Origin of the sequence: Sphingomonas citri, assembly GCF_019429485.1 — a bacterium.
Taxonomy (GTDB): domain Bacteria; phylum Pseudomonadota; class Alphaproteobacteria; order Sphingomonadales; family Sphingomonadaceae; genus Sphingomonas; species Sphingomonas citri.
Map to the genome: position 1 here is coordinate 397,438 of NZ_JAHXZN010000002.1, position 55,343 is coordinate 452,780.

The window sequence follows — 55,343 nt, forward strand, 5'->3', positions numbered from 1 at the left end:
CTCGCCTCAGCCCCTCGCGCGCTGGCGAGCAACGTTCGCGCCCCTTATCTCTCGGGCATGACCGCCTCGCTCGATCGCCGCGCCACGCTCTACCGCATGGTCATGCCCGGCCACACCTGCCCCTATGGCCTCAAGGCCAAGGACCTGCTCGAGCGCCGCGGCTACACGGTCGACGATCACCCGCTGCGCACGCGCGAGGAGACCGACGCCTTCAAGGCCGAGCATGGCGTCAAGACCACGCCGCAGACCTTCATCGCGGGCGAGCGCGTCGGCGGCTATGACGACCTGCGCCGCCACTTCGGCCAGCGCGTCGCGGCGGCGGGCGAGACCAGCTATCGTCCCGTGATCGCGGTCTTCGCGATGACCGCGCTGATGGCGCTCGCGGCGAGCCAGGCCGCCTTCGGCACGCCGCTGACGGTGCGCGCGGGCGAATGGTTCATCGCCTTCAGCATGTGCGTGCTCGCGCTGCTCAAGCTGCAGGATGTCGAGACCTTCTCAACCATGTTCCTCAACTACGACCTGCTGGCGCGACGCTGGGTCCGCTACGGCTATGTCTACCCTTATGCCGAGGGGCTGGCGGGCGTGCTGATGGCGGCGCACGCGGCCGACTGGCTGTCGGTGCCGATCGCGCTGGTGATCGGCGGCGTCGGCGCGGTCTCGGTGGTCAAAGCGGTGTATATCGACCGGCGCGAGCTGAAATGCGCGTGCGTCGGTGGCGCCACCCGCGTGCCGCTCGGCTTCGTCTCGCTCACCGAGAACGTCATGATGGTGTCCATGGCGCTGTGGATGGCGCTGCGATAGGCGCCTTTGTCGCGCGAAGGGAAGAGATACGCGAAGAACGCCAAATAGATGCAGCGTCGCGTCAGACATAAAATGTAATCCTGGTTAAGGACGCTTGTCACGCCACAGTCGTTGACTCGACGTTAACCAGAAGCTGTCTGGGCGCGGGCGAGCGCGATCCGGACCAAGCCGCGATCTCTGCTTCGTCCGACGACAACAGAGGGAGTTGCGGTCATGAACAAGGCGGTTCTTCTGGCCTGCGCGGCGTTGCTGGCCCCGGCCAGCGCGTCCGCGGCCACGATCTTCGGTGTAGACGAGAACAACAGGCTGGTGACGTTCAGCAGCGCCACGCCGGGCACGTTTACCTCCTCGGTCCGGATCACCGGTACCAGCAGCAGCATCGAGGCACTCGACTTTCGCCCGCTCAACGGCATGCTCTACGGCCTCGGCACCGATCGCGTGGTCTACACCATCAACACGATGACCGGCGTGGCCACCGCCGCCAGCGCCGCGCTGGGGATCGAGGGCAGCGTCTTCGGCTTCGACTTCAATCCGACGATCGATCGTGTGCGCATCGTCAGCAACACCAACAACAATTACGTCTACAATCCCAACGACGGCTCGCTCACCGGTGCGCCGACCACCAGCCCGCTCGGCTATGCCGCGGGCGACCCGAACGCCGGGCGTGACCCGGGCGTGAGCGCGGCGGCCTATACCAGCTCGAGCTTCGGCGCGCCGGGTACCTCGACCCAGCTCTACGTGATCGACACCGACCTCGACGTGCTGGCCAAGCAGAACAACAACGGTGGCGTGCTGACGACGGTGGGTGGCCTCGGCCGCGAGCTGGGCTCGCGCACCAGCTTCGACATCGCGGGAAGCGAGGCGTTCGCGTACAACGGCCGCTCGCTCTACAGCGTCAACCTGCAATCGGGAGCGCTGTCGACGCTCGGCACCACGTCGCGCCAGCTGTTCGGCATCGCGGTCGCGCCCGTGCCCGAGCCGGCGACCTGGGCGATGATGATTCTGGGCTTCGGCGCGGTGGGCTACTCGCTGCGCCGTCGTACCGCGCGCGTGCGCGTCACGCAGCTGGTGTGATCGGGATCGAGGGGCGCTACCGCGCTCCTCGACACCCTCAGGGCTGGTCCTCGGCGGCCTTGGCGGCGGCTTTGCGCTCGCGCTTCCATCGCGTCGCGTTCTGCACCACGCATCCCGTGGCGCTCGCCGCGCCGACGGTGGAGCAGCTGCCGACGCCGACCGCGCCGACGCCCGAGTTGGCCGCCTCCTTCGCCGCCCACGCCTGGTTCTCGGGCGTCACCTCGAAGTTGCGCAGCTCCTTCGGGATGCGGAACTGCTCCTCGGCGGGGCGGCGGGTGCAGACCACCACCTCGGCGCCGTCGGCGTTGGTGGGGCAGCGCTCGTTGCCGTAGAGCACCAGCACGCCGTTGACCGGCGCGTTGCGCGACACGCCCTCCGCCGCGGTGGTGCGCGGCGCGCGGACCGCGTTGGGCGACGGCGGCCCGCTCTGTGCCAGCGCACCCGCCGGTGCGGTCAGCAGCAGCGCCGCGGCGAAGACCCGTCCTACCATCACCTTCCCTCTCAGATCCTCTTGGCGGTCGCGATCGCCACCCGGCAGCCGAGCCGGATCGCCGCCGACATCAGCGGATAGGCCGGCGCGTTCTCCGCCCCGTGCGCCAGCGCGGTGTCGCGATGCTCCAGCTCCTCGGCCTGGAACTCGCGGATCGCCTCGGACAGCTCGGGGTCGCTGTCGCCCAGCGCGACGAGCTGCTCCTCATAATGTTTGTCGATCTCGGTCTCGACCGCGGCGGTGCAGGCCATCGCCGCCTCCGGACCGATCGCCGCCGTCACCGCGCCCAGCGCGAAGCCCGCGACGTCCCAGAACGGCTGGAGCAGCGTCGGCCGCACGCCGCGCTCGACGATCATGCGATCGAAGAAGGCGCGGTGCTTCTCCTCCTGCAAGGCCATCGCCGAGATCTTGCGCGCCATCGGCGAGCGCTGGCCCATGATGGCGAGCTGGCCCGCGTAGATGCGGATCGCGCCGAACTCGCCCGCCTGGTCGACGCGGATCATCGAGTCGGTCGCGGCGGGCTTGTCGCCGGGTTTCCAGGTCATGCGCGCCTCCACAGCTGCGATACGATCAGCGCGGCGCCGGCGAAGGAGAGCAGAGCGTTCCAACCCGCCAGCGACACGCCGAGCAGCGACCATTGCGCCGCGTCACAGCGAACGATCGGCGCGGCGAGCAGGTCCTTGAGCGCCTGGTCGGTAGAGAGGCCGACGGTGCTGGTCGTCTGGGTGCAGGCGGTCACGCCCTGCCACCAGTGATATTCCACCCCGGCGTGGAACACGCCGATCGCGCCCGAGACGACGATCAGCGCCGCCGCCCCCGCCACCAGCGTCGCCTGCACGCGCGGCGCACGGATCACGAAGGCCAGTGCCGCCATCGCCACGGCGCCGTAATGCGGCCAGCGCTGCCAGTGGCACATCTCGCACGGGTACAGGCCGCCGATCAGCTGGAACGCCCAGGCGCCCGCGAGCAGCGCCGCGGGCACGAGCAGCGCGAGCAGCCGGGCGTTGCGGAGCCCCTGCCCCGTGCGCGCGCCGAACGGCCGGTCGAGCGCCGCGCCCATTATTTCTTGCCCGACGCCGGCGGATTGCTCGCCATGGACTGGGTCACCGCGGCGACCTGCTGCGGCCCGCCGAGCCGCGCGATCGTCTTGAGCGCGTACCAGAGCTGGAAGTCCTCGACGCCCTGCTTCTTGAGCGACTCAGGCGTCGCGGTGAAGCGCGGGTCGTCCTTGGTGTCCTCCTCCAGCACCGCATTGTCGGGCGACTTGATCTCGTTGATCAGGTGGCGGCGCAGGTCGGCCTCGCGGAACACCGGGCGCGACTTGTAATCGGGGTCGGAGAGCTGGGGCACGCGGATGTCGGGCTCGATCCCGCCCTCCTGCACGCTCCGCCCGGACGGCGTGAAATAGCGTGCGGTGGTGAGCCGCAGCGCGGTGCGCGGACCGAGCTGGAGCAGCGTCTGCACCGAGCCCTTGCCGAAGCTGCGCTCGCCCATCACCAGCGCGCGGTGATGGTCCTGCAGCGCGCCGGCGACGATCTCGCTGGCCGAGGCGGTACCCGAGTCGGTCAGCACGATGATCGGCAGGCCATGCGCGACGTCGCCCGGCTTGGCGAAATAGCGCTCGATATCGTCCTTCTCGCGGCCGCGCTGGCTGACGATCTCGCCGCGCTCGAGGAAGGCGTCCGAGACCTCGATCGCCTGAGTCAGCAGCCCGCCGCCGTTCTCGCGCAGGTCGACGACATAGCCGAGCGGCTTGTGGCCGAGCGACTTGTCGATCGCCATCACCGCGGCACGCGTGTCGGCGCCGGTCGCCTCGGAGAAGGTGTTGATGTTGATGTAGCCGACATCGCCCTTCACTTCCCATTTGACGGGGCGCTGCACGATCACCTCGCGCACGAGGGTGACGTCGATCGGCTTGTCGCGGCCGGGACGCACGAGCGTGAGCGAGATCTTGGTGCCGGGCTTGCCGCGCATCTGCGCGGTCGCCTCGTCGAGCGTGCCGCCGTAGATCAGCTTGCCGTCGATATGCGTGATGAAGTCGCCCGACTTGATCCCGGCGCGCCCCGCGGGCGTGTCCTCCTGCGGCGAGACGACCTTCACCGCGCCGTCCTCCATCGAGACGGTGAGGCCGAGGCCACCGTAATTGCCCTCGGTCTGGATGCGCAGATTGTCGAAGTCCGAGGCGTCGACGTAGCTGGAATGCGGGTCGAGCGCGGCGAGCATGCCGTCGATCGCACCCTTGATCAGCTGCTCGTCGGTGACCTTGTCGACATAGTCGGCCTTCACGCGATTGTAGACGTCGAGGAACTTGTCCATCTCGCGATAGGCGCTGGTATCGGCGGCGGCCATCGCGCCGGTGGCGACCGGCACCATCGCGATCGTGGTGACCAGCGCGGCGGCCTGGAGCAGCTTGGACTTCATGCGAATGGTCGAGACCCCGGTGAGAGCGATCCCGCGACGTAGCGGAATTGCACGAGCGATCCTAGCGCCCGCGCGGCTGAACCGCGGCTGAGCGGATGAGGGCGATCGCGTTCTACTGCTGATCCGCCCCAAGGAGGATTCTTCTGCAAAACCCTTCCGTCATCCCCGCCTCGGTCCGGGATCCACCGTGCCGCAAACTCTGGAAGCGTTGTCTGCGCGGAGAAGTGGATGCCGGAACAAGTCCGGGATGACGGTGAGTGACAAGCGTTCTGGAGGGAGCGCAGAGGAACGCTGCAAGGAAAGGGTCAGCGAGCTACCGCCGTCTCGCCTTGAGCAGGCGGCATTTGCCCTTGCGGCACTCGGGCGGCGCATAGGCGCCGAGGTAGATCGGCGGCGGCGCCACCGCCGCGATCACCACCGGGTCGCGCGCCACGGCGGGCTCGGCCGGAAAGGCCGTACGCGCGCGGGCGAACAGCGCGCGGGCACGCGCTGCCCCCGGCGCGGTCGCGCTGGCGCCGACCCAGCGCCAGTGCCACGGCTCCCACTTCACCCGCTGGCGATTGCCCGCCGGGAAGGACATCTCGAAGCCGTAGCGCGCGGCGTTGGCGACGAGCCAGCGGAACGCCGGCGTCGCCGCGCCGCACGCCTCGGCGTCGGGGCAGTCGTTGACGCGCGGGCGAAAGGCGAAGTCGAGCGCATAGCCGGTCGCATGTTCGCTGTGCCCCGGCGGCGCCACCGAGAGCGCGCGCTCGCCCGCCGCGGTCTGCGCCTCGCGGCAGAACACCGCCTGCTGGTAGCTGATCGAACGGTGGCACGACAGCGCGCGCACCTGCCCACCTGAGGCGGCGATCAGCCGCGCGAGGTCGGGTATCATGTCGCGGCGCAGCACGCAGGGCCCGACCGCCAGCCCCTCGGGCACCGCGACCAGCTCGCCCGGCGGCGCGTCGCCATAGGGCAGGTGCCCCAGCGCGCGCCCGTCCGCGCCGACGCGCACGTTGCTGTTGTCGCACAGCTGCGCCTGCGCCGGCGCGGCCAGCGCGAGCAGCGGGGCGGCGAGGATGAGGGAGGCGCGGCGCATCGCGCCCTCTGGCCACGGCGGCGCGGCGATGGCAAGGGCAGTGCGCATGTTAGGCGACCGGGTCCTGTTCCTCGACGGCGAGGCGTTGATCATCGACAAGCCCGCCGGGCTGCCGGTAGATCCGCCGCGCGACGGCGGGCTCAGCCTGGAGAACCACCTCTCCTCGCTGACCTTCGGCTTCCGGCGCTGGCCGGTCGCGGTGCACCGGCTGGATCGCGACACCAGCGGCTGCCTGCTGCTCGCGCGCAATCCGAAGGCGCAGGCGCGCTTCCAGCAGGCGTTCGAGGCGGGGCAGGTGCGCAAGCGCTATCTCGCCATCCTCGACGGCCTGTCCGGGGGGGAGCGCGGCACGATCGAGCTGGCGCTGCGCAAGGTATCCACGGCCGAGCGCGGCTGGCGCATCACGGTCGACCCGCGCGGCAAGGCGGCGCGCACCGACTGGGAACTGCTCGACACGCGCGACGGGCGCGCGCTGGTCGCCTTCACCCCGCACACCGGGCGGACGCACCAGCTGCGCGTCCACGCGCAGCAGGGGCTGGGCGTGCCGATCGTGGGTGATCCGGTCTATGGCCGCGCCGATCCGGCGGGGATGATGCTCCACGCCGCCGCGATCGCGCTGCCGCGCCCCGGCAAGGAGGACGCCGCGGCGGAGGCGCCCTGGCCCGAGCGCTTCGCCGCGCTCGGCTTCGCCGCCGGCTGAGCTGCGCGCCGCATCGGCGCCGATTAGTCGAACGTCGGCTTCTTCCGCCCCGCTTTCACGCCCGATCGCCCTTTCTTGGCGTCCACCCGTCGGGTCTGCGACGCGCGCGTCGGGCGCGTCGGACGGCGCTTGGCCTGGACGACCGTCGATTCCTGAATCAGCGCGACGAGACGCTCCAGTGCCTCCTGCCGGTTGACGTGCTGCGAGCGCGATCCCTCGCTCCGCAGCACCAGCACGCCGGCCGCCGTCATCCGCGATCCTGCCAGCACGGCGAGACGCTCCTTCACCCGCTCGGGCAGGTCGCTCGCCGCGACGTCGAAGCGCAGGATCACCGCCGAGTCGGTGGTGTTGACGTGCTGCCCGCCGGCGCCCCCGGAACGGGTCGCGGTATAGTCGATCAGGTCGTCCTCGATCGAGAGCGAGCGGGTGACGGGGAGGCGGGCCATGGCGGTATATAACGCCGACGGGGGCGAGTGCGATGGGCTCGAAGGGGCCGATGCTGCGCCCTTGCCGAGCCGCGGCCGCCACCGCCGCAACATGGCGGCCAAACGGACGCAACACAGCGACACGCGAGCGAGACGCGAGCGGCGCACCTCGCCTCGCGCCGGCCTCCCCCTGCCGGCGCAACGAGGAAGTTGGTATGTACATCTCGTCCCGCAGCCGCGCGCCGCAGCCGCGCCAGGCCCCGCCGCCGCTGGTCGACAATCCCTTCGCCGCCGAGCTGTTCGCCACCGGCTGCGCCGGCTTCACCAGCCTGGGCGGCACGGTGGTGCTGACGCTGGAGGCGGCGCGCTGCGATCACTCGGGCGAGACGCCGGTGGTGGAGCGCGTGGTCGCCGGCCGGATCGCGCTGACGATCGCGGGTGCGCAGGCGCTGGCGGCGGGGCTGAACCAGTTTCTCGACCAGCAGGGGCTCGCCCCCGCGCGCGCGGGCGGCCATCAGTGACGGCGCTGCGATGCTGGCGCGCCGGCGCTTCCCGACCAGCGATCACGCTTGAGCGGAGCGGGAGCGCATCCTGGCCGCTGTGCGAAGCCGGTTACAGCCGGGTGGTGGTGCACTGGACCGTGCGGGGCTGATCGACCACCGCCGCGTCGTGGCGGCCCCGCGCCGCCCGGCGCGCCCGCCTCTGGCGCGATCCTGGGTGAGCTCCTAGGTCGGCAGCATGTATCAGTTCGCCGTCACCGCCGAGTCGAAGCCCCACCGCTACGACGATCTGTCCGCCGCGCTCGACGCGCTGACCGGCGACGAGCCCGACCCGATCGCCAACATGGCCAATGCCGCGGCGCTGCTGTGGCAGTATCTGCCCGAACTCAACTGGGCGGGCTTCTACCGCATGATCGGCGACGAGCTGGTGCTCGGCCCGTTCCAGGGCAAGGCGGCCTGCATCCGCATCGCACTGGGACGCGGTGTGTGCGGCACCGCCGCGGCCGAGCGGCGCACCCAGCTGGTCGCGGACGTCCACGCCTTCCCCGGCCATATCGCCTGTGACGCGGCGAGCCGGTCGGAGCTGGTGGTGCCGATCGTCTACGAGGGCCGCCTGCTCGGCGTTCTCGACCTGGACAGCCCGGTGCCGGAGCGCTTCGACGCCGAGGACGCACGCGGCTGCGAGCGGCTGATGGCGCTGCTCGCCCCGCGCCTGGCGGGCTGAGGCGCTACTTCCTCTCGCGGCCCGCGAAGGTGACGAGGCTCTCCGCCCCGTCGGCGCCGATCGCGGCCACGCCGAAGAAATGGTCGTCGACCGGCACGCCGGCGACCTCGAGCGTCGTGCCCGTCGCCTCGCGCGAGTCGCTCCACGCGGCGGCGTCGGCGCGGCGCCAATAGACCTTGTAGCGCGCCGCCCCCTCGACCGGCGCCCAGCTCACCTTGGTGTCGTAGGACAGCGCGCCCGAGATCGCCGCGCTCGCCGGCGCGGCGGGGGCGGCGGCGAGCCGCGCGATCGTCGCGACGTTGATCGCGGTCACCTTGGCGAGATAGCCGAAGTCCATCCCTTCGATCGTGTCGGCGTAGACGCGGCCGTTCTCGGTGCGCACGTCCTGGTGCTGGCGGTCCCAATTCTCCGCCGCGACCGAGAAACGCACCGCGGGATAGCCCTGCTTGAGGAAGGGTTCGTGGTCGCCGCCGCGGCCGAACCGGTCGGGGCGACGATCGACGAAGACGCCGAAGCCGCCGGGCAGCGTCGTCGCGACGCCGCCGATCATCTTGGCGAGCGCGCGGCTGGGTCCGTCGTCCTCGCCGCCCAGCCCACGCCGCTCGATCGCCTCGCTCAGCGACTCGCTGGCGCGGATCCCCTCGGAGAAGACGCGGACGTAGCGGTCGTTGACCACGCCGCCCTGCCCCAGCGAGTTGCCGACGATGTCGTTGTTGAGCATCGCGTCTACCTGCCAGCCGCGCGCGCGCGCGGTCTCGGCGAGCAGCGTCGCGCCCCACAGCCCCTGCTCCTCGCCCGAGAAGGCGACGTAGACGATATTGGCGCGGAAGCGCTCGCGGTGGAGCAGCCGCGCCGCCTCCAGCACCAGCGCGACCCCGCTGGCGTCGTCGTTGGCGCCGGGCGCGTCGCTGGTGACGTTCATCACGTCCGTGACGCGGCTGTCGATATGTGCGCCGACGATGACGTAGCGGTTCGGGTCGGTGCCGCGCTGGACGCCGAGCACGTCCTCGATCACCACACCGTCGGGCGCGCGCGGGCCGGTGAAGCGGCGCGACAGCCGCTCGGTCGCGATGCAGCCGCCGCAGTCGCGCGACAGCTTCGCGAACTCGCCCGCGACCCAGGTTCGCGCCGCCCCGATGCCGCGCCTCGGGTCGGTCGCCGAGGACAGCGAGTGGCGGGTGCCGAACGAGACCAGCTTCTCGACCGTGGCGCGCTGCCGCTCCTGCGACACCGCGTCGCGCGCGGCGGCGGGGGTGGCAAGCGTCAGCGCGAGCAGCGCGGCGGCGGAAAAGCGAAGCGTCATCCGTCGCTTGTGGCCGGGCGACGCGGGCGACGCAATCGCTTGCTGGACGAGGCCGCCGCATCTCAGGCATGACGTGCCACACAGGAACGATCAGCGAGAGGAGCGGCGCCATCACTCGACGCCTCGAACATTTCCCCAACCTGGTGACGATGTTCTTCACCCGTGCCGCCGAGAAGGGCGACGCCCCGTTCCTGTGGACCAAGCGCGACGGCGCGTGGCGCGCGACCAGCTGGCGCGAGGCGGCCGAGACGGTGGCGCGGCTCGCCGCCGGGCTGCGCGCGATCGGGCTGGAGCGCGGCGATCGCGTCATGCTGGTCAGCGAGAACCGCCCCGAATGGTGCCTGTCCGACCTGGCGATCATGGCGGCGGGTTGCGTGACGGTGCCGACCTACACCACCAACACCGAGCGCGATCACGCCCACGTCATCGAGAACTCGGGCGCGAAGGCGGTGATCGTCTCGACCGACAAGCTCGCCCGCACGCTGATGCCCGCGATCCTGCGCTCGATCCGCCCGCAGATGCTGATCGGCATCGACCCGATGCGGCTCGGCCAGACTCCGATCGAGGTGCACGACTGGCGTGCGCTGATCGAGCGCCACCCCGCCGAGGTGGGCGCCGCCGCCGACCGCGCCGCCGCCGAGCTGAGCCGCGACGACCTCGCCTGCATCATCTACACCTCGGGCACGGGCGGCGCGCCGCGCGGGGTCATGCAGCATCACGGCGCGATCCTGCACAACGTCAACGGCTGCATCGTCATCATCGCCGAGGATTTCGGCTGGGACGACGAGGTGTTCCTCTCCTTCCTCCCGCTCAGCCACGCCTATGAGCATAGCGGCGGCCAACACCTGCCGATCGGGCTCGGCGGGCAGATCTATTATGCCGAGGGGCTCGAGAAGCTCGCCAGCAACATCGAGGAAGTGCGCCCCACGATCATGGTGGTGGTGCCGCGCCTGTTCGAGGTGCTGCGCACGCGCATCACCAAGGGGATCGAGAAACAGGGCGGCACGCCGCAGAAGCTGCTGCGGCTCGCGCTCGAGGTCGGCTCCAAGCGCTACGAGGGCCGGCTGGGGCTGCGCGACCGGCCCGCCGCGCTGCTGGTCGACACCCTGTTCAAGCGCAAGATCGCGCGCAAGTTCGGCGGCCGGATCAAGGCGATGGTGTCGGGCGGCGCGCCGCTCACGCCCGAGGTGGGCGTGTTCTTCCAGTCGCTCGGCATCTGCTTCCTGCAGGGCTATGGCCAGACCGAGGCGGCGCCCGTGATCTCGTGCAACCGCCCCTCCGCCGGGCTGCGCATGGACTCGGTCGGCCCACCGCTCGCCGAGACCGAGGTGCGGATCGCCGAGGACGGCGAGATCCTCGTGCGCGGCGAGCTGGTGATGCGCGGCTATTGGCGCAACGAGGCGGAGACCGCGCGCGTGCTGAAGGACGGCTGGCTGCACACCGGCGACATCGGCGAGCTCGACGAGCGCGGCCGGATCCGCATCACCGACCGCAAGAAAGACCTGATCATCAACGACAAGGGCGACAATGTCGCGCCTCAGAAGGTGGAGGGCATGCTGACGCTGCAGCCCGAGATCGGCCAGGCGATGATCTACGGCGACCGCCGCCCGCACATGGTCGCGGTGCTGGTGCCCGACCCAGAGTGGACTTTTGACTGGGCGCGCGCGCAGGGGCGGCGCGATCCGATGACGCCGGACGATCCCGCCTATCGCGCCGCGCTCCAGGCGGCGGTGGACCGCACCAACAAGGACCTGTCGGTGACCGAGCGCGTGCGCCGCTGGATCGTCGCGGACGAACCCTTCACGATCGAGAACGAGCAGCTCACGCCCAGCCTCAAGATCCGCCGCCACGTTCTGCGCCAGGTCTATGGCGCGCGGCTCGACGCGCTGTACGGGGGGTGAGGCGTGTCGACATACAGCCGATCCTCCCCTCGCACGGGAGGATCGTCCCCCCTTGGATGCCGATATAACTAAGCGGAACGGCGCCACCGCCCCTCCCCGCCGCAGCGCACCTTAGCGAGGGCCACCACCCCGGCGTTCGCCGGGTGGTACTTGATCGTGCCGACCGGCGGAAAACTTGAACGACGCTACTTTGCCGGCGCTGCCTGGAGCGGCGATCCGGCCGGCGTCGCCGCCCCCGCCCCGCCCGCGGCCGCCTTGGGCACCACCGCCATCGTCCAGTCCTTGTCGGGCCGCAGATATTTGGCCGCGCTCGCTTGGAGCGCCTCCGGCGTGATGCCGGTCATGTCGCCGATCAGGCTCTGGCTCGCCTCGATCCGCTTGGGATCGAACGTGCCGCCCGAGGTCTGGATCAGCCAGAACTGGTTCCCTGAGGAGGCGCGCGCCATATATTGCAGCATCGGCACGATCGTGCGCCGCAGCTCGTCCGCGCTGATCGGGGTCGACACCAGCTCGGCCGCGATCTCGCGCGACAGCTGGAAGAACAGCGGCACCTTGTCGGGCGCTACCTTGCCCACCGCGATCAGCCGCCCGCCGCCGGGCAGCCCTACCGGCCACTGGCTCTGCGCGGTCGGCGAGTAGCTTGCCCCCGCCACCGAGCGAAGACGGTCGAACAGCCGGTCGGCGAACACCGCCGCCAGCACGTCGAGCCGGCGCTGCTCAGCATGGTCGGCCGAGCCGCCCCCGGTCGGCCAGGCGATCACCGCGGCGGCCTGGTTGTCGTCGCCGTCATGCGTGCGCATCACCGGCGTGACGTTGTGCGCGGGGAAGCGCACCGGCGCGCCCGTCCCCTCGTCCGCGCGACGCGGCTTGAGCGCGCCGAAGCTCTTCGCGATCGCGGCGATCGCCTCGTCGCCCTTGACGTCGCCGAACACGTCCACCTCGATCGGCCCGGTCGCCAGCAGCGGCTGCCATAGCTTCTTGAAGTCGCGCGCGTTGAGCGCCTGGATCTGCGCCAGCGTCGGCATGCCCCAGCGCGGGTCGCCGTCGCGCAGCAGCCCCTCGAGGTCGCGCGCCAGCACGCCGTCGGGCGACGAGTTCAGCCCGGCATAGCCCGTCAGCATCGCCGCGCGCGCGCGCGCCACCGGCGCCGCGTCCCAGCGCGGCGCGGCGAGCTTGGCCGCCATCAGCGTCAAGTTGTCGGCATAGTCGCTCGGCGTCGTCTGCGCGCCCAGCAGGAAAGCGTCGTCGCCGATGTCGAAATCGAGCCCCATGCGGCGCCCGGTCGTGAGCGAGTCGAGCGCGCCCTGGTCGAGCGTGCCGATGCCGCTGGCGATCAGCGCGGTCTCGCCCGCCCAGGCCGGGGTCGGCCGGTCGCCCGGCAGCGCCTGATAGCCGCGCCCGAAGCGCACGCGCAGGTAGACGCGCCCGGTCTCGGACGGGTTGGCGTAGATCAGCGCGCGCACGCCGTTGGCGAAGGTCACCTGCTCCATCGGCGGGTCGCCCACGGTGGCCCGCGCGGTCGCCTGGCCGGGGGTGCCGAGCTTGGGCACCTTGGAAAAATCGACCGAGCGCTGCTCGGCGCGCTTGCCCGCCAGCTTGGAAACGTCGGCGGTGAGCGCGGCGGCCAGCTTGGTCGCGGCGCTGGCGTCGGGCGTGCGCGTGTTGAGCAGCGCGCGCTGGACGTCGCCCTTGAACAGGCGGTTGGTCGACTCGATCATCGCCGCGGGCGTGAACATGCCCTTGGCACGCGCGTCCTGCAGGATGTCGTAGCTGGTCTTCGGCCCCGCCACGGTCTCGCGGATGTCGAGCGCGTTGACCATGTCGTCGGCCTGCTTGGCGCCGGCCTCGACGCGCGCGGTGTCGACGTCGTTCTTCATCGCGGCGTCGAACTCGGCGAGCTCGCGATCGACCTCGGCCTGGGTCGGCGGCGTCGCCATCGCGTCCGCAACCACGGCGCGCACGTCCTTGAGCGCGGCCTCCCAATCGTCGCCGATCGGGATCACGTTGGTGAAGGTGCCGTTGGCCGAGCGCGACACGTCGTCGAGGCTGACCGAGGCCTGGAGGAAGCTCCCGCCGGCACGCGCGCGCGACTCGAGCCGGCGGTTGATCAACCGGATCGCGAGGAAGTCGACCAGCCGCTTCTGGTTGAAGATGATCGTGTCGTCGCGATATTCCCACGGCCGCAGCGCCGCGGTGGCGACCACCGGCGGCAGCGACGGCTCGGCGATGGTCTTGGTCGCGGGCGCCTTGGGATCGGGCTTGCCGAAGTCGGGGTCGGCCGGGTCGGCGCCCTTGCCCGTCCAGGTGCCAAAGTTCTTGACCACCAGTTTCGCGGCGACGTCGGGATCGATGTCGCCCGAGATGATCACCACCGCGCGCGCCGGGCGGTACCATTTGTCGTGGAACGCCTGCACCGTCGCGGGCGTGGCCGCCTCCAGCGTCTTGATCGTGCCGATCGGCGAGCGCTCGGCGAGCGGCTGGCCGGCGAAGAAGGTCTGGCGGATCGCATCGCCGTAACGCACCTGCGCGCCCGGCGCCTCGCGCTGCTCGGCCAGCACCGCGGGGCGCTCGGCGGCGAGGCCCGCGTCGGTGATCGCGGGCTCGGCCATCATGCCGGCGAAGATCTTGAGGCTCTCGTCGAGCTTGACGTCGGTCGCGCCGGGCAGGTCGAGCTTGTAGACCGTCTGCGTCGGCGTGGTGGAGGCGTTCGAGTCCGAGCCGAAGGTCGCGCCGAAGCGCTGCCACACGCGCTTGGCCTCGCCGTCGGGCACGTAGCGCGAGCCGCGGAAGGAGAGATGCTCGATCAGGTGCGCGAAGCCCTGCTCGGCGTCGCTCTCGTACAGCGAGCCGGCGTCGATCCGCACGCGCACCGCGACCTGCCCCGGCGGCACGCCGTTCTTGCGCACCGCGTAGCGCAGCCCGGTCGGCAGCGCGCCGAAATGCCACTCGGGATCGGGCGGGATGTCCGATCCCTTGAACAGCCACGGCGAGGTGTCGACGCGGATCGCCGGCGCGGGCGCGGCGGCGGTGGGCCTGGCGGGAGCCGCCGGCGCGCGGCGCGCGCGCTGCTGCGCGGGCAGCGGCAGCGACACGGAGACGAGCAGGAGGGCGACGAGCGGCTTCGCGAGCGCGCGCGAATACGAATACATGGCCGCGCTTGTAGGGCGCGCGCGGGCCGGCGGCAACTCACGCCAGTGAAACGATCCTTTCCCGTGCCCGAGCAAGCCTTTGCCAAGCGGATGCCACGTTTTGGTCGTGATGCGGGTTTAGCCGACGGGAAAGAGAGAGCGGCGGCGCACGCTGCCGCGACGAGGACGTTTTCGATGAAGCACGACAGCCGTTTGGCACAGGCGCGGATGTGGCAGGACAGCGGCGATGCCGCCGACCCGGTGCTGGTACCCGATCTCAACGTGATCTCGGGCGCGCCCGTTCCCGGCGCAGCGATGCGGGCCGACACCAACCGCCCGCTGCTGATCCGGGTCGGCAAGCACCTGCGCGGCGTCTTCGACCGGTTGATCGCGGGCTCGTCGCTGGTGCCCAACGATCCGGTGCTGGACGTGCGCGATTTCGCCTGGACCGCGCTGCTGCGCGAGCATTGGGAAGCGATCCGCGACGAGGCACGCGCGGTGGCGCTGGTCGGCAACGCCGCACCGAGCCTGGCGACGATCTCGCCCGACCATCGCGCCATCGCCGAGATCAACAAGTGGCGCTCCTTCTTCCTGTGGGGTTATGGTTATCCGATCCACGACAATCTGGCGCGCTGCCCGCGCACCCAGAAGGTGATCGAGCAGATCCCGGGGCTCAACTCGGCCTTCTTCTCGATCCTCGCGCCGGGGACTCACATTCCCGACCACCGCGGCGTCACGAAGGGGCTGATCACCTGCCACCTCGGGCTGATCGTGCCGCGCGACGGCGACGTGCGGATGCGCGTGGACGATCGCGTCGTGCGCTGGGCCGAGGGCGAGACCCTGGTGTTCGACGACACCTACCGCCACGAGGTGTGGAACGACACCGCCGGCACCCGGGTGGTGCTGCTGATCCAGTTCGAGCGCCCCTTGCGCAACCCGGGCAGGTGGTTCGCCGACCTGTTCCTCGGCGCGGTCAAGCGCTCCGCCTTCGTGCAGGAAGCGCGTGCCAACGTCGCCAAGTGGAACGCGGCGGTGCAGCAGCTGGACGGGTAGGTTGCCGATCCTCCCTTGCAGGGGAGGACTTCCGCTCTCCCCCTCGAAACAATCCCTTTCGCTGCGCCCGCTTGATCCCCCGCCGCGCAGGCGCCACATGCCGATCATGCTGATCGAGACCGAAGCCACGCCGAACCCGGCGACCGTGAAGTTCCTGCCGGGGCGCATCGTGATGGACGCTGGCACGCGCGACTTCGCGACACCCGAGGAGGCCGAGGCCAGCCCGCTCGCGGTCGCGCTTTTCGACCTGGGCGACGTCACCGGCGTGTTCTTCGGGCGCGACTTCGTCTCGGTCACCGCCGCGCCGGGGGTGAGCTGGAGCGAGCTCAAGCCCGACGTGCTCGCGCTGCTGATGGAGCATTTCACCGCGCAGATGCCGCTGTTCCGCACCGGCGGCGCGGACTTCAGCGTGCCCGCGGAAGAAGAGAGTTTCACCGACGATCCCGCCGACGCCGACATCGTCGCGCAGATCCGTGAGCTGATCGACACGCGCGTCCGCCCCGCGGTGGCCAATGACGGCGGCGACATCGTCTATCGCGGCTTCGACAAGGGCAAGGTGTTCCTGCGCATGCAGGGCGCCTGCTCGGGCTGCCCCTCCTCCACCGCGACGCTCAAGAACGGCATCGAGCAGCTGCTGCGCCACTATGTCCCCGAGGTGACCGAGGTGCGCGCGGTCTGACGCGCGCGCCCGATCGCTCCCCCTCCCCTACCGACAGGATCGCCATGCCCGCGCTCGACCGCCCCCTCGACGATGCCGCGCTCGACCAGCTGTTCCGCAGCGCGCGGACCTTCAACCACTATCGCGACGAACCGGTGCCCGAGGAGACGCTGCGCGCGATCTGGGACCTGATGAAGATGGCGCCGACCTCGGCCAACCAGCTGCCCGCGCGGCTGGTGTGGTGCGTGTCCGACGAGGCCAAGGCGCGGCTCGCCGCCGCCTGCTCGGCGACCAACAAGGACAAGGTGCTCGCCGCGCCGGTCAGCGTCGTGATCGGCATGGACACCGACTTCCACGAGCATCTCCCCACGCTTTTCCCGCACGTCGACGCCAAGAGCTGGTTCGACGGCAATCGCGAGCTTCGCGAGGCCTCGGCGTTCCGCAACTCGTCGCTGCAGGGCGCTTACCTGATCCTCGCGGCGCGCGCGCTGGGGCTCGGCGTCGGGCCGATGTCGGGGTTCGACGCCGGCGCGGTGGACAAGGCCTTCTTCGCCGACACGCCCAACGTCCGCACCAACTTCATCGCCACGCTCGGCTACGGCGACACCGCGACGCTGCACGAGCGCCTGCCGCGCCCCGCGTTCGAGACGTTCAACCGTATCGCCTGACGTGCGCGACCGGCTGCTCGTCATCGACACCGCCACCGCGGCCTGCTCGGTCGCGCTGTTCGAAGGCGAGCGCCTGATCGCGCACGCGCACGAGGAGGTGGGGCGCGGCCATGCCGAGCGGCTGGTGCCGATGATCGCCGGACTACCCGACGGCGGCCGGGCTACGCAGATCCTGGTAGACGTCGGTCCCGGCAGCTTCACCGGCATCCGCGTCGGCATCGCGGCGGCGCGCGCGCTCGCGCTGGGCTGGGGCGCCGAGGTAGCGGGCTATGGTGCACTCGCGCTCGTCGGCGCGGCCGCGCTCGCCGGAAACACCGATTTCGCGGCTCTTGCGGTGATCGCGGAAGGCGGGCACGGTGAGGTCTTCATGCAGCGTTTCGCTCGCCCGTTCCGGCCGCTCGACACGCCCCGCTCGCTCACGCCGGCGGCGGCGCTGGCCGAGCTCGACGGCGCCGCGGCGATCGGTACGGGCACGCGCTGGCTCGCCGCACTCGACGCCACCGTCGCCGATCGTCCCGCGCTGCCTTACGCGGCACACGCGCTGCTGCTGCCCGCCGCCGAACGCGCTCTGCCGGCGCTGCCCTTCTACGGCCGCGCACCCGACGCCAAGCCGCCGGCGCCGCGCGCCGCGTCGTGAGCGCGCGCGTGCGGCTGGTCGAGCTCACCGCCGGGGCCGCCGCCGACGCCGAGGCGATCGACCGCGTGATGGGCGCTGCGTTCGATCCGCGCTACGGCGAGGCATGGACGCGCAGCCAGTGCGTCGGCATCCTGGCGATGCCGGGCGTGTGGCTGACGCTGGCGCGGGTCGAGGGCGCGGTGGTCGGCTTCGCGCTGAGCCGCGCGATCATGGACGAGGCCGAGCTGCTGCTGATCGCGGTGGACCCGGCGCACGCGCGCACCGGCATCGGCGCGACGCTGCTGCGCGGGGCGATCGCCGAGTGTCGCTCGCGCGGGGTGAAGCGGCTCCATCTCGAGGTGCGCGCCAACAATCCCGCGGTGGCACTCTACGCCGGGCACGGCTTCCGCCGCGCCGGGGTGCGTCGCAACTATTACCGCAACCGTGACGGTGAGACCTTCGACGCGCATACCTACGCGCTCGCGCTGGAGTGAGGCAGGCGGCGACTCGCGGCCGAGCGGCCGCCGGCCGCGCAGCGCCCGCCTCGCCGCTATCTCGCCCGGAGCAACCCACTGCGAGGACGGCAATTCTCTTAGTTGCGAGTCGCTAGCGCTTTTCGCAACAAGCCGGACGCACTACATAGGGTCGCATGGCTCGTAAGATCGATCTCGAAGCGCTCTGTCAGGAGAAGGGGCTGCGCATCACCGAACAGCGCCGCATCATCGCGCGCGTGTTGTCGGAGGCGGAGGATCATCCCGACGTCGAGAAGGTTTACGCCCGCGCCTCGGCGATCGACCCGGGCATCTCGATCGCCACGGTCTACCGCACCGTGCGGCTGTTCGAGGAGGCGGGCATCCTCGACCGCCACGATTTCGGCGACGGCCGCGCGCGCTACGAGCCCTCGCCGGAAGCGCATCACGACCATCTGATCGACGTCGAGACCGGCAAGGTGATCGAGTTCGTCGATCCCGAGCTGGAGCTGCTGCAGAAGGCGATCGCCGAGCGGCTCGGCTTCCGTCTGGTCGACCACCGCATGGAATTGTACGGCGTCTCGCTCGCCAAGAAGTGAGGCCGGTGGGGTCGCTGTGATCCGGCTGCTCCGGGTTCATCTCGGCGGCTCGCCTGGTGGTGCGACGCGCGCGCCTTACCACAGCCGACCACCCCGGCGCACGCCGGGGTCCAGGTGGGAAGGCCGTGGTGGCTCCGCCGAGACCTTCCCCAATTGGACCCCGGCGTGCGCCGGGGTGGAGCCGCCTTTGGAGGACAAGCGAGCGGACGTCCCGGCGCGTGCCGGTCCCGTCTCCCTCCCGCCGCCCGCGTGATCGCCTACCTTCGCCTCGCCGCGCTCGTCGCCTGGCTGCTCCTCGCGCTGCTGCTTCACGGCCTATGGCGGTTGGTGCGCGCGCGCTCGCCCTGGCCGAGGCGCTTCCTCGGCGTCTCGGCGTGGCTGTTCGGCGCGCGCGTGCGCGTCCTCGGCACGCCGCTGCGACGCGACGCGGTGCTGCTCGCCAACCATCTCAGCTGGCTCGACATCCTCCTGCTCGCCGGCGCCAGCGGCTGCGCCTTCGTGGCCAAGGCCGAGCTGCGCGCGGCGCCGCTGGTCGGCTGGCTGAGCACGCTCAACCGCACCGTCTTCGTCCGCCGCGGGGACCGGATCGGCGTCGCCGACCAGGTGGGCGCGCTGCGCACCGCGCTCGCCCGCGGCCAGCCGGTCGCGATCTTTCCCGAGGGCACGACGAGCGACGGCGCGACGCTGCTGCCGTTCAAGGCCGCGCTGCTCGCCGCGCTCGACCCGCCGCCGCCCGGACTGATGGTGCAGCCGGTGCGGATCGACTATGAGCCCGCCGCGCGCGCGCTCGCCTGGGTCGGCGACGAACCCGGCACCGCGCACGCGCGCCGCGTGCTCACCCGGCGCGGCACGTTCGTGGCGACGCTGCACTTCCTCGAAGCCTTCGCCCCCACCGGCGACCGCAAGGCGATCGCGGCCGAGGCGCGCCGCCGCATCCTGGCCGCGGGTAGCGAGGCGGACGCGTTTCCGGTAGAGCGCGCGCCATGTCCGTGACTGCCAAGACCCCGCCCCAGACCTTCCACGTTAAGTCGTTCGGCTGTCAGATGAACGTCTATGACGGCGAGCGCATGGCCGAGCTGATGGCGGCCGAGGGGCTGGTCGGCACCGCCGACGCCGACGCCGCCGACCTGGTGGTGCTCAACACCTGCCACATCCGCGAGAAGGCAACCGAGAAGGTCTATTCGGACATCGGCCGGCTGCGCAAGCGCGCGCGCGAGCGCGGCGCGGACGCGCCGATGATCGCGGTGGCGGGCTGCGTCGCGCAGGCCGAGGGCGAGGAGATCGTGCGCCGCGCCAAGGTCGACGTGGTGGTCGGCCCGCAATCCTATCACAACCTGCCCGAACTGGTCGCGCGCGCCGCGTCGGGCGAGGCCGCGCTCGACACCAACATGCCGCTCGCGTCCAAGTTCGCGCACCTGCCGGCGCGGCGCCGCGTCGGCGCGAGCGCCTTCCTCACCGTGCAGGAGGGCTGCGACAAGTTCTGCACCTATTGCGTCGTGCCCTACACGCGCGGCGCCGAGGTGAGCCGGCCCTATGCGGCGATCCTCGACGAGGCGCGCGCGCTGGTCGACGCCGGCGCGCGCGAGATCACCCTGCTGGGGCAGAACGTCAACGCCTGGAGCGACGACGACGGGCGCGGGCTGCACGACCTGATCGTCGCGCTCGACCGGCTGCCGGGGCTGGCGCGGATCCGCTACACCACCAGCCACCCCAACGACATGGCGCAGGGGCTGATCGAGGCGCACCGCGACGTCGCGTCGCTGATGCCCTTCCTCCACCTGCCGGTGCAGGCGGGCAGCGACCGCGTGCTCCGCGCGATGAACCGCGCGCACACGGTCGACGGCTATCTCCGCCTGCTCGACCGCGTCCGCGCGGTGCGGCCCGATATCGCGCTGTCGGGCGACTTCATCGTCGGCTTTCCCGGCGAGACTGAGGCCGAGTTCGCCGAGACGCTGCGGCTGGTCGACCGGGTCGGCTATGCGCAGGCGTTCAGCTTCAAATATTCGCCGCGCCCGGGCACGCCCGCCGCCGACCTCGCCGCGGCCGTGCCCGCGGAGGTGATGGACGAGCGGCTGCAGCGACTGCAGGCGGCGCTCAACCGCGACCAGGCCGCCTTCAACGCCGCATCGGTCGGGCGGCGCTGCACCTTGCTGATCGAGCGGCGTGGCAAATTGCCCGGGCAGTGGCTCGGCAAGTCGCCGTGGCTCCAGTCGGTCCATCTCGTCGGCGACCATGCGATCGGCGATCTGGTCGAGGTGACGCTCGCCGCGGCGGGGCCGAACTCGCTCACCGGCGCGGTGGCGGTCCGCGACGCCGCCTGAGGCGAAGGGTGGCGTAGCACACCACGCGTGCAACTTCGCGAGGCGAGACCCCGCGAGAGCTCACCGCTGTTATCAACCACTGTCATCCCGGCCTTGAGCCGGGATCCATGGTCCCGCGAGAACAACAGCTGAGGCGCGCGTCGCACGAGGGATGCCGGGTCAAGCCCGGCATGACGATGTGGGCGCACCATGGCCTCGCAAAGCGGTCGGAACGTGGCGACGTCAAACAATGCGACCACCTTTCCCACTCAAAGCCGCGGCCCGCGCCAGGGCATGATCGGCCGGCCTAGGACCGCAGCCGCGCCACCACCTTGATCTCGAAATCGAAGCCCGCGAGCCAGGTAACGCCGACCGCGGTCCAGGTCGGATAGGGCGCGGCGCCGAAGACCTCCCCCTTCACCTTCATGATCGTCTCGAACTGCGTCGCCGGATCGGTGTGGAAGGTCGAGACGTCGACCACGTCGTCGAAGTCGAGCCCGGCCGCGCCCAGCACGTTCGCGAGATTGGCGAAGGCGCGCCGCACCTGCGCCTCGAACTCGGGCTCGGGCGAGCCGTCGTCGCGGCTGCCGACCTGGCCGGAGACGAAGAGCAGGTTGCCCGCGCGTACCGCGGGAGAATAGCCGTGCGCGTCATAGAGCGCATGGCGATGCGGCAGGTCGACGACGTCACGCTGGCTCATCGGTCTTCTCCTCTTGCGCAGGCACTGGATCACGCCTGCCACTTGACATACGCTGCGTAGGTTAAGGCATACGCGCCGTATGTCAACTCGCATACGTCACGTATGCCAGGGAGACGATCCGAGATGGCGGGACGCCGTGCCGAGACCACCGAGGCGAACCGGACGCGACTTCTCGCGGCCGCGCGCGCCGCCTTCGCCGAGCACGGCTACGCCGGCGCCTCGATGGACGAGCTGACCGCGGCCGCGGGGCTGACGCGCGGCGCGCTCTATCACGGCTTCGGCGACAAGAGGGGCCTGCTCGCCGCCGTGGTCGCGCAGATCGACGGGGAGATGGCCGCGCGCGCGCGCGCGGCGGCGGCCTCCGCCCGCGACGATTGGGACGCGCTGCTCGCCGAGGCCGCCGCCTATATCGAGATGGCGCTCGATCCCGAGGTGCGTCGCATCGTGCTGCTCGACGGTCCCGCCGTGCTGGGCGACCCGTCGCGCTGGCCGAGCCAGAACGCCTGCCTCGCCGAGACGCGGGACACGGTGGCACGCCTCGTCGCCGCCGGGACGATGCGCGCGGTCGACGTCGAGGCGGCGGCGCGGCTGCTGAGCGGTGCCGCGCTCAACGCCGCCCTGTGGGTGGCGGCGAGCGAGGCGCCTGACGTCGCGCTGCCGCGCGCCCTCGACGCCTACGCGCTGATGGCCGAGGGGCTGCGCGCGCGCTGACCCATGCCGGCGCGAGGTGCTGGACGCGCTCGCGCGGCGGGACGAGGCTGCGCGTCGTGATCGGCGCGCTCCCTCCGACCCTGATGATCCGCTGCCTGCTCGCCGACCTGCTCGCCGGCGTGATCGCCGACCTGACCCCGGTGCTCGGCGCGCGGGTCGAGCGGGTGCTGATCTACCTGCTGCTGTTGCGCCGCACGCTGGACGGCGCGCGGCCGACCCCGGTGCTCGGCGTCGGGGAGACGCTGGCCATGCCGTTCGAGACGGCGCGCCGTCACGTCGCCGCACTCGCCGCGGCAGGGCGGTGTCGCCGCGTCGCGGGCGGGATGATCGTCGCAGGCCGTCCGCTGGACGATCCAACGCTCGGGCCGCGCCTCGCGCGCGTCCACGATCGCACCGTCGCTCTGGTCGAGCGGCTCGCCGCAGCGGCGCTGCTACCCGTGCTCACCGCCGTGCCGGGAGCCTATGACTGGACCGTGGGGCTGGCGATCGCGGTCGATCTCACGCTCGCCATCGCGGCGGCGGAACAGTGGCGCTGTGCCAAGCCGGTCGACCGCGTGCTCCTCGCCGCGTTACTGGCGGGCAATGCCGCGGCGATCACCGCCGATCCGGCCTTGTTCCGCCGCGCCGCGCCGCCGCACCAGCTCACACCGGGGTGGCGACCGGTGCGTGGCCGCCTCGTCGCGGAGGCGCTGCATCTGCCCGAGGCGACGGTACGGCGACGGTTCGTTAATCTCGGCGCGGCGGTGGAGGTGACCGCGGACGGCCTCGCCCTTCGCCCCGACTGGCTCACCGATGCCGCGGGCGAGGCGGTCGGCGCGGCGTTGAATGGCGCGCTGCGGCGTCACCTCGCGCAGCTGGCGCGGCATCGGTTCCCGCTCGACGCGGCCGCCACGGCGTACCGTCGCGGCACGCCCGCATCGCTGAATTTCGGTTAGCCGCCCCGCGATTTCGGCTTGTCCGCCGCGTCGCGCCTGCCACACTCGCCGCGATGCCATTGCGTCACCGCCCCTCGCGCCTATCTCCCGCCTCAACCGGCGCGTCCGCCGCCGTGCAAGGAGCCGCATGAGCCGAAAGCCCGTTCCCGCCCAATCCGGCGAGCGTTCCCGCGTCGAGCTGTTGTTCGACAAGCCCCAGCTGCTCAGCCAGCTGTTCGGCCAATATGACCAGCATCTGGTGGCGCTCGAGAACCGGCTCGGCGTCTATATCACCGCGCGCGGCAACCGCGTCGGGCTGGAGGGCACCGCCGAGCAGGTGGCGCTCGCGCGCGACACGCTCAACGACCTGTACCACCGCATCCAGCGCGGCGAGGAGGTCGACACCGGCCTGGTCGACGCCGCGATCGCGATGGCGGCCGAGCCGGTGCTCGACGGCATCATCCGCGCCGACTCGGGCAGCGGCGCGCCCTCGGTGATGATCCGCACGCGTAAGAAGACGATCGTGCCGCGCACCCCCGCGCAGGCACATTACATGCGCGAGCTGACCTCGCACGAGATGATCTTCGCGCTGGGGCCGGCGGGCACCGGCAAGACCTATATCGCGGTGGCGCAGGCGGTGTCGCAGCTGATCTCGGGCAGCGTGCAGCGGCTGATCCTGTCGCGCCCCGCGGTGGAGGCGGGCGAGAAGCTAGGCTTCCTGCCCGGCGACATGAAGGAGAAGGTCGACCCCTATCTCCGCCCGCTGTACGACGCCCTGCACGACTGCCTCCCCGCCGAGCAGGTCGAGCGCCGCATTGCCAGCGGCGAGATCGAGATCGCGCCGATCGCCTTCATGCGCGGCCGCACGCTGGCCGACGCCTTCGTGATCCTCGACGAGGCGCAGAACACCACGCCCGCGCAGATGAAGATGTTCCTCACCCGCTTCGGCCAGAACAGCCGGATGGTGATCTGCGGCGACCCCAACCAGACCGATCTGCCCGGCGGCGTCCCCGCCAGCGGGCTGGCCGACGCGACCTTCCGGCTGGAGGGCGTGGAGGGCATCTCTTTGTGCCGCTTCACCGCGGGCGACGTGGTGCGGCATCCGATCGTCGGGCGGATCGTGGAGGCGTACGAGGGCAAGGAGGCTTGATCCGGCGGGATATCCTTCTTGCCTAGACGGGATATACGGAGGCATCATGGGTGCGTTGTATATCAAGAACGACGAGACCGCCGATCTGGCACGCGAGGTGGCGGAGCTGCTGCACGTCACAAAGACCGCGGCGGTACATGACGCGCTGCTGCACCGACGAGACGCGCTGATGGCGGAGCGCGGGCGCACCATCCATGAGCGGCTCGACGCGTGGCGGGCCGCGCATCCGCTCGGCGAGGCCACCGGGCGCGAGGCGGACAAGGCCTTCTACGACTCGCTCAACGACGAGGACGGCGGTTGACCGTCTTCATCGACGCCTCGGCGCTGGTGGCGATCGCGACGGGGGAGCCGGACGCGCGCGAGCTGGAGGCTAACTTCGGCGCGGCAGAGCGACGGCTCTCCTCTCCGATCGCGCTCTGGGAGACGGCGCGAGCGGTGGCGTACGAGCGAAAGATAACGATCGACGACGCCTATGCGGAATTGACGACGCTGTTGCACGAATTCGCGGTCGATCTCGTGGCGATCGGCGAGGCGGAGGCGGTCGCGGCGATCGCGGCCCACGCTCGTTACGGCCAGGGCACTGGTCACCCGGCGCGACTCAACATGGGCGATTGTTTCGCTTATGCCTGCGCCAAGACCCATGGCGCCGCCCTGCTCTACAAGGGCGACGATTTCTCGCACACGGACCTCGCCTGACATGATCCACGTCGAACTCACCCGCGAGGAAGCCTGGCCCGACGAGGCGTGGGAGCAGCGCGCGCTCGCCGCCACCCGCGCCGCGGTGGCGCATACCCCACACGGCGAGCTGCTCACCACCCGCGCCGCGGTGGAGGTGAGCGTGCGGCTCACCGACGACGCCGAGGTCCACGCGCTCAACCGCCAGTATCGCGGCAAGGACAAGCCCACCAACGTGCTGTCCTTCCCGATGGTGCAGCCCGACCTGCTCGCCACCGTGAGCCAGAACTCGGACGACGGCGAGCTGCTGCTCGGCGACATCGTGCTCGCGCACGGCGTCTGCGCGCGCGAGGCGGCGGAGCGCGGGATCGCGGTCGCCGATCATTTCACCCACCTTGTGGTGCACGGCACGCTGCATCTGCTAGGCTATGACCATATGACCGACGAAGAGGGGGACGCGATGGAGGAGATCGAGCGCGCCGCGCTCGCCGATCTCGGCGTCGCCGACCCCTATCTCATACGCGAGGACTGACGAACGGCGATGGCCGACGACCGAAGTAGCGCCGGTAACGGCGACCACCACCACGAACCCGGCATCTGGTCGGGCCTGCGCAACCTCATCTTCGGCGAACCGCACGAGGCGACGCTGCGCGAGGTGCTCGAGAAGGCGATCGACCGTTACGAGGAAGACCCGGCGCCCGATCTGAAGGGCGATCTCACCCCGCTCGAGCGCCAGATGGTGCGCAACCTGCTCCACTTCAGCGAGCGCGACGCGGGGGGCATCGGCGTGCCGCGCGCCGACGTGGTGGCGGTGGAGGAGGCGACCAGCTTCGCGCACCTGGTCGAGGTATTCGCCGAGGCGGGGGTGAGCCGCCTGCCGGTCTACCGCGAGAACCTCGACCACATTATCGGCATGGTCCATATCAAGGACGTGTTCGCCATCCTCGCCCGCGGCGGCGAGCCGCCCGCGACGATCGCGGCGCTGATCCGCCAGCCTTTGTACGTGCCGATGAGCCGCGGCGCGCTCGACCTGCTCGCCGACATGCGCCAGTCGCGCATCCACCTCGCGGTGGTGCTGGACGAATATTCCGGCACCGAGGGGCTGGTGACGATCGAGGACCTGATCGAGGAGATTGTCGGCGAGATCGAGGACGAGCACGACGACGCCCCCGAGGTGCTGCTCGTCCCGCTCGACGGCGGCGCCTGGGAGGCCGACGCACGCGTCGAGCTGGAGGACGTCGGCGAGACCGTCGACGCGCGGCTCGCCGAGGCGGAGAGCGACGTCGACACGATCGGCGGCCTCGCCGCGGTGCTCGCCGGACGCGTGCCCGAGGCGGGCGAGTGCGTCGATCACCCGAGCGGGTGGCGGATCGAGGTGGTCGACGCCGACTCGCGCCGGATCAACCGGCTGCGCCTTCACCCCCCGGTGCCGGAGCCGGAGGACGTCGACGCCTGAGGCGCATCGCGGCGAAGCGAGGCAGGTCGGGGTTGCCCCGTAGCGGCGGGTTGCGCTAGCCCGAAGCGAGGGTTCGGGGGCGGTCCGCCGCTCCCCACGCGACCGACCACGTCAGCCCTTCGGGTCGCCCGACAGGCAGCTGGGTCGGGGGTCGCCGGCGTGCCCCCCACGCCGGCGGCCCAACCTCGCCGGCGGCTCTTGCCTAAGCGCACGCCTCTTCGGCCGCCGATCTCAACGATTTATTTACCTCTTTGCAGTCTAATCGCGGCGCTGCCCGCGTCATGCGCGGGGCTCGGAGGTGTTCGATGGCGTCTCTCCTCGCCGCGCTGTTGCTTCAGGCGGCGGCGCCGGCCGCGCTCGCGACCCATGGCGACTGGATCCTCGGCTGCGACAATCAGCGCGCCTGCGACGCCCTGGTCCGCGATAGCGGCGGCAGCGAGCCGCGGCTGCGGCTGGCGCTGCGCCGCGACGGCGCGGCGACGGCGCAGGCGCGGCTCGACGTGCCCCTTCCCCTCAGCGTCGCCGCGGCCAGCCGGGTCACGCTCGCGGTCGACGGGCGGCCGCTCGCGCAGCTGATCGCGCCCGGTGGTGGGGGTGGGCTCGCGCTGCCCTTCGAGGGCAAGCTCGCCGCCGCGCTGGTGCGCGGGCGACGCCTGACGTTGTTGGCGTCGAGGCGGCACGTGCTCGCCGGCGCCTCGCTCCTCGGGCTCGGCGCGGCGCTGCGCGCCATCGACGCGGCGCAAGGGCGCGATGGCAGCGCCGCGGCGCTCGTCCCGTCCGAGCGCGGCGCCGTCCCCGCGCCATTCGCGGCCGTTCCGCCGCTGCCGGTGATCGACCAGCCCGAGGTGACCGGCGAGGCGCCGCGCCGCTTCTCCGCCAAGGACGCGCGTAAGCTGCTGGGTCGCGCCGCCGCCGACTGCGCCGAGGCACGGACATGGCGGCTCGACGCCGCGCACACGCTCCTAGCGCTCGACCCCGGCTGCGCCGCCACGCACGGGCTCGCTGCGCTGTACCTGCTCCCGCCGAAGGGTTCCGCGATCGCGGCGACGACCGACCGCGCACCCGCCGCGTCGCCACCGGGCTGGGATCCCGCGCGACGGCGCCTGATCAGCGCAGCGGGCCCGCTCCGACAGGAATATGCCTGGGATGGCGAGCGTTTCCGCCTGGTGCTCGAGCAGCACGACGCCGCCTTGCCGGACGCCAGCGGCGACGAGGACGTGATCACGACGTGGCGCGCCACGGTGGCGGTGCACTGAACGCCGGCGCTGTCTGCGGCCAGGGTCCGTACTCAATCGCAGCAAGGATCGTGATCGCCCGCGCAAGGCCGCCCACGAGGGGCGCAGCGCAGCCGGGTAGCTGCGCTACCCGCAGGGAAGCGACGATGCTGGGCGACCTTGCGCGGGCAACCGCTTCGCGGCGGGCGGATTTCGGCGCCATGCGGTGTCGCGCGTCGGTCACGATGCATGAGCATCGCTCCCTCCTTGCTCCTAGCCTGGCGCCAAAATCCGCGTCGTCACGACCTTGCTGCGATTGAGTACAGACCCTAGGCCGTCACCCGCGCGCGGCGGCGCATCCCCTCGGCGCTGGCGAGATGGTGCGCGTGGGTGATCGCCACCGCCAGCGCGTCCGCGGCGTCGGGGCCTGCGAGCCTGGCGCCGGGCAGAAGGACCCCCATCATCGCCTGGATCTGGCGCTTCTCCGCGCCGCCGGTGCCGACCACCGCCTTCTTCACGGTGGAGGGATGATATTCGCCTATCGCCAGTCCGGCCCCCGCCGCGGCGAGCAGCACCACGCCGCGCGCCTGCCCCAGCTTGAGCGTCGACTGCGCGTTGGTGTTGCCGAGCACCTCCTCCACCGCGGCCGAGTCGGGACGCTCGGCGAGGATCACGTCGGTCAGCGCGGCATGCAGGTTGGACAGGCGGCGCGGCAGCGGCATCGACGGATCGGTGCGGATCTGCCCGTTGGCGACGTGGCTCAGCCGATTCCCGTCGGCGTGGATCACGCCCCAGCCGGTGGTCCCGAGCCCGGGATCGAGGCCGAGGATGATCATCGGCTCCTCCCCGCGGCGGGGAGGATCGCGATCAACCCAGCTTCTCCATCACCGCGTCGGAGACCTCGTAATTGCCCCACACGGTCTGAACGTCGTCGTCGTCGTCGAGCGCGTCGATCAGCTTGAACAGCGTCGCCGCCTCGTCCTCGCCGACCTCGACCATCGTCTGCGGGCGCCACGCCAGCTTGGCGCCCTCGGCCTCCCCCAGCACCGGCTCCAGCGCCTTGGCCACCTCGTGCAGGTCCGCCACCGCGGTCCAGATCTCATGGCCCTCGTCGCTCGAGGTGACGTCCTCGGCGCCCGCCTCGAGCGCGGCCTCGAACACCTTCTCGGCGTCGCCCGCGCTCGCGGGATAGGTGATCAGCCCCACGCGGTCGAAGGCGTGGCTCACCGACCCGCTCGCGCCGAGATTGCCGCCGTTCTTCGATACCGCGGTGCGCACGTTGGTGGCGGTGCGGTTGCGGTTGTCGCTCAGCGCCTCGATGATGAGCGACACGCCACCGGGGCCGAAGCCCTCGTAGCGGATCTCCTCGTAATTCTCGGTGTCGCCCTTGCTCGCCTTGTCGATCGCGCGCTGGATGTTGTCCTTGGGCATCGACTGCGCCTTGGCGGCGTTCACCGCGGCACGCAGGCGCGGATTCATGTCCGGATCGGGCAGACCCATCTTGGCCGCCACGGTGATCTCGCGGCTGAGCTTGGAGAACATGCCCGAGCGCTTCTTATCTTGCGCACCCTTGCGGTGCATGATGTTCTTGAATTTGGAATGGCCTGCCATGACTGCCTCTAGCGGGTAATCCCGAGCCTTTATCCCGCGGAGACGCGCGATGCCAGTGCGGGGCGTGAGGCGCCTGCGAGAGGCGAGTGGGCCGATCGCCGCGCCCTTCCGACTTGAGCCTAACAGGCGCGGGCCGTTGCGACGTGCCGCACGCCCCCACCTCTGTCATCCCGGACGTGTTCCGAGATCCACCCTTCCGCGAGAGCAATGCCTGCAGGAGGTGCGGAACAGTGGATCCCGGACGAGGTCCGGGATGACGAAAGGGTGGGTGGTGCAAGGGTGAGTCGCGCGAGAGCGCACCCGCAAGCCGTGGTGGGCAGCGAGACCCCCCTCCCCATCATCGCGCTTGCCCCGACTCCGCCGCATCGGGCACAGGCGACATCAATGACCGTCAGCGTGGACATGGGCACCGATATGTCGGGCGCGCCCGTGACAATGGATCTCGAGGAACTGCTCGCCACCCGCTTGCTCGTCCAGGGCAATTCGGGCTCGGGCAAGTCGCACCTGCTGCGCCGCCTGCTCGAGGGCTCGGCCGGGCAGGTGCAGCAGGTGGTGATCGATCCCGAGGGCGATTTCGTGACCCTCTCCGAGCGCTACGGCCATGTCGTGATCGAGGGCGCGGATTATGCCGAGCGCGAGATCGCGCGCATCGCCGCGCGGTTGCGCGAGCATCGCGCCAGCGTCGTGCTCAGCCTCGAGGGGCTTGAGGCGGAAGGCCAGATGCGCTGCGCCGCGGGCTTCCTCGGCGCGCTGTTCGACGCCCCGCGCGAGCATTGGTACCCCGCTCTGGTGGTGGTCGACGAGGCGCAGCTGTTCGCCCCCACCACCGGCGGCGAGGTGGCCGAGGACGTGCGCCGCGCCTCGCTCTCGGCGATGACCAACCTGATGTGCCGCGGCCGCAAGCGCGGGCTCGCCGGGGTGATCGCGACGCAGCGGCTGGCGAAGCTCGCCAAGAACGTCGCGGCCGAGGCGAGCAACTTTCTGATGGGGCGCACCTTCCTCGACATCGACATGGCGCGCGCGGCGGACCTGCTGGGCATGGAGCGGCGCCAGGCCGACGTGATCCGCGATCTCGCGCGCGGTACCTTCCTCGCGCTCGGCCCGGCGGTGTCGCGCCGCCCGCTGACGGTGAAGATCGGCGCGGTGGAGACGCAGGCGCGCAGCGGCAGCCCCAAGCTGGTGCCGCTGCCCAAGGCGGACAGCGTCGACGTCCAGGCGCTGCTCGACGTCACCCCCGAGGCGGCGCCGGCGCTGCCGCTGTCGTTCGATCCCCGCCCGCGCCGTGTGCCGAGCGAGGAGCTGCTCGCCGATCTCGCCGCGCCGCCCGCGCCGGGCGTGCCCGCGCCCGCGCTGCCCGACCGCTCCGAAGAGGAGGTCGAGGCGGTCTACGCCGAGGTGCTGCGCGCGATCGTCGCGGACGTGGAGAGCGCCGGGCGGCCCGCCGCGGTGCTGTTCCAGGACTTTCAGGTGCGCTGCCGCATGACCGGGGTGGCGCGCCCGGCGCTCGACCTCGCCGCCTTCAGCCGCCGGCTGTCGTGCGCGCGCGCCGGCATCTTCACCCCGCACGCCGAGGAATGGGCGAGCGCGCTGGCGCTGGCGCAGGGGCTGCCCGACGACATGCTCGGTGCCTTCCTGCTGGTGGCCAAGGCGGCGCGCGACGGGGAGCCGTGCCCGTCCGACGAGGCGATCGCGCACACCTATGGGACGAGCTCGCTCGGGCGGGTCAAGCGGCTGATCGGCTACATCGAGAGTCGCGACCTTTTCGTCACCCGAACCGACATGGCCGGCAAGCGCTCGATCACTATTCCCCATCTCGGCTGGACGACGGGTACGGCGGAGGCGGCGTAGGGGGCGTCGGACGCCGGGTGTACTCACCCCTCCCCGTCAGGGGAGGGGTTTACCCGACTCCCGACACATTACCCCGCCTCCAGCTGCGCCTCCGCCACCAACGGTGGGGTCTGCTGGTGCTGCACCACGGTCCAGCGCTCGTGCTCGATGCGGCGGTAGGTCGAGGTGCAGTGCGCGACATAGGTCTTGCCCCCGCCCTTAGATGCCTCGACCTTATAGGCCACCACGATCAGCCCCTCCTGCGGGCGCACGATGCGCTGGTCGCTGAAGCGCACCGCGTCCCAGCGCGGCGTCCGGCTCACCGCTTCCACCGCCGCCTCGCTCTCGAGCACATAGGGCGGCTGCGGCACCACCATCAGCGCCGATTCGTCGATCGACTCGCGATAGTGTTCCGCGTCGGCGGTCCACAGGCTCTCCTCGAACGCCCACACGCGACCGTCTTCCATGCTACCTGCTCCCGTGATTGTTCCGCCACCAAGCGAGGCGGGCGCGGGATCGTTCCGTCGCTTCTCAACCCGCCGCGCCGCGGCGCCACGGATAGCCGCTGACGCGCGGCCACAGCAGGTTGAGCGCCAGCCCGCCGAGCACCAGCGCGGCGGCGAGCAGTTTCCACCCCGGCAGCGGCTCGCCCAGCAACAAGGCCGAGGTGCCCATGCCGAACACCGGCACCAGCATCGCGCTCGGCGTGATCGTCGCGGCGGGATGGCGCGCCAGCAGCCAGCCCCAGGCGGCATAGCCGAACAGCGTGTTGCCGACCGCCTGCCACACCACGGCGGCCCACACGCCCGGCCCGGCGCGTTGCACCGCCGCCGCGATCGGCGCGGCACCCTCGACCAGCAGCGCGGCGGCGACCAGCGGCGGCACTGCGAACGCGCTCGACCAGATCACGAAGCCCAGCATGTCGGTGGTGCCGCTCGCCCTCGCGACCTGGTTGCCGCCGGCCCAGCTGATCGCCGCCGCGATCGTCAGCGCGATTCCGAGCGGAGTGGCGGCGCGATCGTTGTGGACGAGGATGGTGAGGATGCCCGCGCTCGCCAGCACCAGCGCGCCGAGCTGATAGGAGCGGACGCGCTCGCCGCTCAACACGATCGCGAGGCCGATGGTGAAGAACACCTGACTCTGCACCACCAGGCTGGCCAGACCGGGCGAGATCCAGCCGTCCATCGCGAGGAACAGCAGCCCGAACTGTCCGGCGCCGATCAGCAGGCCGTAGGCGGCGAGCGAGCGCCACCTCACCTTCGGGCGCGGCACGATCAGCGCGGGCAGGAAGGCGAGCGCGAAGCGACAGGCGGCGAAGGCGAGCGGCGGCAACACGTCGAGCGCGGCGCGGATCACGACGAAGTTGGTGCCCCACACCGCCACCACGGCGAGCGCGAGCAGCAGGTGGCGCGGCGGCACCGCACCCGATACCGACGCGGCCATGCTCAGCCAAGAAGGCCGAGCGAGGTCAGCTCGGCGCGCAGCGCGTCCGCGCCGGCGAACAGGTGCGAGCGGATGCCGAGCGCGCGCGCGGCGAAGACGTTCGCTTCATTGTCGTCGACGAAGAAGGCCTGGTCCGCGGTGAGCGCGAAGCGGCGCAGCGCGAGGTGGAAGATCGCCGGATCGGGCTTCACCACGCGCTCGTCGCCGGAGACGACGATGTCGCGGAAGCGGTCGAACAACGCCGCCTCGCGCGCGCGGAACGGCGCGAAGAACTCGCCCGAGAAATTGGTGATCGCGAACAGCGGCACGCCGCGCCCGTCGAGTTCCTCGACGAGCGCGGGCATGCCCGGGATCGGCCCGGGGATCTGCTCGCCGAAGCGCGGCCCCCACAGCGCGATCATCTCGGCGTGCCGCGGATGCAGCGCGGTGAGCTCGGCGCTGGTCTCGGCGAAGGGCCGGCCGGCGTCATGCTGGAAATGCCACTCGCGCGTGGCGACATCACGCAGGAACGAGTCGAGCGCCTGCTCGTCGTCGAACAGGCGCCCGTAGAGCGCACGCGGGTCCCAGTCATAGAGGACGTGCCCGACGTCGAAGATCACCGACGTCGGGGCGCCGGCCGCCGACGTCACGTCAGAGCTCAGCCCTGGCGCGCCTTGAAGCGGCGGTTGGTCTTGTTGATCACGTAGGTGCGGCCGCGACGACGGATCACGCGATTGTCGCGGTGGCGGTCCTTGAGCGACTTGAGGCTGTTGCGGATCTTCATGGCGATGGCGCTTCTATCGAGAGAATGAGAAAGCGCGCCGCCTAGAGAGCAGGGGGTGGAAAGTCAACCTGAGTCGGGGAGAGTGGCGGATGTGGCCGTGCTTCGAGACGCCACTTCGACGAGCTCAGCGACTCCTCAGCATGAACGGGGGATGAGGGCGAGGCCGAGGGAACGCGCGCTGCAGCCGGGATCGCCCAGCCGTTCACTCACGTCCGTTCGCGCTGAGGAGAGCCTGAGCTCGTCGAAGCCTCGTCTCGAAGTCACCCTACCGTCATGATCCCACTCCGCCCCCTGCCCCTGGCGGAGCTTGCGACGCGCTGCGGCGTTGCTATGGCGCAACGATCGCTTCCCCGAAGGATGTGTCATGCGTCGTGTCGTCCTCGTCCTTCTCGCCGCCGCGCCGCTGGCGGCCTGCGCCACCGGGCCGCAGCGCTTCCCGGTCGAGGCGACCCGCTTCCACTATGACGCGGTGGCCGAACGCGGCACCGTGAGCGTCGAGCCGCTGCAGGGCGCGGGATCGCCCAGCCTAGAGTACAAGACCTACGCCGCCGCGGTGGAGGCCGAGCTGCTGCGCAACGGCTTCACCAGCCCCGCGCCGGGCACCGCCGCGCAATATATCGCCACCGTCGGCTTCACCCGCACCGACCGGCCGCTGCCGCCGCGCAGCTCGCCGGTGCAGATCGGGCTCGGCGGGGGCGGCTTCTCGGGCGGGCGGCGCGGTGGCACCGGGCTGGGCGGCGGGGTCAGCTTCCCGCTCGGCGGCGCGCGCGAGCGCATCGGCGTGGTGACCGAGCTGGCGGTGCGGCTGCGGCGCGGCCCCAACGCGATCTGGGAGGGGCAGGCGCAGTCGCTCACCGACACCAGCGCGCCCGACGCCGACGCCAACACGGTCGCGGCGCGGCTCGCCGCCGCTCTGTTCAAGGATTTCCCCGGCGAGTCCGGGCGCACGGTCGAGGTGAAATGACGCTACAGATCAACGCCGCCTTCGATGGCGGCAACATCCGCCTGGTCGAGCTCCGCGGCGAGGGCGACGACTGGACCTGCGATCTTGAGATCGTGCGCGATCACCAGTCCGACTTCTACCAGTGGTTCTACTTCCGCGCCGCCGGGCTGCGCGGCAGGCGGGTCACGTTCCGCATCGTCAACGCCGGGCAGTCGGCCTATCCGTTCGGCTGGCCGGGCTATCGCACCCGCGCCTCGACCGACCTGGCGGCGTGGCGGATGATCGACACGCGCTACGACGGCGGCGTGCTCACCTTCGACTGGACCGGCACCGGCGACCTCGCCTGGTTCGCCTATTTCGCGCCGTTCACGATGGAGATGCACGCGCAGCTGGTGGCGCGGATCGCGGCGCGGCCGGGCGTGACTCATCGCGAGCTGGGGCAGACGCTCGACGGGCAGGCGATCGATTACTTCCGCGTCGGCAGCGGTGCCAAGCAGGTGTGGCTGTACGGCCGCCAGCACCCCGGCGAATCGATGACCGAATTTTGGATGGAGGGCGCGCTCGACTGGCTCACCAGCGACGCCGCCACGTCGCTGCTGGCGGCGGCGACGGTCCATGTCGTGCCCAACATGAACCCCGACGGCACGCGGCGCGGCCATCTGCGCACCAACGCGGCGGGGGTGAACCTCAACCGCGAGTGGCACGCGCCGTCCGCCGAGCGCAGTCCCGAGGTGCTGTGCGTGCTGCGCGAGATGGACCGCACCGGCGTCACCTTCGCGATGGACGTCCACGGCGACGAGGCCATCCCGGCGAACTTCATCGCCGGCTTCGAGGGCATTCCCTCCTGGACCGACGCGCATGGCGCGAAATTCTACGATTTCGGACAGCGGCTGGCGGCGCACAGCCGCGATTTCCAGACCGAGCTGGGCTATGAACGCTCCGCCCCGGGCAAGGCCAATCTGTCGATGTCGACCAATCAGCTCGCCGAGCGCTTCGGCGCGGTGTCGGTGACGCTGGAGATGCCGTTCAAGGACCACGATCCCAATCCCGACGCCGAGTTCGGCTGGAGCCCCGAGCGCAGCCGTCGGCTGGGGGTGTCGTGCCTCGAGGTGGTCGCTGAGATGATCGACGGGTTGTGAGCTCCGAGTTCCTTCCCGCTCGCGGGGAGGGGAACCATGCGCACCGTGTGCAGGGGGCTTCCGCAGGCGCTGCACTGCGCAGAGAACCCGCTTCACCACTCGCTTCGCGAGCGTGCGGACTTTGGCGTGCCGGGGGCACGCCAAGATCGTGTCCGGCGGACACGATCGCGCCCGCACGCCCCCTTCCCGCCCTGGGGGGACGATCGTCAAACGGCCCTCACGTCCGCGGATGGCGGTGCAATTCTTCCTCGAGCTCGCCGATGTAGCGGCGCAGCGAGCCGGCAGAGACCGGGTCGGTCACCATCGCGGCGGTGCGGCGCGCGCGCGCCAGTTCGCTGCGCACGAGCTCGTGCGTCGCCTTGCGTAACATCGTTTCTTCCCTGCCCCCGTTCGCGCGCTCCATGCGCGACCCGGTCGGGGAGGGATTGGACGAAACCGCCGTCGACGCTCCATCCGCATCGGATCGGACGGATCCGCGCGGACCGTGGCGGCCGATCACGCTGAGCGCGTCACTCGCCCTGCGCGCGATAGTCCTTCAGCTCGTCGCCGATGATGCGCACCACGTGGAGCACGTTGGTCGACCCGGGGGTGCGGAACGGCACGCCCGCCATCACGATCACGCGGTCACCCGCCTGGGCGATGCCTTGGCGCAGCGCGATCCGCTTCGCCTTGGCCACCATCTCCTCGAACGACTCCACGTCGCGCGTCACCACATTGTGCGTACCCCACAGCAGCCCGAGCCGGCGCGCGGTCTCGCGATTGGGGGTGAGCACCAGGATCGGCACCGACGGGCGCTCGCGCGCGATCCGACGCGCGGTCGAACCCGAGCTGGTGAAACAGATGATCGCCGCCGCGGACACCGTCGCGGCGATGTTCTTGGCCGATTCCGCCAGCGCGTCGGCGGTGGTGGGATCGGGCCGCGTCACGGTGAAGTGGATGCGGTCGCCGTGCATCGGATCGCGCTCCACCGCGTCGCCGATCGCGTTCATCATCGCCACCGATTCGACCGGCCAGGCGCCCGCGGCGCTCTCGGCCGAGAGCATGATCGCGTCCGCACCGTCGTAGATCGCGGTGGCAACGTCGGAGACCTCGGCGCGCGTCGGCGACGGGCTCTGGATCATCGACTCGAGCATCTGCGTCGCGACCACCACCGGTCGGCCCATGCGGCGCGCGGTCTCGACGATGCGCTTCTGCAGCGGCGGCACCGACTGCGGCGGCAGCTCGACGCCCAGATCGCCGCGCGCGACCATGACGCCGTCGCACATCTCGACGATCTCCTCGAGCCGCTCGATCGCGGCGGGCTTCTCGATCTTGGCGAGCAGCGCGGCCTCGCCCTGGATCAGCTTGCGCGCCTCGGCCAGGTCCTCGGGGCGCTGGACGAACGAGAGCGCGATCCAGTCGACTCCCTGCTCCAGCGCGAACGACAGGTCGGAGCGGTCCTTCTCGGTCAGCGCCGCCATCGGCACCACCACGTCGGGAACGTTGAGGCCCTTGTTGTCGCTCAGCGCGCCGCCGATCTCTACGTTGGTGACGATACGATTCTCGTCATGGTCGGTGACGCGTAGCACCAATTTGCCGTCGTCGAGCAGCAGGCGCGCGCCCGGCTCGATCGCGGCGAAGATCTCGCGGTGCGGCAGCCGCACGCGCGTCGCGTCGCCCGGCGTCGGGTCATGGTCGAGCGTGAAGGTGCTGCCGTGCTCCAGCATCACGCGGCCACCCGCGAACTTGCCGACGCGCAGCTTGGGCCCCTGGAGATCGGCGAGGATCGTCGAGGGGCGGTTGAACTTCTGCTCCAGCGCGCGGATCGATCGGATGATCTGCGCCTTGGAGGCCTGGTCGCCGTGGCTCATATTGATGCGGAACGCGTCCGCGCCCGCCTGGAACAGCGTCGCGATCATCTCGGGCGTGTCGCTCGCCGGCCCCAGGGTGGCGAGCACGCGAACCTTGCGCGAGCGCGGGGCGATCGTATCGGATGTCTCGGTCACATGCGCCTTCCTGCTTTGCCGCGGACGCCTTAGCGACTAACGCGCCGGGATCAAATCCGGAGATGCAGATGGATCAGCGCGACCCCCTCGACACGCTCGACGACGCGACCGCCGCGGCGGCCTTCCGCCGCCTGGTGCGCCACCTGCGCCACCGCACCGACGCGCAGAACGTCGACCTGATGGGGCTGGCGGGCTTTTGCCGCAACTGCCTGTCCGACTGGGTTGGCGAGGCGGGCGGGCTGCCCAAGGATGCCGCGCGCGAGGCGATCTACGGCATGCCCTATGCCGAGTGGAAAGACCGCCACCAGCACGAGGCGACACCGGAGCAGCTGGCGCGGATGAAGGAGAGCGTCGCGCGCAACGCGTGATCGGCGGAGCGAGAGAGTCTCGACCCTCGGCTGATCCTTCTGCGCGGGAAGAGGTTCAACGAGCCCCTGAGCTATTGGCTCAGCCTAGGCGCCGCGCCTCGAACTTGACTCCGCGGCCCTGCCCCGCTACCCGCGCCGCTTCGCAATCGCCCCCGCACCCCGGTGAAGCGGCGGGCCTGCGCTTTCCACCTCGTGGATCACGCGGCGCGATGACCGGGACCAACGTTGTACGCCATTGCTTAGGAATATCTGATGTCGAAGCGCAGCAGCGCCAAGTACAAGCTCGACCGTCGTCTCGGCGAGAACATCTGGGGCCGGCCGAAGAGCCCGGTGAACAAGCGCGAGTACGGCCCGGGCCAGCACGGCCAGCGCCGCAAGGGCAAGATGTCGGACTTCGGCATCCAGCTGCGCGCCAAGCAGAAGCTCAAGGGCTATTACGGCGACGTCACCGAGAAGCAGTTCCGCCACGCCTATGAGGAGGCGTCGCGCATGAAGGGCGACACCTCGCAGAACCTCATCGGCCTGCTCGAGCGCCGCCTCGATGCGATCGTGTACCGCGCGAAGTTCGCGCCGACGATCTGGGCCGCGCGTCAGCTGGTCAGCCACGGCCACGTCCGCGTCAACGGTGTGAAGTGCAACATCGCGTCGCGCCGCTGCGACGTCGGCGACGAGATCACGCTCGGCACCAAGGCGCAGGAGATGGCGCTGGTGCTCGAGGCGCAGCAGCTCGCCGAGCGTGAGGTGCCCGACTATGTTGCGCCCGACGGCGCCGCGAAGGTCTCCTTCATCCGCGTGCCGACGCTGGACGAGGTGCCGTATCCGGTGAAGATGGAGCCGAACCTGGTCGTCGAGTTCTACTCGCGCTGACCTGCCCCATCCGTCGCTCCGGCATCTCCGGAGTGGCGCCGGAGGGTCGTCGCCCTCCCCGAGGACCCCGGCCGCGTGCCGGGGTTTTTCGTTGGGGTGACGTGCTCCGGCAAACGCCGGAGCCCAGGGCAGCAGGTGCCGCGCTCGTGGCTCTGGGCTCCTGCGTGCGCAGGAGCAAACCGGCGCCTTCTTAGCGCCGCCACCCCTCCCGCAACCAACCCGACCCGCTCTCGTTCTCCGTCCACATCGACAGGAGACCCAAGATGGCGGACGCCAACACCGACCCGACCAAGCTCAAGCACGACCTCTGGCAGAAGATGGCGGACAGCCCGTTCGTCATGGTCGGCCCGGCGGACGGCTCGGCGCACAGCGAGCCGCTCACCGCGCAGCTCGACAAGGACCAGGTCGACACACTCTTCTTCTTCGTGGGCAAGGACAACCGGCTCGCCGGCGGCGGTCGCGTGATGGCGCAGTACGTGTCCAAGGGGCACGACTTCTTCGCCTGCATGGACGGCCAGGCGCGCATCGACAACGACGCCGCGCAGATCGACAAGCTCTGGAACAAGCAGGCCGAGGCCTGGTTTCCGGGCGGTCGCGAGGACCCCAACTTGGCGCTGCTGCGCGTCGACGTCGACAGCGCGGAGCTGTGGGAAAGCGACATCTCGCTCTCGGGCCGCGTGAAGATGCTGTTCGGCGGGACGATCAAGGCGAGCGAGTCGGGCAGCCACGCCAAGGTGGCGACGACGGCGGAGAATTCACCGGCGTAACTCCCCGCTCGCTGGGAGGCGGCAGCGCGACGCGCTGACGGAGGGGACTCTCCCCTTTGAGGACGGCTCGTTTGAGGCGTCGCCCCTCCACCGCTCGCTACGCGAGCGGTCCCCCTCCCCGCGTGCGGGGAGGATAAAGCCAAGAGAAAAGGGCGCCCGGTTCGCACCGGGCGCCCTTCTCGCGTCAGCCGCTCGGCGCGGCTCAGGCGCTGTAATACATGTCGTACTCGACCGGGCTGGGGGTCATCTCCCAGCGCGCCACGTCCTGCCACTGCAGCTCGACATAGGCCTCGATCTGGTCCTTGGTGAAGACGTCGCCTTTCAGCAGGAAGTCGTGGTCGGCCATCAGCGAGTCGAGCGCCTCGCGCAGCGACGCGCAGACCGTCGGCACCTGCGCCAGCTCGGCCGGCGGCAGGTCGTACAGGTTCTTGTCCATCGCCTCGCCGGGATGGATCTTGTTCTGGATGCCGTCCAGGCCCGCCATCAGCAGCGCGGCGTAGGCGAGATACGGGTTCGCCATCGCGTCGGGGAAGCGCACCTCGACGCGCTTGCTCTTCGGCCCGGTGCCGTAGGGGATGCGGCACGAGGCCGAGCGGTTGCGCGCCGAATAAGCGAGCAGCACCGGCGCCTCGTACCCCGGCACCAGTCGCTTGTAGCTGTTGGTGGTCGGGTTGGTGAAGGCGTTGATCGCCTTGGCGTGCTTGATGATGCCGCCGATGAAATACAGGCAGGTGTCGGACAGGCCGGCATAGCCGTTGCCCGCGAAGAGCGGCTCCTTGCCGTTCCAGATCGAGAAGTGCGTGTGCATGCCCGATCCGTTATCTTCCTTGATCGGCTTGGGCATGAAGGTGGCCGACTTGCCATAGGCGTGCGCGACCTGGTGCACGACATACTTGTAGATCTGCATGCGGTCGGCGGTGGTGGTCAGCGTGCCGAAGGTAAGGCCCAGCTCGTGCTGCGCCGCCGCCACCTCATGGTGGTGCTTGTCGCACGGCAGGCCCATCTCGATCATGGTCGAGACCATCTCGCCGCGGATGTCGACCGCCGAGTCGACCGGCGCGACCGGGAAATAGCCGCCCTTGGCGCGCGGGCGGTGCGCGAGGTTGCCGCCCTCATATTCGCGGCCGGTGTTGGTCGGAAGCTCGATGTCGTCGATCTTGAAGTAGCTGCTGTTGTAGCTGTTCTCGAAGCGGACGTCGTCGAACATGAAGAACTCGGCCTCGGGGCCGACATAGACGGTGTCGCCGATCCCGGTGGTGGCGACATAGGCCTCGGCGCGCTTGGCGGTGGTGCGCGGGTCGCGGCTATAGCCCTCGCCGGTCGACGGCTCGACGATGTCGCAGAACACGATCAGCATCGGCGTCGCCGAGAAGGGATCGGTGTAGACCGCGTCGAGGTCGGGCTTGAGGATCATGTCCGACTCGTTGATCGCCTTCCAGCCGGCGATCGAGGAGCCGTCGAACATCAGGCCGTCGGTCCACTCGTCCTCGCCCATCACCGAGGCGACCATGGTGAGGTGCTGCCACTTGCCCTTGGGATCGGTGAAGCGCAGATCGACCCACTCGATCTCCTCGTCCTTGATCTTCTGCAGAACGTCTGCGGCCGTGTTCGCCATGATGCTTCTCTCTCTCGCAGATGCGCTCCCCGGACGTTGCCGGGGCACGCGGTAACAGGGACGCCCCGGCGCGCGGCCGGGGCGATGGGATGTCAGATCGCGTCGTTGTCGCGCTCGCCGGTGCGGATGCGCAGCGCAGTCTCGACCGGGATCACGAAGATCTTGCCGTCGCCGATCCGGCCGGTCTGCGCCGCGGCAGCGATCGCCTCGACCACGCGCTCGGCGAGACCGTCCTCGACGACCACCTCGAGCTTCACCTTGGGCAGGAAGTCGACGACATATTCGGCGCCGCGATACAGCTCGGTATGGCCCTTCTGCCGGCCGAAGCCCTTGGCCTCGGTCACGGTGATGCCGCTGACGCCGATCTCGTGCAGCGCCTCCTTCACCTCATCCAGCTTGAACGGCTTGATGATCGCCTCGATCTTCTTCACGCGATTGACGCCCCACCTCGGATGAAAGACCGATACCCCGCGAGGTACCTTGCACCGACCGTGCCAGCCGCGGACGCTCAGGGCAACCCAGTGCGGCGATCGGCCGGGCGGCGGGCGCGCCTGCCCGAAAATCGGGCAGCCGCGCGCCGACTGCCGCCGCTTTGAGCAACCCGACGCAGGCCAATTTGTTAAGCGGCAAGGGGATAAGGGGCGACATGCGTAACTTCCGGTTGTCCTGGATCTTCGGCGTGTCGTCGCTCTCGCTGCTGCTCGGCGGCTGTGGGGGCGGTGGCGATGGTGGCAGCAGCACGGCGAGCACCCCCGCCGCGGTGGTGGTGACGCCGGCCCCCGCGCCCGCTCCCTCGCCGACGCCGAGCCCGGCGCCGCAGCCCACCCCCTCCCCCACGCCTGTCGCGCTCGATCCCGCCTCCGCCCCGCCCGCCGGCAGCTGGGCGGCACGCGCCGCCGCGCTCTTCACCAGCCAGCCCGACGTGGCCAATTGCCGCCCCGGCATGCTGGCCGACAGCGTGCGCGCCGATGTGCTCGCGCGGCTGAACGCGATCCGGGCGCTCCACCGCCTGCCCGCGGTGACCTATTCCAGCGCCGACGACGAGCAGGCGACCCAGGCGGCACTGATGATGGCGGCCAACGGCCAGCTCACCCACACGCCCCCGGCCGACTGGAAATGCTACACCGATACTGGCTCGACCGGCGCGGGGACGAGCAACCTCTACGGCGGGCTGATCTCGCCCTATCTCGCCTACTACACCGAGGACATGTATCTCGGCGGCTGGCTCACCGAGACGACCAACCTGGTCGCCAACAACGTGGGTCACCGCCGCTGGATGCTCGATCCCTTCCTGGGCAAGATCAGCTACGGCCGCGTCGCGCAGGTGCTCGCCGACGGCAGCCGCACCGATGCGGCGGCGATGAAGGTGGTCTCGTTCAGCGGCGGGGTCACGGTGCCGGGCGGGCTGCCGCCCTACGTGGCCTATCCTTACGGCGACTATCCGGCGCGCTACTTCGACCCCGCGGCGCTGCTGTCCTTCTCGGTGATCGCCGACGCGACGCGGCGCGGCGGCGCCAACGCTCAGGTCGATTACTCCAGGGCGACGGTACGGGTATCGAACGGCGACACTGCGCTGACGGTGTCGAACATCAGCTTCGACAACACCGGTTACGGCGTGCCCAACAACATCCAGTTCGCGGTGGCGGGGCTGGCCAACGGCGTGACCTACACCGTGACGATCGACGGCGTGTCGGTGCGCGGCCAGGCGCAGAGCTACAGCTACACCTTCCGGATCGTGGCGTAGCCGAGCAGCTCGGCATGACACGGCGGACCTTCAACCGGCTGATGCAGGCCTGCGCCTGGCGCCTGTTCGGCTAAATCGACCGGAACCACTCCAGATCAACGCGAAGCCGCGACGCGCGTGTCAGGTTGCGCGCATGTTTCCGGACGCTTCCCCGCCACCGCGGCCACTTCTCCTGCTCGCCGAGGCCGAGCCGTTCCGCGTCGATTATCTCCGCCACGCGCTACACGACGCGGGGGCGCAGCTGCTCGGACCGGTCCGCGCGGTGGCGGAAGGCCTGGCGCTGCTCGCCAATTTGCGCGAGCGCCCGGCCGCCGCGATCGTCAACTTGCGGCTGAGCGACGGGAGCGCCCTGCCGTTGCTCGACTCGCTCGAGGCCGGCGGCGTGCCGCTGCTGCTCATCGGCGAGGCGGGGATGGTACCGCCGCCGCACCTCGCCGCGCGCCCGTGCCTGCTCGCACCTTTCGCCTCCTATCAGATCGTCGCGGCGGTTCGCGCGCTGCCGGTCGCCATGACGCCGACGTCACCCGCGTCGACGCCGCTCGCCGAGCGTGCGCGACATGGCTGATGCCACCGAGCCGACGCCCGGCGCCACGGCGCTGTTGATCATCGACATGATCAACGACCTCGATTTCGAGGGCGGCGAGCAGCTCGCCCCCCCGGCCATCGCGGCGGCGGATCGCATCCGCGCGCTGCGCGATCGCTCCGACGCGGCGGACGTGCCGGTGATCTACGTCAACGACAATTTCGGGCGTTGGCACGCCGAGCGATCGAGCATCGTCGACCATTGCTGTCGCGAGGGCAGCCGCGGCGCCGCGCTGATCGACGCGCTCCGCCCGCGCGAACGCGACTATTTCGTGGTGAAGCCACAATTCTCCGGCTTCTACGCGACCAACCTGCCGGTGCTGCTGCCCCAGCTCGGGGTGAGCCGGCTGATCCTGACCGGGGTCGCTGCCGACATCTGCGTGTTGTTCACCGCCGCCGACGCGCACATGCGCGACTATGACCTGTGGGTACCCGAGGACACGGTCGCGAGCGAGCGCCCCGAGCACCTCGACTGGGCGTTGGAACTGATGCGCAAGAGCATGTGCGCGGAAACGGCGGCGAGCTGCCACCTGAGCTTGGAAGCTTGGTTGGCAAGGGCCGAAACCTGAGCGGCCCCGCTCGCGAACCGGAAGATCACCGGCTCAATAGTTCGGCCACAGCCCCGGCGTGGCGATCTCGAGCACATGACCGTCGGGATCATTGAAATAGACGCTGCGCCCGCCCGCGGGCCAGTGGATCTCGCTGAGCTCGGCGACGCCGTGCGCCCGCAGCTTGTCACGCCAGGCGTCATAATCTTCCGCCGCGGTCTTGAACGCCATGTGGAGCGGACCGGCGCCGTCGTGCCCGGGGATATGGCCCTGCGGCGTATCCTCGCCCGCGGTCGACTGGCCGCGCGCGAAGATCAGCAGCACGCTGCCGCCGCCGGCGTCGAGGGCGGTGAGTCGCTCCTCGGCGCGCAGGATCGCTAGCCCCATGACGTCGCGAAAGAAGGCGATCGAACGCGCCTTGTCTTCGACATAGAGCGCCGTCTCGAGCACTCCGTTGAGCTGCGGCATCATCGTCTCCCGTGATGCGGCGCTCAGGCGCCGCCGCTGCGCTCAACGACCAGCCCGACCGCGGCGATCCGCTCGACCCGATCATAGCCGGGCTGGTCGAGATCCTCGCTGAAGATATCGGGATCGAGCTCACGATAGTCGAGCCTGACTCCGATCGCGGGCAGGCGCTCGCGCAGCGCGTCGCGCAGCACGTCGCGGCCGTCGACGATCGATACGCCGGTGTTCAGGATCAGCCGCCCACCCGGCGCGAGCAGCGCGAGGCCCTGCACCACCCACTCGAGCGACAATCGTGCGCCATACAGGTCCCCTCCGTCGCGATAGGCGCGCTTGGCCGCGTCGATCATGAAGGGCGGATGAGTCACGATCAGGTCGAAGGCGCCGGCGAGATCGTCCGGCGCCTGCACCTGCTCGATCGCGTGCGTCACCCCGAAATGTTCGGCGTTGACGCTCGCCAGCGCGAGCGCGCGCGGGTTGACGTCGGCGAGCGTCAGGTGCGCGCGGTCGAGCAGCGACGCCGCGACGATGCCGCCCACGCCCGCCCCCGCGCCATAGTCGAGCACGCGAGTCGCGCGCGGGTCGAGCCGCGCCGCGATCAGCTGCGCGAAGCGACAGCTGTCGGGACCGAGGAAGACCGAGTCGGGCGCGTCGGTGGGAAAGGCCGAGTGAAGGAACAGCCGCCCCGCCACGCGCGAGGCGCGCAGCAGTGGGCGCAGCCGCCCGTCCGGCTCGATCGCGACCGCGCCGGCGGCGCGCAGTGCGGCGAGCAGCTCTGGATCGAGCGCGTCATGCTCGAAGCATCGACTCCAGCCGAGCACCTCGCGCGCATCGCGGCCCAGCCGTTCGGGGTCGCGCGCGACGACGCGCGCGTGCGTTCCGGGCGTTGCGGTGACATGGTCATAGCCGCGCGCGTCGAGCAGGCGCAGCAAGGCCAGCAACGCGGGTCGGCGCTCGGCCGCGGCCCAGGGTGCGGCGAGCCGCTGATCGACCTCGCTGACCTCGGTTAGCATGTTGTTTTCTCCCGGCTTTTTTGTTCCGAGAGAACGTCGGCCGGGGTGTCGATGTCCCCGCCTCTTCACCTGGGTGAGCCTGTTTGCGCCGGCTCAGGCGGCGCGCGCGGGAAGCGCGGCGGCGGCTGAAGCCTGTTCGGCCAGTGCTTGCTCCAGAGGTCGCAGCAGCAGCAGGTCGCGCACCGGCGGCTCGTGCCCCGCATCGCCGTGGCGCAGGTGCCACTCGCCGTTCGCACGATCGATCAGCAGATCGAGCGCGGCGCGGATCAGGTCGGGCACGTAGGTCGGCGTCGCCGCTCGCGGCGACGGTGGCCGGTCGGGCGCGAACAGATCATCGGCCACGACCACCAGCGTCGCGGGCGTGCGGCGCTGAGATCGCGGTTGTTCGTCACTCCAGCTCGCCTCGATCCGCAGGCGCGGGCGTGTCGGAGACGGGCCGACGGGGCGCGGGTTACCCATGAGGTCGACCACGGCCCACGCCTCCGGCGAGTCATCTTCGTACTCGCCGAAGACCAGCGGGATCGCGCGGTGCGCGCAGGCGGCGGCGAGATGCGGCGCGAGCGCGTCGTCGCGTCCGAGCACTAGCAGCGGCGGGACCGCGTCGCGCGCGACCTCCTTGTACGGCCGCTGTACCGACATCGGTGCGGGGCGCGGCACCGCGGCATGAGTCAGCCGCTCCGGCCGGCGCCACCAGCCCGGCACGTGCACCAGCGGGTCGCGCGCGCTACCCGACACCAGCGCTCGCAGCAGCGGCACCATCGCGGTCGCCCGCGGCACGCCGGAGGAGAGGTCGTAGACGCCCGGCTCGTACAGTCCGCCGCCGGTCAGCAACGTGTTCCATCCCTGGCTGCCGAGCAGCGACCAGCATGTCACCGCGCGCAGGTCGACGCCCTCGTGTCGCAACGCCACGGCACCGTCCCACGCCTCGGCCATCCAGCGCATCTGCTCCTCGCGCGTGCAGCCGTTATGCACCTCGGTCACCGCCAGCGGCAGCCGGTAGCGCGCCCAGGCCTCGCGCAGCACGCCGGCCAGCCCCGGTGCGCCGGGCTGGAGCGCGCGCACCGCCTCGAGGTCGGCGTAGCGCTGGCGTCCGTTGCCGCCGTGCGTGTGAGCGGGATAGCGCGCCACCCGGTGATCGAGGAAACGATCGCTGGTGAGGTAATGGTTCACCCCGATCACGTCGGGCGGGCACGGCGCCGCCGCGAGTGCGTCGAGCCGCGCCGCAAGACCGAAGTCGCGCAACCGCGCGTGCAGCGGATGACCGGGAACGACGCGACCGCACAGCAGGTCCCATGACGCCCAGCGGCGGACATTGTCGAACGCCACCTGGTCACGCGTCGCGACGGTGCCGAAGCTGCGGCCCAGGTCCTCGGTCTGGATCAGCCGCGCGCGCGGGTTGACCGAGCGGATCGCCGCCATCGCGCGCGCGGTACCCTCGACCTGGTTGACCAGCGCGCGCCAGAAGTCGCGCTCGTCGCGGCGGTGTGGGTACCAATGGCCGTAGAGCGCGGCGAAGCGCGCGGTGGTGAGCGGTTCGTTGACCGGGGTCCAGTCGTCGATCCACGGATACCGCTCGGCGGTAGCGCGCGCGTAATCGGCGAGCAGCGCGGGAAAATGCTCGTCGAGCAGGTCGGTGTACCGCGGACCCGAGCCGTGATGGACCAGCCCCGCGATCACGCCGACGCCGCGTGCGCGCAGCCGCTCCAGCCGCTGGTCATACCAGCCGTAGTCGCGCGACTCCGGCCGCTCCGGCGCGACGGTCTCCCAATGAATGGGATAGCGGAGCGCGCTGATGCCGAGATCGGCGATCAGGTCGATGTCCTCGGGGCGATCGCGATGGCCGAGCAGCGCGAATTGATCGACGTAATGGTCGCCGACACGATTCACGGTACACTCCAGGCCGCCCCATAGCTCGAGTTCGCGCACGCTCCGGCTCCTCTGCCCGATCGTGCCGCCAACGTCCGGCCCCGCGCGCCGTTGCCTCGCCGGTGCAAAATCGTTGCCTGCAACTCATAGTTAAACCTAGATCTATCAAATACTTACGCTGGAACATGCGGCTATGTTGCTGAGTTTCCCAATGTGTCCGCAACACCGGGAGATCCCTCCGTGACCCTGCCCTCGTCCCCCCTGCCGCACCAGGACAGCCGTGCGACCGTCAGCGACGACGAGGGCACGCTGATCTGCTTCAGCCACCTGCGTTGGGATTTCGTCTTCCAGCGACCGCAGCATCTGATGAGCCGCTTCGCGCGCGCGCGGCAGGTGCTGTTCTGGGAGGAACCGATCGTCGCCGCGGCGGACACGGAGCCGCGCGTCGAGCAGCGCCGCTGCGGCGACACTGGTGTGACGGTGTGCACCCCGCACCTCCCGGCCGGCCTCGACGGCGACGCGGTGTGCGCGACGCTGCGCGGCCTGCTCGACGCGGTGATGGTGGCGCCGCGCGGCCCAGTGGTGCGCTGGTATTACACGCCGATGATGCTGCCCTTCTCCGAGCATCTCGCCGCGGACTGCATCGTCTACGACTGTATGGACGAGCTGTCGCAGTTCAAGAACGCGCCGCGCGACCTGCTGCCGCTCGAGCAGCGGCTGCTCGACCAGGCCGATCTCGTCTTCACCGGCGGCCATAGCCTCTATGAGGCGAAGCGTGAACGCCACGGCGCGGTGCACGCCTTCCCGTCGAGCGTCGACGTCGCGCACTTCGCCGCCGCGCGCGCGCCCGGCGCGACCCCCGCGGACCAGAGCGACCTGCCCGCGCCGCGGCTCGGCTTCTACGGCGTGATCGACGAGCGGATGGATCTCGCCCTGCTCGCCGCGCTCGCCGACGCGCGCCCCGACTATCAGATCGTGATCCTCGGCCCGGTGGTGAAGATCTCGCCCGACGACCTGCCGCGGCGTGCCAACCTCCATTATCCCGGCGGGCGCGGCTACGCCGAGCTGCCCGACTATCTGCGCGGCTGGGACGTGGCGCTGATGCCGTTCGCGATCAACGAGGCCACGCGCTTCATCAGCCCGACCAAGACACCCGAATATCTCGCCGCCGGCCGCCCGGTAGTGTCGACCCCGGTGACCGACGTGGTGCGCAGCTACGGCGACGTGCCGGGTGTGTTCGTCGCGGCCGAAGCGACGGACTTCGCCGCGGCCTGCGACGCCGCGCTCGCGCTGGCGCGCGCGCCCGAGCGCTGGCTGCCGCAGGTCGACGCGCTGCTCGCACGCGGATCGTGGGACCAGGTCCAGAGCGAGATGGCCGCGCTGATCGACGCCGCGATCGCGCGCGCCAGCCACGTCCAGCCGATCGTCTCGCCGGTCGCCTGGCCCGTGACGACCCGCGAGCGCTACGACGTGATGGTGGTCGGCGCGGGCTTCGCGGGCGCGGTGATGGCGGAGCGGCTCGCCGCCGGCTCGGGCAAGCGCGTGCTGGTGGTCGATCGCCGCCCGCACGTCGCCGGGAATGCCTATGATCATCTCGACGCCGGTGGTGTGCTGATCCACCAATATGGACCGCACATCTTCCACACCAACTCAGGGGAAATCGTCGACTATTTGTCGGGCTTCACCGATTGGCGGCCGTACGAGCATCGCGTCCTCGCCGACGTGCGCGGCACGTTGGTGCCGATGCCGATCAACCGTACCACGCTCAACGCGCTTTACGGGCTGGAGCTGGGGACCGAGGCCGAGGCCGCCGCCTTCCTCGCCAGCCGCGCCGAGCCGGTCGATGTCGTGCGCACCTCGGCCGACGTGGTGATTTCCGCCGTCGGACGTGATCTCTACGAGACCTTCTTCGAGGGCTATACGCGCAAGCAATGGGGGCTCGACCCGTCCGAGCTCGACAAGTCGGTCACCGCGCGCGTGCCGACCCGGACGAACACCGACGACCGTTATTTCACCGACAGCTTCCAGGCGATGCCGCTCGACGGCTATACGCGCATGTTCGAGCGGATGCTCGACCATCCGAACATCGACGTGCTGCTCGGCGTGGACTACCATGAGGCGCGCGACGCCTACCCGCACGACCATCTCGTCTTCACCGGCCCGATCGACGAATATTTCGGGTACCGCTATGGCCAGCTGCCGTACCGCTCGCTGCGCTTCCAGCACGAGACGCTGTCGCAGGAATGGCACCAGCCGGTCGCGGTGGTGAACTATCCCTCGCCCGACGTGCCGTACACGCGGGTGACCGAGTACAAGCATCTCACCGGGCAGCAGGCGCCGAACACCAGCATCACCTACGAATATCCGAGCGCCACCGGTGACCCCTATTACCCGATTCCGCGCGCGGAGAACCAGGAACTGTTCAAGCGCTACGAGGCGCTCGCCATCGCCGAGGCCGGCGTGAGCTTCGTCGGGCGGCTGGCGACCTATCGCTATTACAACATGGACCAGGTCGTCGGGCAGGCGCTCGCCACCTACCGCAGGCTGGCGGAGCGCTGGCGCGAGCCCGACGCGCCGCGGGTGGAGCCGCTGCTCCGCCCCGCGGCAGCCTGATCGGCGCGCTCAGAGCAGAAGGCGCAGCGCCAGCGACGTGGTGCGCCCGTTGACCGAGCGGGCGCGGACGATGCCGTTCGCCGGGATCGTCGCATTCTCGGACTCGGTGAAGCCGAGCACGTCGAAGGCGTTGTTGCTGTTGAGCGAGAGCTGCACGCGCTCGGTTAGATGATAGGTCGCGAACGCGCTCGCGGTGGTGAAGCCCGGCAGCTTCAGCTCGTTGACGTCCTGCGCGAAGCTGCTCGTGGTGCCGACGACATTGGCACCGAGCTCGATCGGCCCCAGCGTCAGCTCGGGCGTGGTCTGGAAGATGAAGCGCGCCTGCCGCCGCGGCACGTGGCCGACGGTGCTGGGATCGATCTGGTCGATCGCGATCCTGCTGTCCGTGAAAGTCGCGCCGGCGGTCAGGCTGAAGACCTTGCCGGTGAGCGCGCCCTCCGCCTCGACGCCGTGCGCGCGATAGACGCGGTCGATGAACGAGCCGGGCGTGGTGATCTGCGCGTTCTGCTCGCCGGTGCGCGCCCAGAAGCCGGTGAGATCGAGCCGCGCGCCGTCGCGGCGGTACTTCAGCCCGCCCTCCACCTGCTCGACCCGGTCGACCGCGGCGCGCCGATTGGTCAAAGCGCCGGTGCCGACGTCCAGCCCAGGCCCGAACAGCAGCCGGTCCGAATTGGTGCGCCCGCCGCGACTGTAGCGCGCGAACAGCGCGAAGGGCTCGGCGACGCGCCAATTGATGCCGGTCGAGTACGACAGGTAATGCCAGCCGTAGAAGACCGGCGCCGGGCTGCGGAGCGGCAGCGCGGCGACGCGCTGCTCCGCCGCCGCGATCGCATCGTCCCCGTTCATGTCGCGCGCGATGAGCTTGGAGCGACCCCCGCCGAGGTCCGAGCCATAGATAAGGCCGGCAGCGTCCCCGACGTCGTAGCGCAGGCTGCCGCCGATCGAGACGCGACCGAGCTTGTAGTTGAGCGAGCCGAACGGCGCGTTGGTGTGATAGTCGACGCGGTGGCGGCGGCGGCAACAGTCACCGAAGAAGCTGGCGCTGTAGCCGTAGAAGCCTTCCTGGGTCACCGGCACGCCCTGCGCGTCGTACAGGTCGATCATCGCCGCGGTGCCGCGGCCGCGCAGCTCGAGCAGGTCCGATGTCCACAGCCAGTCGGTGTGGACGTCCTGGCGCGAGCGATAGAAGCCGAGCGTGCTGGTCAGCTCGCCGCGCCCGATCGGGTCGACGCGGCTGGCACGAAGATCGTTGAACAGGCTGCCGAAGCTGTTGATCTTGGCGTCGAACACGATGTTCTCGACGAGCAGGCCGTTGCCGCCGCCGAGCTGGTCAGGCCGCGCGATGATCTGGCCCGGCTGCGCCCCGGTGGCGTAGCGCAGGGTCGCGCCGTCGCCGCCGAGCGCCGCGGCGATGTCGCTCGCGGCGCCGATCGCGGCGGGGAAGTTGGCGATGAAGCGTCCGGTGATGCTGGTGAAGCGGAAGCGGTCGACGACCGTCCAGCCGGCGAGCGTTGCCTGCGCCTCGAGCCCGATCGCGTCGACCACGGGATGCATGCCGTCGCGCAGGTCGTGGACGCCGCGGCGGTTGGCGCCGTCCAGCGTGACGTTGCGCAGCGCGTAGCGCGAGGAGAGCGCGTCATGGCCTATATCGAATCCGGGGAGGCTTTCGTAACGCGGGTCGGCGTCGCTGCCGGTCACACGCACCGGGTTGGGCATGTAGCTGACGGTGCGGTCGTCGAGCGCCTTGCCGTAGAGACGCACGTAGCCGCCGTCGAATTCCTTGGTGAGGTTGAGCTTGATCTGGCCGCCGCGGTTGCCCTCATAGCCGATCCGCCGCGGCCCCTCGCCCTCGCGGACGAAACCGCCGACGTGGACGCGCCAGCCGTCGCCGAGCCGCCCGCCATAGTCCAGGTCGAGCCGATGCTCGCCATAGTCGAGCCCGGTGAGCAGCTGCACCGCGCCGCCCTCGGTCTCGCCGGTCTTGGAGATCAGGTTGATCACGCCGCCGGGCGAGTTGGACGCGAAGGTCGAGGCCGAGCCGCCGCGCACCGAGGCGATGCTGGCGACGCCCAGGTCGGCGCGCAGGAAGATGTCGGCATTGCCGAAGACCAGATCGCCATATTCGACGAGCGGCAGGCCGTCCTCCTGCAGCTGGAGGTATTTGCCCCCGCCGGTGGCCATGGGCAGGCCGCGGATCGAAAGATTGGCGTTGCCCTCGCCGCCCGAACTCTCCGATCGGATGCCGGGGATGTTGCGAAAAATCTCGGCGACCGAGCGCGGCGCGATCTTGTCGATGTCGCTGGCGAGCAGCTGGCTGGTCGAGACCGCGGTGTCGAGCCGGTCGCGCCCGCGCGCCACCGCGGTGACGACCACGTCGCGGCGCGGTGTCATCGCCTCGGGCGTGGCGGCGTCCTCGCCCCGATCGTCCGTCGCGGGCGCCTGCTGCGCGGCGGCGAGCTGTGGTACTGTCAATCCAAGCGGCACACAGGTGAACAGAAGCAAAGTCTTGATATGCACGGAGCGCCCCTTTTTATCTGGCGCCCCTATGATAAGTCGGATTAGCGATGGTCCTGCGGCAGCGCAGATCGCACCGGATCAGATCGAAAAGTCAAACCCCTGATCGACAGTGATTATATCTTGATTGCGGTGACCACAAATCGCCGATCTGCGTCAGCACTCGCTCTGTGAACACGAATACTGCGCCATCAATTCCCTTCTGCCGGTGTCTAGACCATGATCCGCCTCGACTGATCGGTGCTCCGGCGAACGCCGGAGCCGAGGGCCGCGGGAGGGACGCCCGTGGCTCTCGGTTCCCGAAGCCCGATCAGTCCTCGCCGGTCGCGCTCGCCGGGCGCGCCCGGTCGGGCGTTGTGCCCTCGCCCGCGAACGGGGTGAGGCGGAAGGTCACGCGCGTCGGCTCCAACCGCGTGCGATATTGCGGCATCGGCAACCCCGCCTGGCTCCACTCGGTATCACCGCCGACGCCCCATTGCGCCGAGTCGACCAGCAGCGTCACCTGCCCGTGCGGCACCACGTCAGTCGACTTCCACGTACCCGGCGTGTGGCGGTCGAGATCGGCGTAGGGGAAGGCCAGCGCGTTCATCATCAGCGGCTGATCGCCCTGCACGCGCACGCCGCGCCCGCCGCCGGAGAGCTCCATCCAGCGCACGTCGACCTTGTTGCCGGTCTCCTGCGGCCGGATGAAGTCATGGTTCTGCTCGGCGATCTTGCCGCGCCACAGCCCGATCGGCGCCGAGGTCTTGCGGTCGACATAGCTCTCGTGCGGACCGCGCCCGTACCATTCCACCTCGGTGACGTCGGTCGGCATCGCGAAGGCGAGCCCGACGCGGAACGGCGCGGGCAGGTCGGTCTTCACCGGCGTGAACTGCCCGTCGATCGCGACGCTGCCGTCCGCCGCCATGGCGTAGCGCGTCGTGAAGGTGGCGGCGCCGTCGCCCAGCGCATAGTCGACCGTGACCTCGGCGCCGGCGTCGGTCCGCGCGCTGCGCACCGCGGTGACCCGGCGCGTGTCGCTCATCGCCTTCCACATCGCCAGCTTGCGATCGGTGCCGATGCCGATGTCATTGTCGGTCACCGCGCGCCAGAAATGCGGCGCGCCGCCGATCGCGATGGTGCGCCCGCCCTGCGCATAGTCGCGCACCAGCCCGGTGGCGCGATCGATCGTGAGCGTCGCGCCGTTCGCCGACAAGGTCACCGCGCCGCTCGCCTGCTTGAGCGCCACAGCGCCCGTCGCGACGGCCGGCGCGTTGGCCGCGCCCGGCTGCACCTGGAACTGCTCGAAGCCGAGCAAGGTACCGCCCGCCACGCCGGGGATCGCGCCTTCCTTGGCGCGGACGTTGACCGTGACGAAATATTCGGCGCCCGCGCGCCGCTGATAGCCCGTGAGCGGCAGCGTGATCGCCTCCGCGCCGCGCGCGGGCGTGGCGAGCGGCGCCAGCGCGCCCTTGGCGACGGGCACGCCATCCTCTTCCAGCTGCCAGTCGAAGCTGAAGCCCGACAGGTCGCGGAAGTCGTGGCGATTGCGCACCGTCACGTGCCCGGTGGCGGGGTCGAAGCCGTCGAACTGCGCCGGCGCATAGACCTTGCGCAGCTCGTACAGCTGCGGGTTGGGCGTGCGATCGGACTGGAGCAGCCCGTCGCCGAACTCGATGTCGCCACCCGGGTTGGGGCCGTACTCGCCGCCGTCGCCCCAATAGCGCCGCCCGTCGTTGGTATAGCGATACATCGACTGGTCGACCCAGTCCCATACGAAGCCGCCCTGCAACTTGTCGGGGTGGGCGTAGATCGTGTCCCAATATTCCTTCAAATTGCCGCCGGTCTGGCCCATCATATGCGCGTATTCGCACTGGATCATCGGCTGCTTGAAGCGCCAGTTGACGGCATAGTCGCGCATCTTCTCGACCGTGTCGTACATCGGCGCGTAGATGTCGGCGAAGTAATTGGGGCGATGGTCGTGGACGCCCTCCCACGTGCCCCAGCCGAGATAACTGAGCAGCCGCGACGGGTCGCGCTGCTTGGCGGCCGCGGCGCCCGCCTCGAAGTTCGGCCCGATCCCCGCCTCGTTGCCGAGCGACCAGAAGATGATCGAGGCATGGTTCTTGTCGCGCTCGATCATGTTGGTGACGCGGCTGACATGCGCGTCCTTCCACGCCGGGTCGAAGCCGATCTGGAGCTTGGCGCGATCGTCGGGGTGGTTGTTGCCCGCCTCCATATAGGCGTGGCTCTCGACGTTGGCCTCGTCCATCACATAGAGGCCGTAGCGGTCGGCGAGCTCGTACATATACGGGTCGTTGGGATAGTGCGACATGCGCAGCGCGTTGATGTTGTTGCGCTTCATCAGCTGCACGTCGCGCTCCATCGACTCGCGCGTGATGGTGTGGAAGGTCTCCGGGTCGTGCTCGTGGCGATTGACGCCGCGGATCGTGATCGGCTTGCCGTTCACCGTCACGCGCCCGTCGATGATCGCGACCGTGCGGAAGCCGATCCGGCGCGCGCTCGACTCGATCAGCGCGCCCTTGGCGTCGTACAGCTCGACCAGCAGGGTGTAGAGGTTGGGGGTCTCCGCGGTCCACGGCCGCACGTTCGCCACGGTGCCACTCAGCGTCACCTTGCGCTCGCCCGAACCCGGCGGCACCGGGGCGCGCGTCTGCTGGAGCACGCGATCGCCGTCCATCAGCACGTAGCGCGCGCTCGCGGCGGTGGTGCCGCCCACCGCCACCTCGATCGCGAGCTTGCCGTCGCGATAGGCGTCGTCAAGGCCGGCGTGGACGAACACGTCGCGCACGCGCGTCTTCGGCGCGGCGAGCAGATAGACCGAGCGCTCGATCCCCGAGACGCGCCAGAAATCCTGATCCTCGAGGTAGCTGCCATCGGACCAGCGATGGATCTGGATCGCCACCGTGTTGCGCCCCGGCTTGACGAAGCGGGTGACGTCGAA

At 70.4% G+C, this 55,343-nt stretch carries 56 protein-coding genes (1 of these 56 running past the window's edge); 32 read left to right on the plus strand and 24 right to left on the minus strand.

Annotation, left to right across the window (positions count from 1 at the left end; all coding sequences use genetic code 11):
* The first annotated feature begins 57 nt into the window (after window positions 1-57).
* Window positions 58-801: a MauE/DoxX family redox-associated membrane protein gene (locus KZ820_RS09910; protein WP_219748450.1), complete on the plus strand. Its 744-nt coding sequence runs from the start codon at window positions 58-60 to the stop codon at window positions 799-801.
* A 213-nt stretch (window positions 802-1,014) separates the two neighbouring features.
* Complete coding sequence (locus KZ820_RS21875; RefSeq protein ID WP_258048012.1) at window positions 1,015-1,875, plus strand: DUF4394 domain-containing protein; 861 nt, start codon at window positions 1,015-1,017, stop codon at window positions 1,873-1,875.
* Between the two features lie 37 nt (window positions 1,876-1,912).
* Here the strand turns inward: KZ820_RS21875 and KZ820_RS09920 are convergent, their stop codons facing one another.
* From KZ820_RS09920 to KZ820_RS09940, 5 genes are all read right to left on the minus strand, one after another.
* Window positions 1,913-2,365, minus strand: coding sequence for a hypothetical protein (locus KZ820_RS09920; protein ID WP_219748451.1), 453 nt, complete (start codon window positions 2,363-2,365; stop codon window positions 1,913-1,915).
* Between the two features lie 11 nt (window positions 2,366-2,376).
* Window positions 2,377-2,910: a demethoxyubiquinone hydroxylase family protein gene (locus KZ820_RS09925; RefSeq protein ID WP_219748452.1), complete on the minus strand. Its 534-nt coding sequence runs from the start codon at window positions 2,908-2,910 to the stop codon at window positions 2,377-2,379.
* Window positions 2,907-3,425 (minus strand): disulfide bond formation protein B, encoded by a 519-nt coding sequence (locus KZ820_RS09930; RefSeq protein ID WP_219748453.1) that lies wholly within the window; start codon window positions 3,423-3,425, stop codon window positions 2,907-2,909. The genes KZ820_RS09925 and KZ820_RS09930 overlap by 4 nt, the downstream gene beginning before the upstream one ends.
* Window positions 3,425-4,786, minus strand: coding sequence for a S41 family peptidase (locus KZ820_RS09935; RefSeq protein ID WP_219748454.1), 1,362 nt, complete (start codon window positions 4,784-4,786; stop codon window positions 3,425-3,427). Before KZ820_RS09935 ends, KZ820_RS09930 begins: the two co-directional genes overlap by 1 nt.
* A 313-nt stretch (window positions 4,787-5,099) precedes the next feature.
* The gene (locus tag KZ820_RS09940; RefSeq protein WP_258048013.1) at window positions 5,100-5,912 is read right to left on the minus strand and encodes a M15 family metallopeptidase; all 813 of its coding nucleotides are present in this window, start codon (window positions 5,910-5,912) and stop codon (window positions 5,100-5,102) included.
* Between KZ820_RS09940 and KZ820_RS09945 the strand changes: the two genes are divergently transcribed.
* Window positions 5,911-6,564: an RluA family pseudouridine synthase gene (locus KZ820_RS09945; protein ID WP_219748455.1), complete on the plus strand. Its 654-nt coding sequence runs from the start codon at window positions 5,911-5,913 to the stop codon at window positions 6,562-6,564. The two genes, KZ820_RS09940 and KZ820_RS09945, sit on opposite strands and share 2 nt — an antisense overlap.
* 23 nt (window positions 6,565-6,587) lie before the next feature.
* Here KZ820_RS09945 and arfB read toward each other — a convergent pair whose 3' ends face one another.
* On the minus strand, window positions 6,588-7,010 hold the full coding sequence (gene arfB / locus KZ820_RS09950) for an alternative ribosome rescue aminoacyl-tRNA hydrolase ArfB (RefSeq protein ID WP_219748456.1): 423 nt from the start codon (window positions 7,008-7,010) through the stop codon (window positions 6,588-6,590).
* Window positions 7,011-7,204: 194 nt separating this feature from the next.
* On the opposite strand from arfB, the gene KZ820_RS09955 reads away from it, so the two are divergent.
* Window positions 7,205-7,510 (plus strand): hypothetical protein, encoded by a 306-nt coding sequence (locus KZ820_RS09955; RefSeq protein WP_219748457.1) that lies wholly within the window; start codon window positions 7,205-7,207, stop codon window positions 7,508-7,510.
* 217 nt (window positions 7,511-7,727) lie between these two features.
* Entirely contained in the window at window positions 7,728-8,213 is a 486-nt protein-coding gene (msrC, locus tag KZ820_RS09960; protein ID WP_219748458.1) for a free L-methionine (R)-S-oxide reductase MsrC, read from the plus strand.
* A gap of 4 nt (window positions 8,214-8,217) precedes the next feature.
* Here the strand turns inward: msrC and KZ820_RS09965 are convergent, their stop codons facing one another.
* Window positions 8,218-9,516, minus strand: a complete 1,299-nt coding sequence (locus KZ820_RS09965; RefSeq protein WP_219748459.1) for a M20/M25/M40 family metallo-hydrolase — start codon at window positions 9,514-9,516, stop codon at window positions 8,218-8,220.
* A gap of 68 nt (window positions 9,517-9,584) precedes the next feature.
* Between KZ820_RS09965 and KZ820_RS09970 the strand changes: the two genes are divergently transcribed.
* Window positions 9,585-11,417: an AMP-dependent synthetase/ligase gene (locus KZ820_RS09970; RefSeq protein ID WP_219748460.1), complete on the plus strand. Its 1,833-nt coding sequence runs from the start codon at window positions 9,585-9,587 to the stop codon at window positions 11,415-11,417.
* A gap of 185 nt (window positions 11,418-11,602) precedes the next feature.
* Here KZ820_RS09970 and KZ820_RS09975 read toward each other — a convergent pair whose 3' ends face one another.
* Window positions 11,603-14,566, minus strand: coding sequence for a M16 family metallopeptidase (locus tag KZ820_RS09975; RefSeq protein WP_219748461.1), 2,964 nt, complete (start codon window positions 14,564-14,566; stop codon window positions 11,603-11,605).
* A 174-nt stretch (window positions 14,567-14,740) separates the two neighbouring features.
* Between KZ820_RS09975 and KZ820_RS09980 the strand changes: the two genes are divergently transcribed.
* From KZ820_RS09980 to miaB, 8 genes are all read left to right on the plus strand, one after another.
* Entirely contained in the window at window positions 14,741-15,598 is an 858-nt protein-coding gene (locus tag KZ820_RS09980; protein WP_258048014.1) for an aspartyl/asparaginyl beta-hydroxylase domain-containing protein, read from the plus strand.
* Between the two features lie 106 nt (window positions 15,599-15,704).
* Window positions 15,705-16,277 (plus strand): NifU family protein, encoded by a 573-nt coding sequence (locus KZ820_RS09985; protein ID WP_219748583.1) that lies wholly within the window; start codon window positions 15,705-15,707, stop codon window positions 16,275-16,277.
* A 44-nt stretch (window positions 16,278-16,321) separates the two neighbouring features.
* Complete coding sequence (locus KZ820_RS09990) at window positions 16,322-16,924, plus strand: malonic semialdehyde reductase (protein ID WP_219748462.1); 603 nt, start codon at window positions 16,322-16,324, stop codon at window positions 16,922-16,924.
* A gap of 1 nt (window position 16,925) precedes the next feature.
* A complete protein-coding gene (gene tsaB / locus KZ820_RS09995; RefSeq protein WP_219748463.1) occupies window positions 16,926-17,561 on the plus strand; it encodes a tRNA (adenosine(37)-N6)-threonylcarbamoyltransferase complex dimerization subunit type 1 TsaB in 636 nt (211 codons plus the stop codon).
* Window positions 17,558-18,034: a ribosomal protein S18-alanine N-acetyltransferase gene (gene rimI / locus KZ820_RS10000; RefSeq protein WP_308462184.1), complete on the plus strand. Its 477-nt coding sequence runs from the start codon at window positions 17,558-17,560 to the stop codon at window positions 18,032-18,034. The genes tsaB and rimI overlap by 4 nt, the downstream gene beginning before the upstream one ends.
* Window positions 18,035-18,189: 155 nt before the next feature.
* Complete coding sequence (locus KZ820_RS10005; RefSeq protein WP_132908705.1) at window positions 18,190-18,609, plus strand: Fur family transcriptional regulator; 420 nt, start codon at window positions 18,190-18,192, stop codon at window positions 18,607-18,609.
* A 249-nt stretch (window positions 18,610-18,858) separates the two neighbouring features.
* Window positions 18,859-19,602 (plus strand): lysophospholipid acyltransferase family protein, encoded by a 744-nt coding sequence (locus tag KZ820_RS10010; protein WP_219748464.1) that lies wholly within the window; start codon window positions 18,859-18,861, stop codon window positions 19,600-19,602.
* Complete coding sequence (gene miaB / locus KZ820_RS10015) at window positions 19,593-20,930, plus strand: tRNA (N6-isopentenyl adenosine(37)-C2)-methylthiotransferase MiaB (RefSeq protein WP_219748465.1); 1,338 nt, start codon at window positions 19,593-19,595, stop codon at window positions 20,928-20,930. The genes KZ820_RS10010 and miaB overlap by 10 nt, the downstream gene beginning before the upstream one ends.
* 286 nt (window positions 20,931-21,216) lie before the next feature.
* Here the strand turns inward: miaB and KZ820_RS10020 are convergent, their stop codons facing one another.
* A complete protein-coding gene (locus KZ820_RS10020; protein ID WP_219748466.1) occupies window positions 21,217-21,609 on the minus strand; it encodes a RidA family protein in 393 nt (130 codons plus the stop codon).
* Between the two features lie 123 nt (window positions 21,610-21,732).
* On the opposite strand from KZ820_RS10020, the gene KZ820_RS10025 reads away from it, so the two are divergent.
* The 8 genes from KZ820_RS10025 to KZ820_RS10060 all read left to right on the plus strand — a co-directional run bounded on the left by KZ820_RS10025 (window position 21,733) and on the right by KZ820_RS10060 (window position 27,771).
* Window positions 21,733-22,320, plus strand: coding sequence for a TetR/AcrR family transcriptional regulator (locus KZ820_RS10025; protein WP_219748467.1), 588 nt, complete (start codon window positions 21,733-21,735; stop codon window positions 22,318-22,320).
* Window positions 22,321-22,376: 56 nt separating this feature from the next.
* Window positions 22,377-23,255 carry a hypothetical protein gene (locus KZ820_RS10030; protein ID WP_219748468.1) on the plus strand — a complete coding sequence of 293 codons (879 nt, stop codon included), beginning with the start codon at window positions 22,377-22,379 and terminating at the stop codon, window positions 23,253-23,255.
* A gap of 127 nt (window positions 23,256-23,382) precedes the next feature.
* Entirely contained in the window at window positions 23,383-24,384 is a 1,002-nt protein-coding gene (locus KZ820_RS10035; RefSeq protein ID WP_219748469.1) for a PhoH family protein, read from the plus strand.
* 46 nt (window positions 24,385-24,430) lie between these two features.
* Complete coding sequence (locus KZ820_RS10040; protein WP_219748470.1) at window positions 24,431-24,685, plus strand: type II toxin-antitoxin system VapB family antitoxin; 255 nt, start codon at window positions 24,431-24,433, stop codon at window positions 24,683-24,685.
* Complete coding sequence (locus KZ820_RS10045; protein ID WP_219748471.1) at window positions 24,682-25,080, plus strand: type II toxin-antitoxin system VapC family toxin; 399 nt, start codon at window positions 24,682-24,684, stop codon at window positions 25,078-25,080. The genes KZ820_RS10040 and KZ820_RS10045 overlap by 4 nt, the downstream gene beginning before the upstream one ends.
* 1 nt (window position 25,081) lies before the next feature.
* Window positions 25,082-25,591: an rRNA maturation RNase YbeY gene (gene ybeY / locus KZ820_RS10050; protein ID WP_219748472.1), complete on the plus strand. Its 510-nt coding sequence runs from the start codon at window positions 25,082-25,084 to the stop codon at window positions 25,589-25,591.
* Window positions 25,592-25,600: 9 nt separating this feature from the next.
* A complete protein-coding gene (locus KZ820_RS10055; RefSeq protein WP_219748473.1) occupies window positions 25,601-26,515 on the plus strand; it encodes a hemolysin family protein in 915 nt (304 codons plus the stop codon).
* 305 nt (window positions 26,516-26,820) lie between these two features.
* On the plus strand, window positions 26,821-27,771 hold the full coding sequence (locus KZ820_RS10060) for a DUF1176 domain-containing protein (protein ID WP_219748474.1): 951 nt from the start codon (window positions 26,821-26,823) through the stop codon (window positions 27,769-27,771).
* 287 nt (window positions 27,772-28,058) lie between these two features.
* On the opposite strand, the gene ruvC is transcribed toward KZ820_RS10060, so the two are convergent.
* Together ruvC and KZ820_RS10070 are read right to left on the minus strand one after the other, a co-directional pair.
* On the minus strand, window positions 28,059-28,565 hold the full coding sequence (ruvC, locus tag KZ820_RS10065) for a crossover junction endodeoxyribonuclease RuvC (protein WP_219748475.1): 507 nt from the start codon (window positions 28,563-28,565) through the stop codon (window positions 28,059-28,061).
* Window positions 28,566-28,596: 31 nt separating this feature from the next.
* The gene (locus KZ820_RS10070) at window positions 28,597-29,340 is read right to left on the minus strand and encodes a YebC/PmpR family DNA-binding transcriptional regulator (RefSeq protein ID WP_132909489.1); all 744 of its coding nucleotides are present in this window, start codon (window positions 29,338-29,340) and stop codon (window positions 28,597-28,599) included.
* A gap of 384 nt (window positions 29,341-29,724) precedes the next feature.
* Here KZ820_RS10070 and KZ820_RS10075 point away from each other — a divergent pair, with 384 nt between their 5' ends.
* Window positions 29,725-31,188, plus strand: a complete 1,464-nt coding sequence (locus KZ820_RS10075; protein ID WP_219748476.1) for an ATP-binding protein — start codon at window positions 29,725-29,727, stop codon at window positions 31,186-31,188.
* 68 nt (window positions 31,189-31,256) lie between these two features.
* Here KZ820_RS10075 and KZ820_RS10080 read toward each other — a convergent pair whose 3' ends face one another.
* The 4 genes from KZ820_RS10080 to ykgO all read right to left on the minus strand — a co-directional run bounded on the left by KZ820_RS10080 (window position 31,257) and on the right by ykgO (window position 33,373).
* Window positions 31,257-31,634 (minus strand): DUF4440 domain-containing protein, encoded by a 378-nt coding sequence (locus KZ820_RS10080; RefSeq protein ID WP_219748477.1) that lies wholly within the window; start codon window positions 31,632-31,634, stop codon window positions 31,257-31,259.
* 64 nt (window positions 31,635-31,698) lie between these two features.
* The gene (locus KZ820_RS10085; protein WP_258048018.1) at window positions 31,699-32,610 is read right to left on the minus strand and encodes an EamA family transporter; all 912 of its coding nucleotides are present in this window, start codon (window positions 32,608-32,610) and stop codon (window positions 31,699-31,701) included.
* A gap of 2 nt (window positions 32,611-32,612) precedes the next feature.
* Window positions 32,613-33,239, minus strand: a complete 627-nt coding sequence (locus tag KZ820_RS10090; protein ID WP_219748478.1) for an HAD family hydrolase — start codon at window positions 33,237-33,239, stop codon at window positions 32,613-32,615.
* Window positions 33,240-33,247: 8 nt separating this feature from the next.
* On the minus strand, window positions 33,248-33,373 hold the full coding sequence (ykgO, locus tag KZ820_RS10095) for a type B 50S ribosomal protein L36 (protein ID WP_003046794.1): 126 nt from the start codon (window positions 33,371-33,373) through the stop codon (window positions 33,248-33,250).
* A 364-nt stretch (window positions 33,374-33,737) separates the two neighbouring features.
* Here ykgO and KZ820_RS10100 point away from each other — a divergent pair, with 364 nt between their 5' ends.
* Window positions 33,738-34,337 carry a DUF4136 domain-containing protein gene (locus tag KZ820_RS10100; RefSeq protein ID WP_219748479.1) on the plus strand — a complete coding sequence of 200 codons (600 nt, stop codon included), beginning with the start codon at window positions 33,738-33,740 and terminating at the stop codon, window positions 34,335-34,337.
* Window positions 34,334-35,455: a M14 family metallopeptidase gene (locus KZ820_RS10105; RefSeq protein WP_219748480.1), complete on the plus strand. Its 1,122-nt coding sequence runs from the start codon at window positions 34,334-34,336 to the stop codon at window positions 35,453-35,455. The genes KZ820_RS10100 and KZ820_RS10105 overlap by 4 nt, the downstream gene beginning before the upstream one ends.
* 217 nt (window positions 35,456-35,672) lie before the next feature.
* Here KZ820_RS10105 and KZ820_RS10110 read toward each other — a convergent pair whose 3' ends face one another.
* Window positions 35,673-35,825 (minus strand): hypothetical protein, encoded by a 153-nt coding sequence (locus KZ820_RS10110; RefSeq protein ID WP_219748481.1) that lies wholly within the window; start codon window positions 35,823-35,825, stop codon window positions 35,673-35,675.
* A gap of 139 nt (window positions 35,826-35,964) precedes the next feature.
* Window positions 35,965-37,440, minus strand: a complete 1,476-nt coding sequence (gene pyk / locus KZ820_RS10115) for a pyruvate kinase (RefSeq protein ID WP_219748482.1) — start codon at window positions 37,438-37,440, stop codon at window positions 35,965-35,967.
* 68 nt (window positions 37,441-37,508) lie between these two features.
* Here pyk and KZ820_RS10120 point away from each other — a divergent pair, with 68 nt between their 5' ends.
* The 3 genes from KZ820_RS10120 (at window position 37,509) to KZ820_RS10130 (ending at window position 39,442) form a co-directional block, all read left to right on the plus strand.
* Complete coding sequence (locus KZ820_RS10120) at window positions 37,509-37,808, plus strand: DUF1244 domain-containing protein (protein ID WP_373369018.1); 300 nt, start codon at window positions 37,509-37,511, stop codon at window positions 37,806-37,808.
* Window positions 37,809-38,060: 252 nt separating this feature from the next.
* Window positions 38,061-38,675: a 30S ribosomal protein S4 gene (gene rpsD, locus KZ820_RS10125; RefSeq protein WP_183924538.1), complete on the plus strand. Its 615-nt coding sequence runs from the start codon at window positions 38,061-38,063 to the stop codon at window positions 38,673-38,675.
* Window positions 38,676-38,938: 263 nt separating this feature from the next.
* Entirely contained in the window at window positions 38,939-39,442 is a 504-nt protein-coding gene (locus tag KZ820_RS10130) for a pyridoxamine 5'-phosphate oxidase family protein (protein WP_219748484.1), read from the plus strand.
* A 202-nt stretch (window positions 39,443-39,644) separates the two neighbouring features.
* Here KZ820_RS10130 and glnA read toward each other — a convergent pair whose 3' ends face one another.
* Entirely contained in the window at window positions 39,645-41,057 is a 1,413-nt protein-coding gene (glnA, locus tag KZ820_RS10135) for a type I glutamate--ammonia ligase (protein WP_132910350.1), read from the minus strand.
* 92 nt (window positions 41,058-41,149) lie between these two features.
* The gene (locus tag KZ820_RS10140) at window positions 41,150-41,488 is read right to left on the minus strand and encodes a P-II family nitrogen regulator (protein ID WP_132910351.1); all 339 of its coding nucleotides are present in this window, start codon (window positions 41,486-41,488) and stop codon (window positions 41,150-41,152) included.
* Between the two features lie 215 nt (window positions 41,489-41,703).
* On the opposite strand from KZ820_RS10140, the gene KZ820_RS10145 reads away from it, so the two are divergent.
* The 3 genes from KZ820_RS10145 (at window position 41,704) to KZ820_RS10155 (ending at window position 43,952) form a co-directional block, all read left to right on the plus strand.
* Complete coding sequence (locus KZ820_RS10145; protein WP_219748485.1) at window positions 41,704-42,801, plus strand: CAP domain-containing protein; 1,098 nt, start codon at window positions 41,704-41,706, stop codon at window positions 42,799-42,801.
* Window positions 42,802-42,934: 133 nt separating this feature from the next.
* A complete protein-coding gene (locus tag KZ820_RS10150) occupies window positions 42,935-43,366 on the plus strand; it encodes a response regulator (protein WP_219748486.1) in 432 nt (143 codons plus the stop codon).
* Complete coding sequence (locus tag KZ820_RS10155; protein ID WP_219748487.1) at window positions 43,359-43,952, plus strand: cysteine hydrolase family protein; 594 nt, start codon at window positions 43,359-43,361, stop codon at window positions 43,950-43,952. Before KZ820_RS10150 ends, KZ820_RS10155 begins: the two co-directional genes overlap by 8 nt.
* A gap of 33 nt (window positions 43,953-43,985) precedes the next feature.
* Here KZ820_RS10155 and KZ820_RS10160 read toward each other — a convergent pair whose 3' ends face one another.
* The 3 genes from KZ820_RS10160 to KZ820_RS10170 form a co-directional block, all read right to left on the minus strand.
* Entirely contained in the window at window positions 43,986-44,399 is a 414-nt protein-coding gene (locus KZ820_RS10160; RefSeq protein ID WP_219748488.1) for a VOC family protein, read from the minus strand.
* A 23-nt stretch (window positions 44,400-44,422) separates the two neighbouring features.
* A complete protein-coding gene (locus tag KZ820_RS10165; RefSeq protein WP_219748489.1) occupies window positions 44,423-45,406 on the minus strand; it encodes a methyltransferase in 984 nt (327 codons plus the stop codon).
* Between the two features lie 93 nt (window positions 45,407-45,499).
* Window positions 45,500-47,332: a family 1 glycosylhydrolase gene (locus KZ820_RS10170; RefSeq protein ID WP_219748490.1), complete on the minus strand. Its 1,833-nt coding sequence runs from the start codon at window positions 47,330-47,332 to the stop codon at window positions 45,500-45,502.
* 180 nt (window positions 47,333-47,512) lie between these two features.
* Between KZ820_RS10170 and glf the strand changes: the two genes are divergently transcribed.
* On the plus strand, window positions 47,513-49,885 hold the full coding sequence (gene glf / locus KZ820_RS10175; RefSeq protein ID WP_308462185.1) for a UDP-galactopyranose mutase: 2,373 nt from the start codon (window positions 47,513-47,515) through the stop codon (window positions 49,883-49,885).
* A 9-nt stretch (window positions 49,886-49,894) separates the two neighbouring features.
* Here the strand turns inward: glf and KZ820_RS10180 are convergent, their stop codons facing one another.
* Entirely contained in the window at window positions 49,895-52,402 is a 2,508-nt protein-coding gene (locus KZ820_RS10180) for a TonB-dependent receptor domain-containing protein (protein WP_308462186.1), read from the minus strand.
* 307 nt (window positions 52,403-52,709) lie between these two features.
* Window positions 52,710-55,343: the 3' portion of a glycoside hydrolase family 2 TIM barrel-domain containing protein gene (locus KZ820_RS10185; RefSeq protein ID WP_219748491.1), read on the minus strand. The gene runs 600 nt beyond the window's last position; 2,634 of the gene's 3,234 nt are visible here — the last part of the coding sequence; its start codon lies off the right edge, out of view — the gene reads right to left on this strand; the stop codon is at window positions 52,710-52,712.

Coding starts and splice junctions, on each gene's coding strand:
- arfB (WP_219748456.1), bottom strand. CDS start 7,010: ATGGCCCGCCTCCCCGTCACCCGCTCGCTCTCGATCGAGGACGACCTG.
- KZ820_RS10160 (WP_219748488.1), bottom strand. CDS start 44,399: ATGCCGCAGCTCAACGGAGTGCTCGAGACGGCGCTCTATGTCGAAGAC.
- KZ820_RS09980 (WP_258048014.1), top strand. CDS start 14,741: ATGAAGCACGACAGCCGTTTGGCACAGGCGCGGATGTGGCAGGACAGC.
- KZ820_RS09920 (WP_219748451.1), bottom strand. CDS start 2,365: ATGGTAGGACGGGTCTTCGCCGCGGCGCTGCTGCTGACCGCACCGGCG.
- KZ820_RS10080 (WP_219748477.1), bottom strand. CDS start 31,634: ATGGAAGACGGTCGCGTGTGGGCGTTCGAGGAGAGCCTGTGGACCGCC.
- KZ820_RS10040 (WP_219748470.1), top strand. CDS start 24,431: ATGGGTGCGTTGTATATCAAGAACGACGAGACCGCCGATCTGGCACGC.
- KZ820_RS09910 (WP_219748450.1), top strand. CDS start 58: ATGACCGCCTCGCTCGATCGCCGCGCCACGCTCTACCGCATGGTCATG.
- KZ820_RS10105 (WP_219748480.1), top strand. CDS start 34,334: ATGACGCTACAGATCAACGCCGCCTTCGATGGCGGCAACATCCGCCTG.
- ykgO (WP_003046794.1), bottom strand. CDS start 33,373: ATGAAGATCCGCAACAGCCTCAAGTCGCTCAAGGACCGCCACCGCGAC.
- KZ820_RS10035 (WP_219748469.1), top strand. CDS start 23,383: ATGAGCCGAAAGCCCGTTCCCGCCCAATCCGGCGAGCGTTCCCGCGTC.
- KZ820_RS09955 (WP_219748457.1), top strand. CDS start 7,205: ATGTACATCTCGTCCCGCAGCCGCGCGCCGCAGCCGCGCCAGGCCCCG.
- KZ820_RS10025 (WP_219748467.1), top strand. CDS start 21,733: ATGGCGGGACGCCGTGCCGAGACCACCGAGGCGAACCGGACGCGACTT.
- ruvC (WP_219748475.1), bottom strand. CDS start 28,565: ATGATCATCCTCGGCCTCGATCCCGGGCTCGGGACCACCGGCTGGGGC.
- KZ820_RS10120 (WP_373369018.1), top strand. CDS start 37,509: ATGGATCAGCGCGACCCCCTCGACACGCTCGACGACGCGACCGCCGCG.
- KZ820_RS10165 (WP_219748489.1), bottom strand. CDS start 45,406: ATGCTAACCGAGGTCAGCGAGGTCGATCAGCGGCTCGCCGCACCCTGG.
- KZ820_RS09945 (WP_219748455.1), top strand. CDS start 5,911: ATGTTAGGCGACCGGGTCCTGTTCCTCGACGGCGAGGCGTTGATCATC.
- KZ820_RS10130 (WP_219748484.1), top strand. CDS start 38,939: ATGGCGGACGCCAACACCGACCCGACCAAGCTCAAGCACGACCTCTGG.
- KZ820_RS09975 (WP_219748461.1), bottom strand. CDS start 14,566: ATGTATTCGTATTCGCGCGCGCTCGCGAAGCCGCTCGTCGCCCTCCTG.
- glnA (WP_132910350.1), bottom strand. CDS start 41,057: ATGGCGAACACGGCCGCAGACGTTCTGCAGAAGATCAAGGACGAGGAG.
- KZ820_RS10070 (WP_132909489.1), bottom strand. CDS start 29,340: ATGGCAGGCCATTCCAAATTCAAGAACATCATGCACCGCAAGGGTGCG.
- KZ820_RS09925 (WP_219748452.1), bottom strand. CDS start 2,910: ATGACCTGGAAACCCGGCGACAAGCCCGCCGCGACCGACTCGATGATC.
- KZ820_RS10055 (WP_219748473.1), top strand. CDS start 25,601: ATGGCCGACGACCGAAGTAGCGCCGGTAACGGCGACCACCACCACGAA.
- KZ820_RS09985 (WP_219748583.1), top strand. CDS start 15,705: ATGCTGATCGAGACCGAAGCCACGCCGAACCCGGCGACCGTGAAGTTC.
- KZ820_RS10155 (WP_219748487.1), top strand. CDS start 43,359: ATGGCTGATGCCACCGAGCCGACGCCCGGCGCCACGGCGCTGTTGATC.
- msrC (WP_219748458.1), top strand. CDS start 7,728: ATGTATCAGTTCGCCGTCACCGCCGAGTCGAAGCCCCACCGCTACGAC.
- KZ820_RS09940 (WP_258048013.1), bottom strand. CDS start 5,912: ATGCGCACTGCCCTTGCCATCGCCGCGCCGCCGTGGCCAGAGGGCGCG.
- KZ820_RS10060 (WP_219748474.1), top strand. CDS start 26,821: ATGGCGTCTCTCCTCGCCGCGCTGTTGCTTCAGGCGGCGGCGCCGGCC.
- KZ820_RS10005 (WP_132908705.1), top strand. CDS start 18,190: ATGGCTCGTAAGATCGATCTCGAAGCGCTCTGTCAGGAGAAGGGGCTG.
- KZ820_RS10085 (WP_258048018.1), bottom strand. CDS start 32,610: ATGGCCGCGTCGGTATCGGGTGCGGTGCCGCCGCGCCACCTGCTGCTC.
- KZ820_RS21875 (WP_258048012.1), top strand. CDS start 1,015: ATGAACAAGGCGGTTCTTCTGGCCTGCGCGGCGTTGCTGGCCCCGGCC.
- KZ820_RS09970 (WP_219748460.1), top strand. CDS start 9,585: ATGACGTGCCACACAGGAACGATCAGCGAGAGGAGCGGCGCCATCACT.
- KZ820_RS10020 (WP_219748466.1), bottom strand. CDS start 21,609: ATGAGCCAGCGTGACGTCGTCGACCTGCCGCATCGCCATGCGCTCTAT.
- KZ820_RS09965 (WP_219748459.1), bottom strand. CDS start 9,516: ATGACGCTTCGCTTTTCCGCCGCCGCGCTGCTCGCGCTGACGCTTGCC.
- ybeY (WP_219748472.1), top strand. CDS start 25,082: ATGATCCACGTCGAACTCACCCGCGAGGAAGCCTGGCCCGACGAGGCG.
- KZ820_RS10075 (WP_219748476.1), top strand. CDS start 29,725: ATGACCGTCAGCGTGGACATGGGCACCGATATGTCGGGCGCGCCCGTG.
- KZ820_RS10110 (WP_219748481.1), bottom strand. CDS start 35,825: ATGTTACGCAAGGCGACGCACGAGCTCGTGCGCAGCGAACTGGCGCGC.
- KZ820_RS10100 (WP_219748479.1), top strand. CDS start 33,738: ATGCGTCGTGTCGTCCTCGTCCTTCTCGCCGCCGCGCCGCTGGCGGCC.
- rpsD (WP_183924538.1), top strand. CDS start 38,061: ATGTCGAAGCGCAGCAGCGCCAAGTACAAGCTCGACCGTCGTCTCGGC.
- KZ820_RS10150 (WP_219748486.1), top strand. CDS start 42,935: ATGTTTCCGGACGCTTCCCCGCCACCGCGGCCACTTCTCCTGCTCGCC.
- miaB (WP_219748465.1), top strand. CDS start 19,593: ATGTCCGTGACTGCCAAGACCCCGCCCCAGACCTTCCACGTTAAGTCG.
- KZ820_RS09935 (WP_219748454.1), bottom strand. CDS start 4,786: ATGAAGTCCAAGCTGCTCCAGGCCGCCGCGCTGGTCACCACGATCGCG.
- KZ820_RS10145 (WP_219748485.1), top strand. CDS start 41,704: ATGCGTAACTTCCGGTTGTCCTGGATCTTCGGCGTGTCGTCGCTCTCG.
- KZ820_RS09990 (WP_219748462.1), top strand. CDS start 16,322: ATGCCCGCGCTCGACCGCCCCCTCGACGATGCCGCGCTCGACCAGCTG.
- KZ820_RS09930 (WP_219748453.1), bottom strand. CDS start 3,425: ATGGGCGCGGCGCTCGACCGGCCGTTCGGCGCGCGCACGGGGCAGGGG.